General features: G+C 64.2%; 50 protein-coding genes and 2 pseudogenes (2 of these 52 cut by a window edge). 30 read left to right on the forward strand and 22 right to left on the reverse strand.

Features of this window, described 5'->3' with window-relative positions; genetic code table 11:
• A protein-coding gene (locus CCUG20998_RS07510; protein ID WP_153068542.1) for a PE family protein crosses the window boundary here: on the reverse strand, positions 1–217 show its beginning. Its footprint begins 13,904 nt before the window's first position; the window shows 217 of its 14,121 coding nt (coding positions 1–217); it begins with the start codon at positions 215–217; its stop codon lies beyond the left edge, outside the window.
• Between the two features lie 2,277 nt (positions 218–2,494).
• Between CCUG20998_RS07510 and CCUG20998_RS07520 the strand changes: the two genes are divergently transcribed.
• The 3 genes from CCUG20998_RS07520 to CCUG20998_RS07530 all read left to right on the forward strand — a co-directional run bounded on the left by CCUG20998_RS07520 (position 2,495) and on the right by CCUG20998_RS07530 (position 4,898).
• Complete coding sequence (locus CCUG20998_RS07520) at positions 2,495–3,451, forward strand: SAM-dependent methyltransferase (RefSeq protein ID WP_020728079.1); 957 nt, start codon at positions 2,495–2,497, stop codon at positions 3,449–3,451.
• A complete protein-coding gene (locus tag CCUG20998_RS07525; RefSeq protein ID WP_036455291.1) occupies positions 3,444–4,172 on the forward strand; it encodes a class I SAM-dependent methyltransferase in 729 nt (242 codons plus the stop codon). The genes CCUG20998_RS07520 and CCUG20998_RS07525 overlap by 8 nt, the downstream gene beginning before the upstream one ends.
• Before the next feature lie 102 nt (positions 4,173–4,274).
• Positions 4,275–4,898 (forward strand): TetR/AcrR family transcriptional regulator, encoded by a 624-nt coding sequence (locus CCUG20998_RS07530; RefSeq protein ID WP_036449670.1) that lies wholly within the window; start codon positions 4,275–4,277, stop codon positions 4,896–4,898.
• 103 nt (positions 4,899–5,001) lie between these two features.
• On the opposite strand, the gene CCUG20998_RS28900 is transcribed toward CCUG20998_RS07530, so the two are convergent.
• Positions 5,002–5,124 (reverse strand): hypothetical protein, encoded by a 123-nt coding sequence (locus CCUG20998_RS28900; RefSeq protein WP_020728082.1) that lies wholly within the window; start codon positions 5,122–5,124, stop codon positions 5,002–5,004.
• A gap of 188 nt (positions 5,125–5,312) precedes the next feature.
• Here CCUG20998_RS28900 and CCUG20998_RS07535 point away from each other — a divergent pair.
• Both CCUG20998_RS07535 and CCUG20998_RS07540 read left to right on the forward strand, forming a co-directional pair.
• Positions 5,313–6,430 (forward strand): IS3 family transposase gene (locus tag CCUG20998_RS07535; RefSeq protein ID WP_164498314.1). Its coding sequence is split into 2 segments (ribosomal slippage): positions 5,313–5,580 and positions 5,580–6,430, totalling 1,119 coding nucleotides; the frame shifts between segments, so codons are not numbered across the junction.
• A 131-nt stretch (positions 6,431–6,561) separates the two neighbouring features.
• Positions 6,562–6,951, forward strand: a complete 390-nt coding sequence (locus CCUG20998_RS07540) for a DUF732 domain-containing protein (protein WP_012393434.1) — start codon at positions 6,562–6,564, stop codon at positions 6,949–6,951.
• Positions 6,952–7,057: 106 nt separating this feature from the next.
• On the opposite strand, the gene CCUG20998_RS29060 is transcribed toward CCUG20998_RS07540, so the two are convergent.
• The gene (locus CCUG20998_RS29060) at positions 7,058–7,648 is read right to left on the reverse strand and encodes a PE family protein (protein WP_012393435.1); all 591 of its coding nucleotides are present in this window, start codon (positions 7,646–7,648) and stop codon (positions 7,058–7,060) included.
• Positions 7,649–8,016: 368 nt separating this feature from the next.
• Here CCUG20998_RS29060 and CCUG20998_RS07550 point away from each other — a divergent pair, with 368 nt between their 5' ends.
• On the forward strand, positions 8,017–9,990 hold the full coding sequence (locus CCUG20998_RS07550) for a GMC family oxidoreductase (RefSeq protein ID WP_103654086.1): 1,974 nt from the start codon (positions 8,017–8,019) through the stop codon (positions 9,988–9,990).
• 35 nt (positions 9,991–10,025) lie between these two features.
• Here the strand turns inward: CCUG20998_RS07550 and CCUG20998_RS07555 are convergent, their stop codons facing one another.
• A complete protein-coding gene (locus tag CCUG20998_RS07555; protein ID WP_020728088.1) occupies positions 10,026–11,291 on the reverse strand; it encodes a PucR family transcriptional regulator in 1,266 nt (421 codons plus the stop codon).
• A gap of 279 nt (positions 11,292–11,570) precedes the next feature.
• On the opposite strand from CCUG20998_RS07555, the gene CCUG20998_RS07560 reads away from it, so the two are divergent.
• The 4 genes from CCUG20998_RS07560 to CCUG20998_RS07575 all read left to right on the forward strand — a co-directional run bounded on the left by CCUG20998_RS07560 (position 11,571) and on the right by CCUG20998_RS07575 (position 17,124).
• A complete protein-coding gene (locus tag CCUG20998_RS07560) occupies positions 11,571–12,461 on the forward strand; it encodes a lysophospholipid acyltransferase family protein (protein WP_036455296.1) in 891 nt (296 codons plus the stop codon).
• Positions 12,462–12,467: 6 nt separating this feature from the next.
• Positions 12,468–14,000 (forward strand): WS/DGAT/MGAT family O-acyltransferase, encoded by a 1,533-nt coding sequence (locus CCUG20998_RS07565; protein ID WP_020728090.1) that lies wholly within the window; start codon positions 12,468–12,470, stop codon positions 13,998–14,000.
• Entirely contained in the window at positions 13,997–15,484 is a 1,488-nt protein-coding gene (locus tag CCUG20998_RS07570) for a long-chain-fatty-acid--CoA ligase (protein ID WP_036455297.1), read from the forward strand. Before CCUG20998_RS07565 ends, CCUG20998_RS07570 begins: the two co-directional genes overlap by 4 nt.
• A gap of 92 nt (positions 15,485–15,576) precedes the next feature.
• Positions 15,577–17,124, forward strand: coding sequence for an aldehyde dehydrogenase family protein (locus CCUG20998_RS07575; protein WP_020728092.1), 1,548 nt, complete (start codon positions 15,577–15,579; stop codon positions 17,122–17,124).
• Between the two features lie 16 nt (positions 17,125–17,140).
• On the opposite strand, the gene CCUG20998_RS07580 is transcribed toward CCUG20998_RS07575, so the two are convergent.
• The 5 genes from CCUG20998_RS07580 to CCUG20998_RS07600 all read right to left on the reverse strand — a co-directional run bounded on the left by CCUG20998_RS07580 (position 17,141) and on the right by CCUG20998_RS07600 (position 20,977).
• Positions 17,141–19,021 carry an alkyl/aryl-sulfatase gene (locus CCUG20998_RS07580; protein ID WP_020728093.1) on the reverse strand — a complete coding sequence of 627 codons (1,881 nt, stop codon included), beginning with the start codon at positions 19,019–19,021 and terminating at the stop codon, positions 17,141–17,143.
• A 35-nt stretch (positions 19,022–19,056) separates the two neighbouring features.
• Positions 19,057–19,608: a hypothetical protein gene (locus CCUG20998_RS07585; protein ID WP_020728094.1), complete on the reverse strand. Its 552-nt coding sequence runs from the start codon at positions 19,606–19,608 to the stop codon at positions 19,057–19,059.
• Between the two features lie 96 nt (positions 19,609–19,704).
• Positions 19,705–19,953: a hypothetical protein gene (locus tag CCUG20998_RS07590; RefSeq protein WP_012393444.1), complete on the reverse strand. Its 249-nt coding sequence runs from the start codon at positions 19,951–19,953 to the stop codon at positions 19,705–19,707.
• Between the two features lie 125 nt (positions 19,954–20,078).
• Positions 20,079–20,657, reverse strand: coding sequence for a TetR/AcrR family transcriptional regulator (locus tag CCUG20998_RS07595; protein ID WP_036455298.1), 579 nt, complete (start codon positions 20,655–20,657; stop codon positions 20,079–20,081).
• Positions 20,654–20,977, reverse strand: a complete 324-nt coding sequence (locus CCUG20998_RS07600; protein WP_020724571.1) for a DMT family transporter — start codon at positions 20,975–20,977, stop codon at positions 20,654–20,656. The genes CCUG20998_RS07595 and CCUG20998_RS07600 overlap by 4 nt, the downstream gene beginning before the upstream one ends.
• 756 nt (positions 20,978–21,733) lie before the next feature.
• Here CCUG20998_RS07600 and CCUG20998_RS07605 point away from each other — a divergent pair.
• Both CCUG20998_RS07605 and CCUG20998_RS07610 read left to right on the forward strand, forming a co-directional pair.
• The gene (locus CCUG20998_RS07605; RefSeq protein WP_036449677.1) at positions 21,734–22,027 is read left to right on the forward strand and encodes a hypothetical protein; all 294 of its coding nucleotides are present in this window, start codon (positions 21,734–21,736) and stop codon (positions 22,025–22,027) included.
• A complete protein-coding gene (locus tag CCUG20998_RS07610) occupies positions 22,018–23,256 on the forward strand; it encodes an MFS transporter (RefSeq protein ID WP_020728096.1) in 1,239 nt (412 codons plus the stop codon). Before CCUG20998_RS07605 ends, CCUG20998_RS07610 begins: the two co-directional genes overlap by 10 nt.
• A gap of 277 nt (positions 23,257–23,533) precedes the next feature.
• Here CCUG20998_RS07610 and CCUG20998_RS07615 read toward each other — a convergent pair whose 3' ends face one another.
• From CCUG20998_RS07615 to CCUG20998_RS07630, 4 genes are all read right to left on the reverse strand, one after another.
• Positions 23,534–24,601, reverse strand: coding sequence for an NAD(P)/FAD-dependent oxidoreductase (locus tag CCUG20998_RS07615; protein WP_020724573.1), 1,068 nt, complete (start codon positions 24,599–24,601; stop codon positions 23,534–23,536).
• Positions 24,598–25,533: a Gfo/Idh/MocA family protein gene (locus tag CCUG20998_RS07620; protein WP_081650981.1), complete on the reverse strand. Its 936-nt coding sequence runs from the start codon at positions 25,531–25,533 to the stop codon at positions 24,598–24,600. The genes CCUG20998_RS07615 and CCUG20998_RS07620 overlap by 4 nt, the downstream gene beginning before the upstream one ends.
• A gap of 2 nt (positions 25,534–25,535) precedes the next feature.
• Entirely contained in the window at positions 25,536–26,837 is a 1,302-nt protein-coding gene (locus CCUG20998_RS07625) for a UDP-glucose dehydrogenase family protein (protein ID WP_020728098.1), read from the reverse strand.
• 124 nt (positions 26,838–26,961) lie between these two features.
• Positions 26,962–27,912: an NAD-dependent epimerase/dehydratase family protein gene (locus CCUG20998_RS07630; protein ID WP_020728099.1), complete on the reverse strand. Its 951-nt coding sequence runs from the start codon at positions 27,910–27,912 to the stop codon at positions 26,962–26,964.
• A 52-nt stretch (positions 27,913–27,964) separates the two neighbouring features.
• Between CCUG20998_RS07630 and CCUG20998_RS27485 the strand changes: the two genes are divergently transcribed.
• Together CCUG20998_RS27485 and CCUG20998_RS28355 are read left to right on the forward strand one after the other, a co-directional pair.
• On the forward strand, positions 27,965–28,177 hold the full coding sequence (locus CCUG20998_RS27485; RefSeq protein ID WP_142399710.1) for a hypothetical protein: 213 nt from the start codon (positions 27,965–27,967) through the stop codon (positions 28,175–28,177).
• Between the two features lie 381 nt (positions 28,178–28,558).
• Positions 28,559–28,878: pseudogene (locus CCUG20998_RS28355) on the forward strand (transposase); the annotation flags it as partial.
• Positions 28,879–28,889: 11 nt separating this feature from the next.
• Here the strand turns inward: CCUG20998_RS28355 and CCUG20998_RS07635 are convergent.
• Positions 28,890–29,201: pseudogene (locus tag CCUG20998_RS07635) on the reverse strand (Hsp70 family protein); the annotation flags it as partial.
• 82 nt (positions 29,202–29,283) lie between these two features.
• A complete protein-coding gene (locus tag CCUG20998_RS07640) occupies positions 29,284–31,560 on the reverse strand; it encodes a carbon starvation CstA family protein (protein ID WP_020728101.1) in 2,277 nt (758 codons plus the stop codon).
• A gap of 523 nt (positions 31,561–32,083) precedes the next feature.
• Here CCUG20998_RS07640 and CCUG20998_RS07645 point away from each other — a divergent pair.
• From CCUG20998_RS07645 to CCUG20998_RS07660, 4 genes are all read left to right on the forward strand, one after another.
• Complete coding sequence (locus CCUG20998_RS07645; protein WP_231389640.1) at positions 32,084–33,577, forward strand: multicopper oxidase family protein; 1,494 nt, start codon at positions 32,084–32,086, stop codon at positions 33,575–33,577.
• Positions 33,574–34,293 (forward strand): hypothetical protein, encoded by a 720-nt coding sequence (locus tag CCUG20998_RS07650; RefSeq protein WP_036455301.1) that lies wholly within the window; start codon positions 33,574–33,576, stop codon positions 34,291–34,293. The genes CCUG20998_RS07645 and CCUG20998_RS07650 overlap by 4 nt, the downstream gene beginning before the upstream one ends.
• A 245-nt stretch (positions 34,294–34,538) precedes the next feature.
• Positions 34,539–35,123, forward strand: a complete 585-nt coding sequence (locus CCUG20998_RS07655; protein ID WP_036450758.1) for a hypothetical protein — start codon at positions 34,539–34,541, stop codon at positions 35,121–35,123.
• 124 nt (positions 35,124–35,247) lie between these two features.
• A complete protein-coding gene (locus tag CCUG20998_RS07660; protein ID WP_012394229.1) occupies positions 35,248–36,219 on the forward strand; it encodes an IS481-like element ISMyma6 family transposase in 972 nt (323 codons plus the stop codon).
• Here CCUG20998_RS07660 and CCUG20998_RS07665 read toward each other — a convergent pair.
• On the reverse strand, positions 36,216–36,950 hold the full coding sequence (locus CCUG20998_RS07665) for a Crp/Fnr family transcriptional regulator (protein ID WP_036455772.1): 735 nt from the start codon (positions 36,948–36,950) through the stop codon (positions 36,216–36,218). The two genes, CCUG20998_RS07660 and CCUG20998_RS07665, sit on opposite strands and share 4 nt — an antisense overlap.
• A gap of 205 nt (positions 36,951–37,155) precedes the next feature.
• Between CCUG20998_RS07665 and CCUG20998_RS07670 the strand changes: the two genes are divergently transcribed.
• Positions 37,156–37,638: a hypothetical protein gene (locus tag CCUG20998_RS07670; RefSeq protein ID WP_231389641.1), complete on the forward strand. Its 483-nt coding sequence runs from the start codon at positions 37,156–37,158 to the stop codon at positions 37,636–37,638.
• 4 nt (positions 37,639–37,642) lie between these two features.
• Here CCUG20998_RS07670 and CCUG20998_RS07675 read toward each other — a convergent pair whose 3' ends face one another.
• Entirely contained in the window at positions 37,643–39,184 is a 1,542-nt protein-coding gene (locus CCUG20998_RS07675) for an ATP-dependent DNA ligase (RefSeq protein ID WP_036455305.1), read from the reverse strand.
• A gap of 108 nt (positions 39,185–39,292) precedes the next feature.
• Between CCUG20998_RS07675 and CCUG20998_RS07680 the strand changes: the two genes are divergently transcribed.
• Together CCUG20998_RS07680 and CCUG20998_RS07685 are read left to right on the forward strand one after the other, a co-directional pair.
• Entirely contained in the window at positions 39,293–40,051 is a 759-nt protein-coding gene (locus CCUG20998_RS07680; protein WP_020728108.1) for an SDR family NAD(P)-dependent oxidoreductase, read from the forward strand.
• 110 nt (positions 40,052–40,161) lie between these two features.
• On the forward strand, positions 40,162–42,327 hold the full coding sequence (locus CCUG20998_RS07685; RefSeq protein ID WP_020728109.1) for an acyl-CoA dehydrogenase family protein: 2,166 nt from the start codon (positions 40,162–40,164) through the stop codon (positions 42,325–42,327).
• Between the two features lie 33 nt (positions 42,328–42,360).
• Here the strand turns inward: CCUG20998_RS07685 and CCUG20998_RS07690 are convergent, their stop codons facing one another.
• Positions 42,361–43,035, reverse strand: a complete 675-nt coding sequence (locus CCUG20998_RS07690) for a winged helix-turn-helix transcriptional regulator (protein ID WP_020728110.1) — start codon at positions 43,033–43,035, stop codon at positions 42,361–42,363.
• A gap of 165 nt (positions 43,036–43,200) precedes the next feature.
• On the opposite strand from CCUG20998_RS07690, the gene CCUG20998_RS07695 reads away from it, so the two are divergent.
• Positions 43,201–44,031, forward strand: coding sequence for a class I SAM-dependent methyltransferase (locus CCUG20998_RS07695; RefSeq protein WP_020728111.1), 831 nt, complete (start codon positions 43,201–43,203; stop codon positions 44,029–44,031).
• Here CCUG20998_RS07695 and CCUG20998_RS07700 read toward each other — a convergent pair whose 3' ends face one another.
• Complete coding sequence (locus CCUG20998_RS07700) at positions 44,032–44,382, reverse strand: Zn-ribbon domain-containing OB-fold protein (protein WP_020728112.1); 351 nt, start codon at positions 44,380–44,382, stop codon at positions 44,032–44,034.
• Between the two features lie 56 nt (positions 44,383–44,438).
• On the opposite strand from CCUG20998_RS07700, the gene CCUG20998_RS07705 reads away from it, so the two are divergent.
• The 3 genes from CCUG20998_RS07705 to CCUG20998_RS07715 all read left to right on the forward strand — a co-directional run bounded on the left by CCUG20998_RS07705 (position 44,439) and on the right by CCUG20998_RS07715 (position 48,207).
• Complete coding sequence (locus CCUG20998_RS07705; RefSeq protein WP_020728113.1) at positions 44,439–45,632, forward strand: thiolase family protein; 1,194 nt, start codon at positions 44,439–44,441, stop codon at positions 45,630–45,632.
• A 22-nt stretch (positions 45,633–45,654) separates the two neighbouring features.
• Positions 45,655–47,121: a FadR/GntR family transcriptional regulator gene (locus tag CCUG20998_RS07710; protein WP_036455774.1), complete on the forward strand. Its 1,467-nt coding sequence runs from the start codon at positions 45,655–45,657 to the stop codon at positions 47,119–47,121.
• Between the two features lie 123 nt (positions 47,122–47,244).
• Complete coding sequence (locus CCUG20998_RS07715) at positions 47,245–48,207, forward strand: sensor histidine kinase (protein WP_020728115.1); 963 nt, start codon at positions 47,245–47,247, stop codon at positions 48,205–48,207.
• Positions 48,208–48,248: 41 nt separating this feature from the next.
• On the opposite strand, the gene CCUG20998_RS27805 is transcribed toward CCUG20998_RS07715, so the two are convergent.
• The gene (locus CCUG20998_RS27805) at positions 48,249–48,401 is read right to left on the reverse strand and encodes a hypothetical protein (protein WP_020728116.1); all 153 of its coding nucleotides are present in this window, start codon (positions 48,399–48,401) and stop codon (positions 48,249–48,251) included.
• A gap of 311 nt (positions 48,402–48,712) precedes the next feature.
• Here CCUG20998_RS27805 and CCUG20998_RS07720 point away from each other — a divergent pair, with 311 nt between their 5' ends.
• Positions 48,713–49,243: a 2-isopropylmalate synthase gene (locus tag CCUG20998_RS07720; protein ID WP_020728117.1), complete on the forward strand. Its 531-nt coding sequence runs from the start codon at positions 48,713–48,715 to the stop codon at positions 49,241–49,243.
• A 27-nt stretch (positions 49,244–49,270) separates the two neighbouring features.
• On the opposite strand, the gene CCUG20998_RS07725 is transcribed toward CCUG20998_RS07720, so the two are convergent.
• The gene (locus CCUG20998_RS07725; RefSeq protein WP_020728118.1) at positions 49,271–50,749 is read right to left on the reverse strand and encodes a cytochrome P450; all 1,479 of its coding nucleotides are present in this window, start codon (positions 50,747–50,749) and stop codon (positions 49,271–49,273) included.
• A 113-nt stretch (positions 50,750–50,862) separates the two neighbouring features.
• Here CCUG20998_RS07725 and CCUG20998_RS07730 point away from each other — a divergent pair, with 113 nt between their 5' ends.
• On the forward strand, positions 50,863–51,513 hold the full coding sequence (locus CCUG20998_RS07730; protein WP_085979879.1) for a TetR/AcrR family transcriptional regulator: 651 nt from the start codon (positions 50,863–50,865) through the stop codon (positions 51,511–51,513).
• A 72-nt stretch (positions 51,514–51,585) separates the two neighbouring features.
• Positions 51,586–52,461, forward strand: coding sequence for an SDR family oxidoreductase (locus CCUG20998_RS07735; RefSeq protein ID WP_020728119.1), 876 nt, complete (start codon positions 51,586–51,588; stop codon positions 52,459–52,461).
• A gap of 40 nt (positions 52,462–52,501) precedes the next feature.
• On the opposite strand, the gene CCUG20998_RS07740 is transcribed toward CCUG20998_RS07735, so the two are convergent.
• Entirely contained in the window at positions 52,502–53,104 is a 603-nt protein-coding gene (locus tag CCUG20998_RS07740; RefSeq protein ID WP_020728120.1) for a TetR/AcrR family transcriptional regulator, read from the reverse strand.
• 90 nt (positions 53,105–53,194) lie between these two features.
• Here CCUG20998_RS07740 and CCUG20998_RS07745 point away from each other — a divergent pair, with 90 nt between their 5' ends.
• Both CCUG20998_RS07745 and CCUG20998_RS07750 read left to right on the forward strand, forming a co-directional pair.
• On the forward strand, positions 53,195–53,752 hold the full coding sequence (locus tag CCUG20998_RS07745) for an NAD(P)H-dependent oxidoreductase (RefSeq protein ID WP_012393466.1): 558 nt from the start codon (positions 53,195–53,197) through the stop codon (positions 53,750–53,752).
• 482 nt (positions 53,753–54,234) lie between these two features.
• Positions 54,235–57,671 carry the 5' portion of a PPE family protein gene (locus CCUG20998_RS07750; protein ID WP_116269098.1) on the forward strand. It continues 4,828 nt past the right edge of the window, so 3,437 of the gene's 8,265 nt are visible here — the first part of the coding sequence; it begins with the start codon at positions 54,235–54,237; its stop codon lies off the right edge, out of view.

Here is a 57,671-nt window from a genome sequence, read left to right on the forward strand (position 1 = left end):
ACCGGTCGTGAAACGACGCTATCTGCGCGCTGATGGCCTGATACTCGACGCCGTTGGCGCCAAAGAGCGCTGCGATGCGCGTCGATACCTCGTCAGAGCCCGCAGCCAACAACTCTGTCGTGGCGGCGGCAGCCGCCGCGTTGGCCGCGCTGACCGTCGATCCGATGTTCGCCAATTCACCTGCGGCCGATGACACGATTTCCGGTGAGATAGACATGTACGACACAGGGCAGCTCCAAAACACGCTCGGTGACGGCAGTGCACCCGCAGCCAGAATTGATGCGGTTGGTATTGGGAAAGAAAATAGGTAGTCGGACTACTGGCGGAGGTTCGCTTTGGGGAGATTGCCAAGGTGAGCCTGTCGTTGTGGTCCAGCGTTTGTGCGACTCGGTCACGCGACGTTCGGATGGGACGACTCTGCGGGGACACGACATCGACCAAGTGCCAACCGCACACGTTGGACTGAAGCATTCCTAGCCTCGTCACGGTCAACAAAAGTGTTGGGGCAGAGGATAACTCGACGTCGTGGGCGGGAACCCGGAGATCGGGCCGGATGCGCGACGCGACTCGAGATGCTCGAGGTGCCGAACACCAATGATGTCGTGGTGGTTGGCCGCGATCACGAAATCGGCAGTGTCATTTGGTGTTCATGCGGACTTCATGATCGGGGGTCGGCCGGAGGCGAGGCATGGTTGCGCACCAATCCTGGGACTGTTGGTGCGGATCGGCCAATTCTGCACCGGCAGGGCGCCCAGGCAGCCAACAGTTGGCCTCTGCGTGCAGCGGGTCGCGACGTACGTCGGCTCGTACATCTGGGCGAGCGCCTGGTAATCGGTTCGGCCGGTTTAGCGTTTCGCGTCGGTGCCGGAGATCGCAAAGTGCTTGAGGGATCGGCCAGCGAAGTCCTACCACCACCCACACGACCTCGTGTTGTTCGAACGACAATCGTGTTGCTACGACTGGTATCGGCGCCGGTCTGATGCTTCGCGCCAGCCTCGCGTGGGTCCCAGCGATAGCGACGTCATCCAAACCATCGATCCGAACAACGCGGGCGACACCCGCGTTTCCGTTGACTGATGGAGCCGCTTCTCACAACGACCGCTTATTCGATTTGACTTTCATTGTCGTTTACGAAGCCAGCCGCACTTTGGACCTGGTCAAGGCGACGACCGGAAGTTAGCAATTGGGCCGGTAACTGTCGACAACGTTATTTTCCACCGCGAGCTGCTGCTACGCACCTGCCTCGGGAGGAGTTAGTCGATAGCCGAATGGGGGAGAGGAAAGGGTTATGCCAGGAATGCCTGGCTGGCCCCAATTGCTTGAGCCGGGGTGTATGAGAGATTTTCCGAGAATGGTCACTGAGACTGGCCGGATGTGGCGCTTTTGCCTGGCAGGGCTGGCGACAAGGGTGCTTGGACATCTGAGGCGACGTCGCCTCGTTATCTCGTGGCTCGCACGCCTGTGTGCCAACACCACGAGTGCACTGCCATGCCGATATCACCAGCGCTACGGGACCTTACGGCACTACCTGCGCCCGGATGCGCGGCGTTGCGTTCGGCCCGAACCTGCCTCGGCCCGCGTGCCATCACCCGCCGTCCGTGCAATATCGGTAGGGCATTTGACAATTATTTTCGACAAGACTCTCATACACCCCGGCCCAATTAATTGGGGCCAGCCGGTCATTTCTAGTTCGGCCGCCGGACGCTGTTGTAGTTTGCGGCAGTGAAAATAAGGCACAAGACCTGCAATGATGCCTTGTTCAAGCCCGGGCATCGCGAGGTCTCAGCAAATTGTTAGCTATCAATTAGTTGGATCACAGAAATGGCTGCCTAGCATCTGCATGCCCATTTAATAGAAACGTTATAAATCGCCCCGGGGAGGTGCACTGGTTTGAACGCAATCGTTACCGTCTGAGGACTGCTTGTGGAACCGGTTGAAAGTTCGGCTAGTGACGAACAAACGTCGTTGCTCAATGTGCAGGCTTCCCGGAGTTGGAATCGGCGACGGAAGTCGTGCCGAGGGAACAATCATCCGGCAAGCTGATTCTTTCTGGCGGAGCTCGACCGCCGACACAGGAAGTGGTCGTGCGCAATGACACGAATCGCGACGAATTCGAGCGTCGAGCCCACCTGCACCGGCTGCGATCGGCAGCCGGGCGGGCGGCCCCGAACGCGCATTGCCTGGACAGCGCACCCGCTGGTCCGGCGCTGTTCCGCCTCAACACATTTCATCAGAGCAGTACTGCCGCACGTCGCGGCAGGGCAATTCCCGGGTCGGGGCGGCCGCAAGGCTGTGCGAGGCGGCCCGCCGCGCCGGCGTTGATATCGGCTGCGATCAGGGCGTCCGGCCACGCCTGGGTGCGGGCATCACCGGCGCCGCCGTAGCCACCGGTCGTGCGCGGCCAAGCTCGCTTCTCGGCGGGCCTCGACGACAAAGACTGCGGCCGCAGACGAAGGGTCCGCGGCGTCAAAACCCAACTCTGGAAAGGTTCATCATGTCCATCACCAAGAACGCCCCCCGGGAAGGGGCTGAGGAAGTGGCGGCCACTGCGCTCGGTGTGGCCGCCGCGCGTGCGGCAGAGGCCCGGCGGCAGCGGCCGCTGATCGTCGATCCGTTCGCGCAACTATTCGTCGATGCGGCCGGTCAGGACTTGTGGAGCATGGTGGCCAGTGGCGCGGCGCACGATGAACTTGCCAGTGCCGATCCGGCTTTGGCGGCGGTAATGCAAACCTCGCTGGGGCACATCGCATCGCGCACCAAGTTTTTCGACGAATTCGTTCTTGCAGCGGCTGACGCGGGCATCCGTCAGGTGGTGAGTCTGGGGGCGGGTCTTGACACCCGAGCGTGGCGTCTGAGCTGGCCTGACGCGGTCACCGTGTATGAACTCGACCAGCCCAACGTACTGGAATTCAAGTTGTCTACGTTGCGGGACAACGGCGCAACGCCGGCGGCGAACTACGTCGACGTCCCGGTGGATCTACATCGATGCTGGCCGCGATCGCTGTGTCTGGCCGGATTCGACCCTGCCGCACCGACCGCCTGGCTGGTCGAAGGTCTCCTGCCGTTCCTTTCTGTCGCGGCTCAGGATCTGCTTTTTGGGGACGTCCACAAGCTCAGCGTGCCCGGAAGCTGGCTTGCCGCTGAGGCATTGAGTAGCGAGTTCCTCAAGCCAACGACGGTGGCGCGCCAGCGTGCTCGCATACGGCGGATGCGAGTCACCGCGACCACGCTGGCCGGGCTTTCCAACGTTACCGAGCTGTGGGATCTCGCCGAAGGACGCTCAGACGTCGCCGACTGGCTACGCGGGCGTGGTTGGCACGCTTCTGTGTTGACCGCCGAGCGCCTCCTGGCCCGCTATCACCGCAGCGCACCCGTCGAGCTGGGTGATGCAACACCGCCGAGCCGGTACGTAACCGCTCGGCTTAGCGCGGAAAGCAGCCTCGATGCCTAACTACGTCACCACCATGCCTCACGGCAACCCACCGGGAGCCGTCAGCGCAGTGACTGGCGACGGCAGCGTGGTCGAAATCTACCGCCGAATGCCATCGCTGGGCGAAGTTGAACGCATCCATTGGCTACTCCCGCCGCGCAGTTCGGTGCTGGACCTCGGCGCCGGAACCGGCCGTATCGCCAACGCGCTAACGGCGTTGGGGCATCGGGTCACCGCGGTCGACGACTCGGCCGAGATGCTTGAGCATGTCCGTTGTGCGCGCACGGTTCAGGCGCGAATCGAGGACCTGCGATTGGCCGAGAGATTTGACGCAGTTCTGCTGATATCCAACCTGATCAACTATCCGGACACTCAACTACTCAGGTCGATGTTGGCCTCGGTCACCCACCATCTTGCGCCGGCGGGAAAGGCCATCATCGAGTGGTCGCCACCGTCCTACTTTGCCGAGCGGCCGACGGGCTGGACCGGAACCCATGTCAAGGCGGGAGTGACGATGAGCTTGGCCATCCACTCCAACCGAGGCGGTGTCATCGACGCTGAGTTCGTTGTTGCTGTCGACGACCAGCAATGGTGCCAGCGGCAGACCATGCGGCGAATCACCCTCGCAACGTTGCGCCGTGAACTGGCACGGGCCGGACTGGTCTTGACGACGGCCACTCCCGAATCGACTCGATGGTTGCAGGTCAAAAAGAGGAGTGCTCACCATACAACCCCTCGTTGACATGTTGATCTACCGTCTGGTATAGCTAATACTGCGACTTGATCTACCGATTGGTAGATCAAGTGTGACGCCAGCAGGAAGTTGGAAGTGAGGGCAATAGCGATGGTGTCCAACGATCACAGCGGTGAGCGTGTGGATGGCCGGCGGCTGCGCTACCGGGACCGGCGCGGCGAAATCCTCGACGCGGTCATGGCCCATCTGTTGGAGCACGGGATTAGCGGGATGTCGTTTCGCACTCTTGCGGCAGCGGCAGGCGTGTCGCACATAACGTTGCGCCACCACTTCGGCACAAAGGACGAACTGCTAGTCGAAATCTTTGGTGTGATCGGCGCACGGGTACAGATCCCGGATCACTTTGGTGCTGATGATGTCGAGTCGCTAGTCAGGAAGATGTGGCAGCGATGGACCGAGCCACAGTCTGACCGCAGGTCTCGACTTGTGTTTGAGGCCTACGCGCACGCGGTGCGCAGCCCAGACGAGTACCGCGCGTTCCTGGACCGCGTGGTGACCGGATGGATCGAAATCATCCGCTACCACGCACTGCTAGCCGGGTGCCCCAGCGACGAGGCCGACACCTTTGCCACGCTGTTGCTGGCGCAACTGCGCGGTCTGCAGTTCGACTTTCTCGCCACCGGTGACCGCGTGCGTATCGGTACAGCGCTTGAAAGTGTCATTGATGGCATCCACCATCAGCGCGCCCAATGGGCCAGGGTCGCCAGCCGCTGACATCGGACAGACACGCCATGCACAGCGACCTTGCACTGAACCTGGCTTCGCCCGACAACGCCGGGCGGGCCCTGTCGGCTACGGTCCCGCCGAAACGCCCGGCTCACCGACGCGGGTCAATATCGCTGGCATCGCCAAACATTGACCCGACATCCACCGCTTCGTGGCCATCGGCCGCGCCGGGGTAGATGTCGAAGACATCGAGGCTGCCCTTACAGGTTGGCACCTGTGGGTCCGCCTCGCTGAGAAAACACCCAACCCTGCAGCCACCCGTCGGCGCATTCGCGACGCCGGTCTTGGCTGACAGTTCTCGATTGGATGGTGCCCATCGTGGACCAAAAAACCCTCATACACCCTGGCTCACTCGATTGGGGCCAGTCCAGCAGCAGCACGCCAGCGCGGAGGCTCGATAGGATCGTGGCGACGAGGAAGAGGCACAGCCCCGAACAGGTTGTGCGCAAGTTGGTGACGGCCGATCGGCTGCTGGCTGAGGGGAAGGACACAGCGGCGGTGTGCCGCGAGCTGGGTATCTCGCAGGCGACATATCACCGGTGGCGCAACCAGTTTGGTGGTTTGAAGGCTGACGACGCTAAGCGCCTCAAGAAGCTCGAGCGGGAAAACGCCAAGCTCAAGCGGCTATTGGCAGATGCCGAGCTGGAGAAGATCGCCCTTAAGGAGATCGGGAAGGGAAACTTCTAGGCCCGGAACGTCGGCGGGCGGCCGTTCGTCATCTCCAGCAGGAGCTGGGGGTCAGCGAGCGATTCGCCTGCCGGGTTACCGGGCAGCCCCGTGCGACTCAGAGACACCAGCCCGCAGCCACGACAACCGACCCCGATGCGGCGTTGCGGGCCTGGCTGCGTAGCTACGCGAAGGAGCACCCAGGTCGCGGGTTCCGGCCGGCCTATCGTGACGCCGTCGTTGAAGGCTGGGTGGTCAATCACAAGAAGGTGCAGCGACTCTGGCGCGAGGAAGGCCTGCGGGTGGCGCTGAGTCGGCGCGGCGAGCGCCAGGCCAGCTCGACTTCGCCAAGCGGGATGACAGCCGACAGGCCAAACCGGATATGGGCGGCGGTCTTCCTGTCCGGTGCCACTATCGACGGACGGCCGATCAAGATCATGTCGATTGTCGATGAGCACACCCGCGAATGCTTGGGTGGGCTGATTGTCCGCAGCATCACCGGCGAAGGCCTGATCGCTGTACTCGAGAGACTCGCGGCCAGCCGCGGAACCTACCCGGATGTGGTGCGCTGTCACAATGGACCCGAATTAGCCTGTGCCGCAATGTCCGAATGGGCCACCGAACACGCAGGTCTGCGCTTCATCCCGCCCAGTGAACCTCGGCGCAACAATTACGTGGAGTGGTTCAACTCGCGCATCCGCGACGAATGTCTCAACATCAACAGCTTCTGGTCGCTGAACCAGGCCCGGATGGCCATCAATGACTGGAAACACGACTACAACCATCGCCGTCGCCACGCCGTGCTCGGGCACCTGCCGCCTGCCCGCTACGCCGCCGCGTGCAAGCACCGATGAACGGCTCGGCGCTGGATGCGGCCAATCGCAACGCCAGCGGTGCATCGGGGTATTCGCTAATATCCCTAGCAATCGCGTCGTGCCAGCCCGGGGCGCCCAACACGCGACATCCGAGCAAGGAGGGGCACGCCATGGTGGCGAAAGCCGTAGCGCTGATGGTCCTTGCGGTCGGATTGGCCGCGCCGGCCGCTGCAGACTCCACCGACGATGCATTCCTGACTAACCTCAACACCTCCGGCATGGATTTCGGATCCCCAGACAAGGCAATCCAAGTCGCGAAAACCATCGTGTGCGGCTCGCTGCACGACAATCCCAATGCCAGCAACGCGGACCTGATCGCCAAGGTGACCAAGGCCACCGACTGGCCGGCGCTCGACGCTGCCTACTTCACCGGAGCCGCAATTCAGGCCTATTGCCCACAGTACGGCTCGCTGACTCCGCCAAGTCTGCCCAGCAAAGTCCCCACCGCCCCCAGTGCACCTCCCGCACCCCCATCCACCTCAGTGGTGCAGACCGCGTAACCGCGATAGTTGGTGACCGACTCAACGGTCCCGGCGGCACGCTGTCCTCTTCCAATGATCGTCCACGAGTTCGGGTTGATGACTGATTCCCCGACTGGACTAGCGACTATGGGACAGGGATCGGCGGGATGAAACCAAACGCCCAGTTGATGAGGGAGTTCACCCAATTGATCCCGTAATTGATCCACGAGTTGATCCAACCAAGTGACGGGATGAAACTGAGCGCCCAATTGATTACCGAGTTCACCAATTGGATCCCCCAGTTGATCCACGAGACCGCCCAGTCAATTGCCCAGTTCACCACGTCGAACGCCCAATTGATGAGCTCGTTGATGATGGGCGGAAGCGGCGGGAGTGGGGGTACGGGGATCGCCGCGGCCGAGGCCGCTGCCGCCGAGGCCGACATCAGTGCAGCGTTGGTGGCTTCACTGGCCGCAAAGGCGGACCCAGCCCCACCCAAGGCCTGCACAAACCGGGAGTGAAATGCCGCCGCTTCACCGCAGAGGTGCTGGAAACCTTGTCCGTGCTCCGCGAACAGCGACGCCACCGCCGCCGACACTTCGTCACCGGCTGCGGCCGCTATCCCAGTGGTGGGCGGCGCCGCCGCCGCATTGGCCGCACCCAACGCAGTGCCGATGTTTTCCAATTGTCCGGCCGCCTGGTTCAAACATTCCGGCACCACCATCACCAACGACATATTCGATCCCCATTTCATCGCCACCGATTCCCAGGTGCCGCCGACCGTATCAGCGTCGCCGCAATTCGGGGGCCGAATTCCGCAGATGGTGACGTGCCCGGTCAGTCGTCCACGGCGCCGGCGAAGAAGCGGAGTTGGCCGCGGACGCGGTGGGATCCGGATGCCAGCGACGGGGCAATAGCGGCCGACGGTTGTCCGGCCGACTTGTCTCCCGACGACAAGGCCGCATCAAGAGTTTCGTCACCTGACAACGTCGACGCACACTCGTCGTCTCGGCAATTCTTATTGCGACCGCGCGGAGGGCATGCGTCGCGATTTCGCTACCTCCGCAACGGAGTCAAGATCCCACCAGCCTGTAGGAGGCACCAATGAATTCCCGCGTCACCGATACGCACCGCGCGGTCTTGGCAGCGCTGGCGGACACCGTCGTGCCATCGTTGGATCGCTCCGATGACCCAACCCGGTTCTGGTCGCTGGGCGGCAGTGACCTGCACGCGGATGTCGCGGTCGGATTCACCCTCGCGGAACTTCCCGAGCAACAGCGCGCGGGCATGCTCGCATTGCTCGACGGGCTGCATGCGCAGGGATTCGTCGCCGCCTCGCAATCGGCGCGCGAGCGGCTCATCGGTGACTTTGCGCAGCTGGGTCCGCAGCCGGCGGCGGCGATGAACGCGCTGGTATCGCTGACCCTTGCGGTCGCCTACGCGGGGCCCGATCCGCAGACCGCTAGCAACCCCATGTGGGAAGGTTTCGGTTACCCGGGCGCGCCGCGTATCGAGCCGGGCGGCGACGAGGCCCCCGTGCCGTTTGTTCCCGACGGTCCCGAGCTCAGCGCCGATGTCTGTGTGGTCGGGTCGGGGGCCGGGGGCGGTCTGATCGCGGGCGTGCTGGCGCAGGCCGGGCTCGATGTCGTGGTGCTCGAGGCGGGTGGGAACTTCAATGAGCCCGACTTCAGCGGGCTCGAGTTACCCGCCTTCCAGCAGATGTTCTGGCGCGGCGGCCCCACCCCGACGGCCGATTTCAACGTCACCCTGCTGGCCGGGGCGACGCTCGGCGGCGGCCCGACGATCAACTGGTCGAACTGCTTGCGCACCCCGGCGCAAGTGCGCGAACAATGGGCGCAGGAGTTTGGCCTCAAAGATGTGGACGGACCCGAGTTCGACCGCCACCTGGACGCGGTATGGGAGCGCCTCGGGGTCAACCCGGATTGCTCGGACCTCAACGGCCCCCACGAACGCATGCGTGACGGCGCCCAAGAGCTGGGCTGGTCCTTCAAAACCCTGTTCCGCAACGCGGATCCGGCCGCGTATTCACCGGACACCGCGGGCTACATCGGCTTGGGTGACCGCTCCGGAGCCAAGCTCGATGTGCGTCGCACCTACCTGCGCGACGCGGTGCACAGCGGCGCCCGGGTAATCGCACGCTGTCGCGCCGAGCGGGTGCTGACGCGGGACGGACGTGCCACCGGGGTGCAGGCCAGTTTCGTGGACCCGCGCACTGGGGCGAGTGTGCCGTTGCAGGTCAATGCGGCGCGCGTGGTCGCCGCATGCGGCTCGCTCGAGTCTCCGGCGCTGCTGCTGCGCTCGGGTATCGGCGGTCCGGCGGTCGGCCGGTATCTGCACCTGCATCCGGTGGTCGCCATGCTCGCGCTACACGACCAGCCGCAGCAGCCGTGGTGGGGCGGCCCGATGACCGCACTGGTCGACGAGTTCGCCGATATCGAAGACGGCTACGGCTTCCTGATCGAAGGTGCCCAATGGGCGACATCGATCATTGCCGGCGGCATGGCGCGTGCGACCTTCGAGGAGCACAAGGAAACGATGGCGCGGCTGGGGAACGCGGCCTGGTTGATCGGGCTGGCCCGCGACCGCGGGCACGGGACCGTCACGATCGACGACGCCGGGGAGGCGGTGGTTCACTACGATCTGACCGACGAACTCGACGTGCGCATCGCGCACCAGTCGATCGAAGCTCAGATCCGCATCCATGCCGCGGGTGGGGCCCGGGAGATCGTGCCGTTTGCCGCAACCGGCGCCCGCTGGCGCGCCGGCGACGACCTCGAGGCGTTCATCGCCGAGATGCAGCGAATCCCGCTTGGCGCGGGCGGGCATCGGCTGTTCTCCGCCCACCAGATGAGCAGCTGCCGGATGGGTTCGGATCCGGCCACCTCGGTTGCGAACGAGTGGGGCGAGCTGCACGACACGCCCGGGGTCTTCATCGGTGACGCGAGCGCACTGCCGAGTGCCAGCGGTGCCAATCCGATGATCTCAACAATGGCTCTGGCACATCGCACCGCGGAAGCCATCGCGGCGATCGCCGTGCCCGGCGGGGGCAACGCCTGACGTGGACAACCACGGCAGTTCTGGGCTGACCGACATCAGCCCAGAACTGCGGCCCCGTACCAATGGCAAAGCAGGAGTGCGACTTCAACGTCGAGGCGGTCATCGGTGAGCGGCCGGCCCCGACGCTTGATCGCGCGCTGCACTCGATACTTGACGGAGTTGTGATGCAGGTGAAGCTCCTCGGCGGCCGCTTTGAAGCTCGATCCGTTGCGCAGGAACGCGCGCAGTGTCTCCCGTAGCCGCTCGTCGCTATCGGTTTGAGAGGCCAGCGGGCCGAGTATCTGGCCGACCCAGGCCGCCGCGTCCTCGATGTTGCGGCCGAGTAGACCCGCCATGGAGAGTCCGGGATCGCCGGCGGCGGTGACCCGATGCGCATTGGAGCCCAGCACGATTGCCACCGAACGAGCGTCCCGCGCCTGCCGGTGCGAGCGGCGGAAGCCGGCTACATGTGGCAGGGGATCGCCAACCGCGATCCACGGGATGTCGGTTCGCTCCCGGGCGAATTCGCGGATCTCTGTCACCGCGTTTCGCGCGGTGTCGGTCGTCAACGGGACCCATGCCCATCCGGTCAGTCGGTCCACCGGGATGAACAACGGGCTCGCACTCGCACCAACCGACTGTCCGAATTGGCGGATAACCCGTTGCATGATCGCGAGTTCGTTGCCGAGGTCGGGCCCGTCGAACCACATCACGGTGGCCAGGTGGATGAGGTTGAGTGGATAGCGAATCTCGGTCGTCATGGCATCGACGTCGAGCTGGGCTCCGTCGAGTACTTCACGTACTCGCAACGCGCGCAGACTGTTTCGGTTCTCGGTCCAACGGTCGTGCTCGCTCTGATAGGTATTCACCACTTCTTGGGTGATGTGGTCGACGTAGCCGAAGGTGACCTGCTCGATGCGGCCGAATACGTCCAGGCTCAGACCCGGGTCCAGCTTCAAGGCGCGGACTTCTCCGCGCGCGACGTCGAGTACCGCCTTGTGCGCCAGCCGATAGGAGCGCACCAGCGAGTTCACCGACACCTCGCGTTGTGCCAGGCGCCGCGCGTGCTCGAGTGCGGCTGTTGGCGGCTCGACGTTTTCGATTCGGATCCCGTGGCGGATGGCGGAGAAAACCGTCTCGATATTCGCCCTGATGCTGTCATGCAACAGTCGCGTCAGCAACGTGTCCTCACGCAGTTCGCCGACTTCGCTGACCACCTCGGCTTCGACCGAGTCGACAAGCGAAGTCATCAGGTCACCCAGCCGCGTGACGATTTCGACCGCCCAGGTGTCGACGGAGTCTTGCTGGCGGTCTGCTGCCATGCCCAGACTCTATGACGCGGAGGCGGGCCGGCGAAGTGATTCGCGGGTTCGCCCGGCGCGAAGAGGTTTGTTCTCGCGAGACAAAGACTGCCTGCGGAGTTGGTTGCCTGGCGACCTCGTTTCCGAGTTCCGGGAGCCGTAATTTTGGTGACGTCGGATTCCGTTCCACCCCAGCGCGCAGCCATGGTCCGGGCGATCCGTTCAGTCAATGACAGTCAGGGCAGCTGATGCCATCCGTCGAGCGCTCGCTCGGCGTGAAACGCGTAAGGAGGAACATTCATGACGACCGCGACCGTCACCCTCATCAATACCAGGCAAGCGCCCCAGGGGCGGCTGGAGAAATTCATGGCACGTCGCATTGCCGGGGCGATGTCCGCCGCGGCCCCCAACCAGCAGTTCATGCGATACGTACAGAATCCGATCTGGAATTTCCTGTGTGACAACTACTTTCGGGTGGAGATCGATGGCTGGCATCGCATCCCTGACGAACCGTCGTTGCTGATCGGCATCCATTCGGGCGGCTCGCTGACAATGGACGCGTGGACGCTGGTGCATTCCTGGTATCGGCGGTTCGAGGGACGGCGGATCTTGAACGGCACCGCCCACGACGTGTTGATGGCCGCGCCGCTGCTGGGCGACTATTTCAAGGCCCTCGGGGTGATTCCGGCGTCCCGTAAGGGGGTCACCGATGCCCTGGCGGCGGGCCACGACGTGGTCGTCTGGCCGGGAGGCGAGCAGGATGCGATGCGCAACTGGCGCCAGCGGGACAAGGCGATCTTGGCCGGCCGCAAGGGATTTGTGCGCCAGGCGATCCGTTCCGGTGTGCCGATTGTGCCGGTGGCCACGGTCGGTGGCCACGACACCGTGTTTGTGCTGTCCGAGGGCCGGTTCATTGCTCGCTGGACGGGTCTGGGTAAGCGGCTGCGCGGCGCGACGATACCGATCATCGCGGGCTTCCCGTTCCCGCTGGCCGTCGAGATCCTGCCCGCACATCTGCCGTTGCCGGCCAAGATCCGCACCGAGTTCCTCGATCCGGTTTACGTCGACACCGACCCGGCGCGCGCCGACGACACCGAGTACGTGGACAAGATCTACCGGGAAGTACAAAGCGCGATCCAGGACGGGATGGACCGGCTGGCCAAGCGCCGCAGCTTCCCGGTGTTCGGGTGAGCTGCGATGCACCAGCTCACCAGTCTTGACGCGCAGTTTCTCGCCGCTGAAGACGGTCGCACGCACGGCCACGTCAGCGCGTTGGGCATCTACGATCCTTCGACCGCGCCCGGGGCGAGGCTTACCCTCGAGGCTGTGCGCGACCTCGTCGCGACGCGGATCGACTCACTGGCGCCGTTTCGGTGGCGATTGGCGCCTGTGCCGCTGAACCTCGACCACCCCTATTGGTTCGACGATCCGGTCTTCGATCTCGAGTTTCACATCCGTGAGCTGGCATTGCCCGGGCCGGGTGACGACCGCCAGCTCGCCGAGCAGGTGGCGCGTCTGCACTCGCGCCCGCTGGACCGCGGGCGTCCACTGTGGGAGCTCTATCTCATCCAGGGCTTGTCCGGGGGGCGAGTCGCGATCATGACCAAGATCCACCACGCCGCCGTCGACGGGGTATCGGGCGGCGAGTTGCTCAGCGTGTTGTTGGATCCCGACCCGAACCCCCGCACACTCGAGCGCCTCGAACCGGCGCAGCGCCCTCCTCGGCGCGGCGACCCGGTTCCGGGTCAAGTGGGGCTACTGCTGCGCGGTCTGCTCGGTTTGGCCCGGCAGCCACTGCGCGCGCTCGCCGCGACACCGCGCACGCTGCCACATCTGGACCAAGTGCCCACCGTGCGGATGCTGCCCGGGGTGCGGGCGCTGGCGGCAGGCAGCGCTCTGCTGACCGGCGCGCGGCGCCGCGACGGCGGTGTGCTGGAGCGGACTAACCTGCGGGCACCTCGAACACGATTCAACCGGCGCATCGGTCCGCACCGCCGGTTCGCGTTCGCCTCGGTGCCGGTGGCCGATGTCAAGGCGGTCAAGAACGCGATGGGCGTCACCGTCAACGATGTCGTGCTCGCATTGAGCGCCGGGGTATTGCGGCGGCGGCTGGCCGCCGCCGGCGATCTGCCGACCGAGCCGTTGCTGGCCATGGTCCCGGTGTCGGTGCGTACCCCCGAGCAAGCCGGGACCTTCGGTAACCGCGTCTCGACGATGATCGTGCCGCTGCCCACCGACGAACCCGACCCTCGGCGGCGAGTCGCGCGGGTCAATGACGTCATGCGCTCGGCCAAGCAGCGTCACCGGGCCATCCCGGCCACGCTGATGCAAGACGCCAACCAATTCATTCCACCGGCATTGCTGGCGCGGGCATCCCGGGTTGTCGGCCAGCTGTCGGTCAGCGACCCACTGGCGCCGCCGGTCAACGTCGTGGTTTCCAACGTTCCGGGCTCACCGACGCCGTTGTATCTGGCCGGCGCCCGGCTGCAAGCCCAATTCCCGGTGTCGATCGTCATCGACGGCGTCGGGGTCAACCTCACGGTGTTGAGCTACCGCGACTCACTCGACATCGGCGTGATCGCCGATCGTGACCTCGTCGAGGACGCGTGGCCATTCATCGAAGACATCAAGGCGGAGTTGGCGCAGCTGTGTGCTCTGGTGATTCCGCGCCCAAAGCGCAAGACTCGAACTCGCACCGCGAGAACGCAACCCAAGGAGGATCCGAAGTGACCAGTCTGGCCGGCAACCTGATCGAGGGCGCTCGCCGCCACCCGAACCGAATCGCGTTGCGTCTCGACGAGATCGAAATACCTTACGGCGCACTTGATGCCGCCAGTGCGCGGCTCGCCGGCCTGCTGATCCAGCGCGGATTGCGCCCCGGCGACCGGGTGGGTGTCATGCTGCCCAACGTCCCCTACTTCGCGGTTGCCTACTATGGCGTGCTGCGTGCGGGCGGGGTGGTGGTGCCGATGAACGTGTTGCTCAAGGAGCGGGAAACCAGCTTTTATCTCACTGACTCCGAAGCCAAGGCGATCATCGCCTGGCACGAGTTTGCTCCCGCAGCGCAAGCGGGTGCCGATGAGGCTGGCGCCGAGTGCATCTTGGTCAAGCCGGGCGAATTCGAGGAACTCATCCAAGCGGCCGAGCCGCTCGAAGAGGCGGCCGTGCGCGAGGACGACGACACCGCGGTGATCCTCTACACCTCGGGCACCACCGGAAAGCCCAAGGGCGCCGAGCTCACCCACGCCAACCTGCGCCGCAACGTCGAGGTCATCGTGCAGATGCTGCAGGTGGGGTCCGATGATGTGATCCTGGGCGCCCTGCCCCTGTTCCACGCGTTCGGGCAGACCGCCGGGCTCAACGCCGCAGTCGCCGCCGGCGCATGCCTGACCCTGATCCCGCGCTTCTCGCCGGAGAAGGCGTTGCAGATTATCGAGCGAGACCGGGTCACTGTTTTTGAGGGCGTGCCCACCATGTTCGCCGCGATGCTGCACAGCACCGAGCGCCCGGACACCGGATCGTTGCGGCTGTGCGTGTCCGGTGGGGCCGCGATGCCGGTCGAAGTGATGCGCGGCTTCGAGGAGGCCTTCGGCACCATGGTGCTCGAGGGGTACGGCCTGAGCGAAACCTCGCCGACGGCGTCGTTCAACCATCCCGATCGGGAGCGCAAGCCGGGGTCGATCGGCACGCCGATCGCCGGGGTCCAGATGAAACTTCTCGAAGTCGACACGCACGGCATCGGCGAGATCGCCATCCGCGGGCACAACGTGATGAAGGGCTACTGGAACCGGCCCGATGCCACCGCGGCCGCGATCGACGCCGAGGGCTGGTTTCGCACCGGGGATCTGGCGCGCATCGATGAGGACGGCTACTACTTCATCGTGGACCGGTCCAAGGACATGATCATCCGGGGCGGCTACAACGTCTACCCGCGCGAGATCGAGGAGGTGCTCTACGAGCATCCCGAGGTCCGCGAGGCGGCGGTGGTCGCCGTTCCCGACGACATGCTCGGGGAGGAGGTGGGCGCCGCGATTGCGCTGATACCGGGCGCCACCTCAGACGCCGCAGCGCTTTCGGACTTCGTCAAGGAACGCGTCGCCGCTTACAAATATCCCCGTCGGATCTGGTTCGTCGATGAACTGCCCAAGGGGCCTACCGGCAAGATCCTCAAACGCGACATCACCGTTCCCCAGGCTAGCCCGGCGCAGCAGTGATGACCGGGCGCGCAATGACCCATATCCCGTCCGGGCGCGGCGGCGGCCAAGCCGCTATCGACGCGCCGCGCTGAGATCCTGAGGAGATTGAAATGTCAAGCATCGCAACCGAACCAACAACGCAGAAGGATGATGGCCAGCCCCAGATCCCGGTTGAGAACCCCGCGACCGGTGAGGTCATCGGGCATGTTCCCGACATGAGCGCGGCGCAGATCGCCGAGCTGGCCCGGCGGGGCCGGGCCGCCCAACCGGGCTGGGAGGCGCTGGGCTACGAGGGCAGAGCCGTCGTGCTGAAGCGGATGCAGCGCTGGCTCGTCGACAACGCAGATCAGGTGATCGCGACGATCTGCTCCGAAACCGGCAAGACCTACGAGGACGCGCAGATCGCCGAACTCATATACGGCGCAGCGGCATTCGGGTTCTGGGCAGACAAAGCCCCGCGCTACCTCGCCGACGAGCGGATCCACTCATCGTCGGTATTCGTCAAGGGCAAGCGGCTGGTGCTGCGCTACCGGCCAATGGGGCTCATCGGCGTCATCGGCCCGTGGAACTACCCGCTGACCAACTCCTTCGGTGACTGCATTCCCGCACTCGCGGCCGGAAACAGCGTGATTCTCAAACCTTCGGAGGTCACGCCGCTGACTTCGCTGCTGCTGGCGCAGGGACTGGCCGAATCCGGTTTGCCTGGCGGCGTGTTCGCGGTGGCAACCGGCCGGGGCGGAACCGGTGCGGCCGTCATCGACGAGGTCGACATGATCATGTTCACCGGTTCCACCGCCACCGGGCGCAAGGTCGCGGTTCGCGCCGCCGAGCGCCTGATACCGGCATCGCTCGAGCTCGGTGGCAAGGACCCGATGATCGTGCTCGCCGATGCCGACATCGAGCGGGCAGCCAACCACGCCGCCTACTATTCGATGTTCAACTGCGGTCAAACGTGCATCTCGATCGAGCGCTGCTATGTGGAGGCGCCGGTCTACGACGAGTTCGTCGCGAAGGTCACCGAAAAGGTGCGTGCGATCCGCCAGGGCGTACCCGGCGGCCCCGGCAGCGTCGACGTCGGGTCACTGACCTTCCCACCGCAAGTCGAAACGGTGCAGCGCCACGTCGAGGAAGCGGTTGAACGTGGCGCGAAGGTGCTCACCGGCGGTCATCGCGGCCGGACGAAGGGGTACTGGTATGAACCGACGGTGCTGGTCGACGTCAACCACGACATGGCCTGCATGCGCGAGGAGACCTTCGGGCCGACGTTGCCGATCATGAAGGTCGCCGACGCCGAAGAGGCGATTCGGCTGGCCAACGACTCGGAGTATGGACTGTGCGCCGCGGTGTTCTCCCGCGATCTGGCGCACGCCGAGGCCGTGGCGCGACGCGTCAATTCGGGTGCGGTCACGGTCAACGACGCGCTGTTGAACTACACCGCGCTGGAGCTACCGATGGGCGGAGCCAAGCCGGGCTCCGGGGTTGGCTATCGCCACGGCCCGGGTGGCATCCGCAAGTACTGTCGCCAGCAGGCGCTGCTCATTTCGCGCTTCCACGCGCGTCGCGACGTCCACATGTACCCGTACTCGGCGCGGCGAACCCGGATCCTCGGCCGCCTGGTCGGGCGTCTGTATCGGGGAGTCCGGGGAACCGACAGCTAGGGTGCGTGGATAGGTACTACGGCGTCACGATGTTGAAGTCGGGGTTGGGCCTGTCGAGCACACCGACAAGGGATTGCAGGGCTTGCGGGTCGCCACTGATCTCGACGCCGGGGGAGGTCTGATCCCCGGCTGCCAGGGTGACCAACCTCAGCTTGCCCGCGAGTTTGATCGTGGCATTCGCGGTTGACGCATCGGTGCTGGCCTTGCGGTACACCAATACCCCGTTGCGCAGCGTGAGCCGGTAATTGACTGCCAGGTCGTCGAACGAAACATCAAGTGCCAACGAGAGATCCCACGCCTTCGGGCCGTTCACGCTGATCGCCAGGACGTCGAACATCTGCTCGGGCGTGAGTTGGCCGAGCAACGAGGCCGACGAGGCGGCCTGGGTGGGCGTTCCCATGTTGCCCGCCGCCAACTCGGTGGCTCCGGACAGGAAGAAGTTTCGCCAGGTGGCGCACTCCGCCCCGTAGGCCAACTGCGTCAGGGTGTCCGCGTACAGCTTGCGCGCGCCGGCGTGCTGCTCGTCGGTGAACACAATGTGATCGAGAAGTGTTGCAGCCCAACGGTAGTCGCCGGTGTCGTAGGCCTTCTGAGCCAGTTCGAGGGTGCGGTCGATGCCGCCGATGGCCTCGACGTATCGCGGCCCGATCGCTTCGGGCGGGTGCTGCCAGAGCCGGGCGGGATTGCCGTCGAACCAGCCCATGTAACGCTGGTAGACGGCCTTGACGTTGTGGTTGACCGATCCGTAGTAGCCATGGGTGTGCCAGGCCTTCTCCAGCGCCGGGGGCATCCGGAAGTTTTCCGCGATCTCGATACCGGTGTATCCCTGGTTGAGCAGGCGCAGCGTCTGATCGTGCAGGTAGGCGTATAGATCCCGTTGCAGCGAGAGGAATTCCACGATGCCCTCGCGGCCCCAGGTCGGCCAGTGGTGTGAGGCGAATACGACGTCGGTGCGATCGGCGAAGGTGTCGATGGCCTCGGTTAGGTAGCCCGACCACGCGTGCGGATCGCGCACCAGCGCGCCGCGCAGGGTCAAAAGGTTGTGCAGGTTGTGGGTGGCGTTCTCGGCCATGCACAGCGCCCGGAACTTGGGGAAGTAGAAGTGCATCTCTGCCGGCGCCTCGGTGCCGGGAGCCATCTGGAATTCGATGTCGACACCGTCGATGGTGTGGATCTCGCCGGTGCTGGTGATGTCGATCGTCGGCACGATCAACCCGACTTCACCGAGGGAAGGGGTCTGCCCCAGGCCGCATCCCACCTGACCTTGCGGACCACGCGGCAGGACCGCTCCGTACATGTACGCCGCCCGGCGGGCCATCGCGGTGCCGGCATAGACGTTCTCTTGCACCGCGTGTTCGACGAATCCTTCGGGCGCCAGCACCGCGACCTTGCCGGCATCGACGTCGGCCTGGGTGGTCACCCCGAACACGCCCCCGAAGTGGTCCACGTGGCTGTGGGTATAAATGACGGCGCTCACCGCTCGGTCACCGCGGTGCTCGCGGTACAGGGCCAGCGCGGCCGCCGCCGTCTCGGTGCAGACCAGCGGGTCGATGACGATGACACCGGCGTCGCCTTCGATGAAGCTGATGTTGGACAGGTCCAGTCCGCGCACCTGGTAGATGCCCTCGACCACCTGGTAAAGGCCCTGCTTGGCGCAGAGCTGCGACTGACGCCACAGGCTGGGATGCACCGACGGCGGGGCATCCTCGTCGAGGAAGGAGTAGGAATCGTTATCCCAGACCACCCGGCCGTCGGCGGCGGTCACCACGCACGGTGACAACTTGGCGATGAAACCGCGATCGGCGGCGGTGAAATCCTGCGTGTCGCCAAAAGGGAGCGCGCTGAGGTGATCGCGGTGATTCGAGACGATGAAGGGGCTGGGACTGGTCTGCTCCATGACCCTAATTTGTAGCCGAAGACGCTGCGGTGAACCTATCCGGACTGGGGACGATTGGTGTTCAGTACCGCGGTACGCCAGGCCTGCATCATCGAGCAGAACGACTCCCTGGACAGCCCGTAGGTGTTCGGGAAGGACACCATGTCGCGGCGTTGGCCGCCGGTGCGGTCGGTCTCGACTTCGTCGAAACAGACCCGCGGTATCACATGGCCATGGACGCGAACCGACTTGATCCGGAAGTTCTCGACGGCGCTCCAGCGGAAGTTCTGGGCATCGTGGGCCTTGATGATCCCGAATCCCCGCTTGTCCAGGACCAGTTCGGGCGGGTTGCGCAGGTCGCTGATGGAGAGTGCGAGGGCCAACACGCCCGAGGTTCCGAACACCAACGTCCCGAAGAATGCCTGTGCCGCGCGGGGAAAGTGGGGGTCGGAGTCACCGACTCCGACGAAGACGAACCAAAGGAAGGTAAAGGTAAGCGCCACGCCCACCGCGAGTCCGAGTCGGGTCACCCACCTGGGTTGCTGCATGGTGACCGGGCCGGGAAAAGAATCCAGCGCGGCCTGCGCCCGTGCTGTGGAGTTCGACACGGCAGTCACCTTCCAATGGGTCCTCGTAGTGAGGTCAGACTGCGCCGTCAGGCTTGGTGGATTCTTGGGAAACTGCGGCTCTCGGTAGTTGCTGCCCTATATTTCGCAACGGGTGTGCGGCGACGGGTCGAAGCAGGTCACCGTTCCGTGCGGGCAACGTGGCAAGGCGCGGGTGGCGGTTTTGCGCCAGCCACGCCGGAGCAGCCGGCGGGCCAGATATCGCGCCGCGACCACTCCCTGCTCCTTGTTGTACTGCGGGCCGTCGTGCTCGATTCCGTAGTAGATGTCGTAAACGTCGTAGGCGAGGGCGTCGATTAGTTCCTCCACTTCCGTTGGTGTGCTCATCCCTCCAGGGTTCCCCATGCGGCCAAAGCCGCAACCCCCTGCGCGAAACTCACAACGAACCCGGCATGACGGTGATGCGTACCACCAGCTCGAGCTGGATTTGCGGCCCGGCGCCAGGCGGGCGCCTATTGACGCCCGCCTGTCCCGGTGTCGTTGCCGACCAGTCTGGCGATCGCGTCGGTGAGCGCCGGAGCGTCCAGGGGGGTGTCGCTGATCATGGCGTGCAGGGTGGCCCCGTCGAGAAATATGCTGACGACGCGAGCGGCGCGGGGCCCGATACGCGGCTCCAGCAGCGCGACTAGGCCGTCTGACCACGACTGGGCCAGCGATCGCAATTCGGGCTGATGACTTGCCGCAACGTAGAGCTCGTTGAGGGTGCGGTGCCGCTCAGGGTCGGTCAGGTAGTCGGCGGTGAGCCGGGCCAGGGTCGCCGGAACATCGGTGCTCTCATCGAGGTCGCGCTCCCAATGCTCGAGCCAGTCGGTTGCGCTGGTCGCCACGTGAGCGAGGGCAGCTTCCCTTAGTTCGCCGAGATCGCTGAAGTAGTAGGTGGTCGACCCGACCGGTACGTCGGCTTCGGTGGCAACCCGGCGATGGGTGAGGTCGCCCAGGCCGTGGCGGGCGATCAGCCTCCCGGCCGCCTCGATGATGGTCTGCCTGCGACCCGCGGGGTCTCGAGGGCGACGCTCGACTTCCCGGGTCAATGGGCGCCGGTCAGGTTCAGCGTGAGCACACCGCCGATGATCAGCCCCACTCCGACGACCTTGGTCAGCGACAAGTGTGAGCCGAGGAAGAGCACGGCGATGAGCACGATGGCGCCGGTGCCGATGGCCGACCACAGCGCGTATGCGACGTCGGTTTGCATGCCGCGCGCGATCGACATCGCCAGCATTGCGAAGGAGAAGCCATAGACCGTCAAGCAGATCACCGTGGGCCACAGTCGGGTGAAGCCCTCGGTGCTCCTCAGGAAGCTGGTCGCCATCACCTCCATGGCGATCGCGCCCAGCAACAGTAGGTAAGCCATGAACCCTCCTCGTGTACAAATGTACATGTACAAATGTACACTACAGATCTCGGGGTGTCCCCCGCGGGGGCAGACGGTTTGAGGCCCTGGTCGCGCCGTGTCTTACGGGGGGCAAGTGACGGTCATACGATTACCGTCTTCATCGGCCCATGGTGACCGTCACGAGGTTTGCTCCGACCCGCTTTGGGTGTCGTCGGCGGAAGAAGTGTGTCCGCCTTCGGCACGTTTCCCGTGCCGTTTGTGCAATGCGATCGGGATCATGCATCTAGTGGTTGAATGGCGGGCCTCTTTTGTAGAGGCAGTATTTCGACCAGAATTGTGGTGTCAATCACGGTTCTCCGGCTCGAAAACTTCCCGCCGGGGGAGTGCTGTAGTTCTGTTTGGGTAATTGCCGGCGGGCTCGTTCGGCCAATATTTGTGTTGACTCGGGTTCACCGGTGCGGCGCCGTGTCAACTATCTTGACAAAGTGGAAGCTATGTGGCGGAGCATCGTCGATGGCAATTGGGGGCCGAAAAGCATGTTGCAGCCCTTCGTTTGCGGCAGTGGCCGCATTTGCGTGATGTCGAAGGTTGTTGCGATAATGCAGTAATATCGTTTCCTGGCCACAAAATTAATCAGAAGCGATTGAGTGAGAATCCCCTCGGCAATGAGTCAAGTTGCGGTGGAGGTCCCTTGCCCCGCTTGAGATGGCGGTCCTAGCTCGGAGCAGTGCTGGATTGCTTGGGCTATTTGACTGCCTCTGGCAGAGCGTGACGATGAGGAAGATTGTGGTCTTATATCTGCTGAAGCGACTGTGGCTATCACTTGTCGCGTTGGGTCATGTCATTCGGTCAGCTTGCCGCGCCTGTATCTGGAAGTTCAACGTCTGCGGGGTCGATCCGGCGGCCGCAGTTCGCGACAATGATGACGACACCGAGCGTGGCGCGCTAGGGACTGAACGCCCAAGTAAAGCAGAGGGCTTCGTCGTTTCCCATGATGCGATGCACGATTCGCGGACGGTCGGTGCCGTTCTGATCAGCTCGGGCAAAGTGGGTTGTCCATGCGGCTGATCGCTGAGTTTGGAAGCTTCAATTATCCGAGTCGGCTGTTGATGATCAACCAGCTCGGGATAAATTTGGGCTTCTTCATGTTGATGCCTTATCTGGCAAACTACCTGGGCGGGACCCTCGGCCTGGCTGCGTGGGCGGTAGGCCTGGTAATAGGTGTACGCAACTTCGCCCAGCAGGGCATGTTCTTTGTGGGGGGCTCGCTTGCCGATAGGTTTGGGTACAAGCTGCCGATCGTGGCAGGTTGTTTGACCCAGACCGCCGCCTTTGCGTTGTTGTTGGTCGGGAGGTCGCTGCCGGCCTTACTTGTTGCGGCGGCCGCAACGGGTCTCGCCGTCGCGCTGTTCACTCCCGCTGTGCGCGCCTATCTCGCTACTGATTCCGGCGACCGCAAGGTAGAGGCTTTCGCATTATTCAACGTCTTTTATCAGGCGGGTATCTTGCTCGGGCCTCTGGTGGGCTCAGTATTGCTGGCACTGGATTTCAGGATGGCGGTCCTGGGCGCCGTAGGTGTTTTCGGATCACTGGCGGTTGCGCAATTGGTTTCGCTACCCCCGAGTTCGGCCAATTCTAGTACCGCTAGCGTTAACAAGACCTCGATCGTAGAGGACTGGGCTGCGGTGTTTGGGAACCGGCCGTTTCTGCGATTTGCCGTGGCGATGACTGGTCGCTACATCCTATCGTCCCAGATCTACCTAGCACTTCCGATCCAGGCGGCGCATTTGATGCCTCAACACCAATCGTTGTTGGTGGCAGCAATGTTCGCAATTTCGGGCTTGACCGCGATTAGCGTCCAGCTACGCATGACCGGTTGGTTGAAGTCGCAGCTGGTACCTGGGCGATGCCTGGTTGTTGGCACGACGGTTATCGCAGTGTCGCTGGTACCGCTCGCAGTCGTTCCAAGCGGCGTGATCTTCGGCACCGCGACCGCCGCGACCGCGCTGTTGGTTTCGGCGGTGTTGCTTGCCTCCGCGTCGGCCGTGATATTTCCCTTCGAGATGCGTACCGTCAGCCTGTTGTCAGGTGAGCGACTGGCCGGGACCTACCAAGGCGTATACAGCACCGTAATTGGCGGTGGAGTTCTTGTCGGTAACTTGGGAATCGGATGGCTGATGGACACCACACACCGACTGAATGCCGACAGGATAGCCTGGTGCACAATAATTTTGGTGGGGCTGGTGTCTGCGGCCGCGTTGTTCCGCAGCCAGCAGGTTGAGCGCGCCACGAGCTAGAAACTGCGTGGGGCTTCTCCATGCCTCCAAACGGCGCCCGGGCGCGGGCGGCGGCAACCATAGCTGAGTCGCATCGCGGAGGCCGCATTGATGCCCTGCGAGCGCCAGTGGCGGACTACCCTGCTGGCTGGTGGTTCCGGGGTTCATGACGTTACCGGTCATTACGCGTGGCAAGTCGACAATCCCCGAGGCCGTCAGGGTGTGCGCAACGCTATCGGCGCTTTGGGTCGAGTCCCGTTTCCGAATGAAACCTTCTCGTGCCCTTCAACAAACCCGGTTAGTTGCGGGAGCGTAGCGACTCGGCGACTGCCTGGCCGGCCGCCACCGCGGTAACGATCTTCCCGGAGAAGATGGACAACGTCGTGTCCGTGTGCCATTTGATCAGGGTTGGCCGCTCATCGGTGCCGTCTACGTCGGGCAGGACAGTACGCACGCTTAGCAGCGAACCCACGTGGCGTGCGTGCCGCAGCCCCCTGACAAATCGCGATGCGCTATCCAACATCGCGGTGACTGCACTGTCCGGCATTGGCACCGGTGCACCGGTGGCCAACGGCGCAGAAGTGTCCGACGGGGGCTCGAAGACGGTAGCGACAGTGCGGTGCCGGACGCTGTGCTCCACGTCATAGAGGAGGAACTGCCCGGTATTGCGGCCGTAGGGCGAGAGCGAGACGAACGGACCGTCGATGACCACAATGTCGATGTCGCCGCTCTCGACACCTTCCAGCACCGCCACCTCGCAAACCTCGAACTGCCGGCGCTGGACCGGAATGCCGAACTCGGCCAGCAGACTGTTGTTGCCATGGTTAGCGGCCAGGACCACAAAGTCGTAACGGTCCTGTATTTTTGGATCCGCCGGTGTGTGCGTGCGCACATTGACTCCGGCGGAGAGAAGCTTCGAGCGAGCGGTTAGAGCCAAACGATTCGGATCGATCCGTGACTCCTTCGCCGAGACCAACAATTGCACCGCCGATTGTTTGACCGCGGGATGGCTCGTCGGTTCTACCGGCAGGTTCGCGGCGGCGCAATGAGCCATGAATTCCGCGCCGGTAACCAAGCTGCCTTTCGCCGCGACCGCATACATGTGATGGGTGCCGTCGATTATCGCCTGGTTGTACTCGGCCCGAAAAGATCGCTCGCTGTCCCGGGATTCGACTGCCGTCGCCAGACTGCGGGGATAGTGATACCCGCGATGAAGCCGGAAGATGTTGCAGCCGGATGCGCCAGTCAGAATGTCGGAGCTACGTTCCACCAGATCAACTCGCCAACCGTCGCGGGCCAGCGACAGCGCCGTCGAAACGCCGAAAATTCCCGCACCGACAACGCAGACATGTTGTTTCGCGGTCAATGGAGTCTGCTTCGAACGGGCGCTGCGGCGGCGAGGGCCTCGGAAATTAGCGTGGTAATCGCGACTGACCGGTCGATTTCGTGCCGCATTGCATCTGACTCGCGGCGGTGAGCGAAGAACCAGTCCACCTCTCGGCGCAGCGGTTCTGCGGCTCCGAACGTTGCGCGCTGCAAAGCCCTCTCGGATGACATCTGGTCGTGGTGGACCAGTTCATGGTCGGTCCACTTCCAGACCTGACCGGTAGTGGTTCGCACAACGAGTTCCTTGCGCTTGACGATTCCTGTGCGGCCGTCGAGCCTGATGTCGATGGGTACTCCGGAAGTGGAGGTCCACCGGCACCGGCACAGCCCATCTCCGACGTGGATCGACACCTCTGGCGGCAGTTCGCCAAGCAGAACCGAGGCTATAGCGAGCTCGTGCGGCAGCAATTCCCATTCGGGTCGCCCGCCTAGCGCGGGTCTGTTCCAGTGGAAATCCAGGTGAGCGATGTTCTCGATCGCTAGCGCGCTCCGCAATGCGGCGAAAGCGGGGTGGTGTAGATAAACGAACCCGGTGAACAACGCTGCATTGGTAGCACGTGCCGCGTCCGCCAGTGCGCGCGCATCGACGGAATCTGTGCATAGAGGCTTTTCGACAAAGACGTCTCGACCCTGATGAAGACCCATCAGCGCTAGCCGACTGTGAGTGGGAGTCGGCGTTGCGACAACGAGCACATCTGCGGGGGTCTCGCCGATCAGCTGCTCGGCGTTGGAGCCGATCGGAACATTCGGATATTCGGCTGCTAGAAACTGCATCGTCGAATTTGTACGAACCACGAAGCCCGCAGGGACAGCGCCATGGTCCAGGAAGGCTCGGATCAGTTTCTTGCCCCAGCGCCCAGCACCGCAAAACAAAACCCGCTGTGGCGCTAGAGGTGGCGCAGACCGCGACATCGTCACGTGGACGACCGCCCAACGCCGACGCAGCGTAGACCGGCCTCACCTAGGACGTCGGGATCTAGCAAGTTGCGGCTGTCGATGACGGTGTGTCGTGTCACACCGGAGGCCACCCGCATCCAGTCCAATTTCTGGAACTCCGGCCACTCGGTGAGTACCACTAGGACCGCCACCCCAACGCAGGCGCCGTAGGGCGATGTGGACAGGGCCATGATGTTTCGCCAGCCGGGCTCCGCCATTTCCACGGCTGGATCGTAGGCGCGCACCACGGCCCCCTCAGCGACCAAACCCTCCACTACCGCCAAGGCGGGCGAACACCGCATGTCATCAGTACCCGCCTTGAAGGTCAGCCCAAGAACTCCAATCGAAGACCCGTGCAGGCTGCCGCCGGCCGCCGCGCGTACCTTATCCACCACCAGCCTGGGCTGCCGGTCGTTGGTTTCAGTGGCCGCATCCAGCAGGGGAAACGGCATAGCAACTGAGCGTGCCATGTGATGCAGGGCCGCGGTGTCCTTGGGCAGGCACGAACCGCCCCAGCCAGGGCCGGGACTCAGGTACCCGCTGCCGATCCGCGGGTCGCGCCCGACTGCATCGAGAACCGCTATGCCGTCGGCGCCCAGGCTCTCAGCAAGTTGGGCCATCGCATTCGCGTACGACAACTTTACGGCCAGAAATCCATTTGCCGCGTACTTGGCTAGCTCTGCGGTAGGTGGATCGGTGCATACAACGTCACTGTCGATGCCATCGTAGAGGGCGAGAACCCGCTCCGCTGCTCGCACATCGTCAGCACCAATCACGATCCTGGACGGGGAGAAGAAGTCCGCAATCGCTGTACCTTCGCGCAGAAATTCCGGATTGCTTACCACCGAGATGTCCGGTCGACCGATCAATGCCGCGATGCGCCGCGTGGTGCCGACCGGCACCGTTGACTTAGTCACCACGATGCAACCGCCGGGCAGTAACGAGCCCAGTTCATTCACCACAGCCCATACTGCGGTGAGGTCCGCGGCGCCGTCCCGTCCGGTCGGCGTAGGCAGGCACAGGATGACGTAGCGGCTGCCAGCAACAGCCGCTGCCAAGTCGCTACGAAATCGAAGGGCACCCGATGAGACGCCTTGGTTGACCAGTCGCGGTAGGCCCTGCTCGACAATCCGTACCAACCCGCTCGCCAGTTCGGCGACCTTCAGATCGTCGATGTCGACACATTCGACCGTATGGCCCACCGATGCCAGACAGGCAGCCGTGGTGAGTCCCACATAACCTGCACCGACAACTACCACCTTGTTACTGATGCTCGCCATGAGAGTCACCTAGCCCGAATCGGTGAAGCGGCCGGCCCGTGGAGACCACGTTGTCTCGTCCCGGCGCGCTCGGTGCCTGGTCCCCGCCGAGGCGAGTCCGAAAAGGTTTCCGAACATTGCCGAACTACTTTGCAATCTGCAATGACGATTGGAACCAGTCAACGGTATGTTTCAGGCCATCCCGAAGACCAATTTCCGGATTCCAGTTCAGCAGGTCGCGGGCCCGGGAGAGATCCGGGCAGCGTTGTATCGGATCGTCTACCGGCAACGGCCGGTAGACAACGGAGTGGCCAATTCCGGTGATATCGCAGACCACAGCAGCGAGTTCGGCGATGCTGATCTCTTCCTGATTTCCGAGATTGACCGGACCCACTTGTTCATAAAGTTGTGCGAAATTGATTATCCCTCTGACCATGTCATCTATATAACAGAACGACCGGGTCTGCGTGCCGTCACCGAAAATGGTCAATGAGGCCTCCGTCAGCGCCTGCCGTACAAAGTTCGACACCACCCGTCCGTCGCCAGGGCTTAGCCTGGGGCCGTAGGTGTTGAAGATTCGCACGATGCCGGCGTCCAACCCGTGGGCTCGGACGTGAGCTGCGATCAACGCCTCCGCGTACCGCTTCGACTCGTCGTAGGTGCTGCGGGGGCCGATCGGATTCACGTTGCCCCAATAGCTCTCGGGCTGCGGATGTATGAGCGGGTCGCCGTACACCTCGCTCGTGGAGGCATGCACTAACCTGGCGCCCTTCTCGAGTGCCAATTCAATTACGTTCTGGGTCCCGACGGATCCAGTGTGCAGCGTCTTGATAGGCCACTTCGTATACTGTTTTGGCGACGCCGCGCACGCGAAGTTCAGGATGAGATCCACTCGGCCGTCCACTGTCCACTCGGAGCAGACATCGGTCACCATCATCTCGAAATACGGACGACCGATATGTTTCGTAAGATTTTGTGACGAACCCGTCGATAGATCGTCAACCACTACGACATTCCAGGAATCCAATACCAGGGCGTCAACTAGGTGGGAACCCAGAAATCCTGCCCCGCCGGTAACTACGGCACGTCGAGTCATCGTTCGCCTTCATCATAGATTGCGTATCGCCGCGATGTGATATCGGAAGGCGATGATTGATTCTGTTGCGATTAAGAGCGCCGCATCGCGCGCCTTATCTGGCGAATACCTCGTTGCCGCCACTCTGGGCGACAACGAGATTGCAACGAAAGAGCCGCCCATCTGGGTGCCAATATGTCGGCAGCGCATCACAATCGGGCCGATGGGTACCACGCCCTGGCGGCCGGATCGCGCCCATGGCAGTGAAGAAACAGTGTTCGCGTGAAGACTGTTGGTGTATTCAGCTTCCATTGGTGCAGTGAGAGGCGTCTTTGTTACTGGGCCAAATTAAACCCCCTGGGGGTACCTGTGTCAACTGGGATCGGCGAACGTCCCAAAATCCGGTGCCGCCGACTGGTCGTACTTCGGCGCGCAACCAATACCACGCTGGGGCGCCCCAGGTGTCTGAAGTCTTGTTTGCTGGGTTCGGGGAGTTTCGCCACGCTGGTGCCAGAAAACGACTGGTTAAGCAAGTCGTGGGTGGACTGTGAGCTAGCTGCTTCTAGCCGAAAAGTCACCGGCTCGATCCGGGTTAGGTCCGTTTTGACCTGGATTGATAGCCTCAGTTTCCTCGGTGCGGAAAGGGTTGAGGCCATCGTGTTTCGTACTGGGTAATGAGTGCTTGTTGTGGGAGTTGAGCCTTCCTGAAGAATTGCGCAAGTTGCCAGAGGAGTTAGCTCGTGTCGTTGCGCTGCTAGATGATGAGGTGTTGTTTGGGCCGGCCGTCCAGGCCAATGGAAACGTACCTGCGGTTACTGTTTTGAGATCTCGCTTTCCGCTGGACTATGAGTCGCTGCGCCGGGAGGTGACCGACTCGACCATCTGGCGGCGGTTTGCCGTATTCCGCTGGACGGGTCGGTGGCGCATTCAACGATGCTGATGAAGTTCACCACGCACTGCGGGTCGGTTGCGATCGACTGGCTCAACTAGGCGCTGTGTTGCAGATCGTCTTTGAGCTGTTCGAGAAAGCGGGCTAGCAGCTCGGTCAGCCGGTAGCTGCGGCCGGCCAGGCTGACTTCGGTGTGCGGTCCGGCGTCGTTGAGTAGACGTTTGAACGAACGCAGCACCGACCAGCCGGGATCGCGGCGCACGGCGGTTGCGTCCAAACCGAAGCGCAGCTCACCGGCCGCGTTGGCGGCGATGGCCGAAGGCCATGCGTCCAATCCGTCGAAGGACACGACGGGATAGTTGCCGCTGTCGACGACCGCAGCCACGGTGTGGGTGGTGCCGAAGTCGATACCGACTCTCATTGCGCACAATTCTAGGGCGCTACAACGCAGTTGGGCACTACCTGATTTCCGGCGCGCCGATCCCGGATTGATCAGCGGGCGGTCATGATGGTCGTCCACCTTGCGTGTCGGCCAGCGCCGACCACTGTTGCGCTACCTCACGTTCGACGGCGGTGGGAACCAGGCCGGCGGGGGCGAACAGCTTCGACGGCATTGGCTCGTCTTCGGTCAGCGGGCGAGCGCTTCCGCGAAGTGCCTTGTAACACATTGCTATTCCAGCGATCACAATGATGATGACAATGCCGGCGAAGACGATGGACAGGATCCCCTGCACCAACGTGTTGCGGATGACGTCGTCGAGCTGGTCGACATTGGCGGCCGAACCGAACGCCGTCTTGCCGGCGTCCTTGGCCTCCTGGTACCGAAAGTGCTGGGTCCAGTAGCCGACGGCGGGGTCACCGGAGAAGATCTTTTGCCATGACGCCGTCAAAGTGACGATGAGGTCCCACAGCAGTGGGACGCCCGGTATCCAGGCCCACTTCAGGTGACCCTTCTTGATCACGATGACGGTGATGACCGTGAGTGAGATCGCGGCCAGTAGCTGGTTGGCGATACCGAACAGCGGGAACAGCGTGTTGATCCCGCCCAATGGGTCGGTGACGCCCAATAGCAAGGTGCCGCCCCATCCCGCAACCACCAGTATGGTGGCCAACCATGCGCCCGGGCGCCAGCTCGGATTCTGCATCTTGCGCAGCGGCCCGCCGAGGTTGCTCAGCGCATCGGACACCATGAAGCGTGCGGCCCGGGTGCCGGCGTCGACGGTAGTCAGGATGAACAGCGCCTCGAACATGATCGCGAAGTGGTACCAAAATGCTTTGAGGCCGATGCCGGCAAGGGCGCGGTTCATGATCTCCGACATGCCGAATGCCAGCGTTGGTGCACCGCCGGTGCGCGACACGATCGAGTGTTCGCCCACGCCCGCGGCGGCCTGGGTGATCTGGTCTGCGCTGGCCGGATTTCCCGATAACCCGAGTCCGTTGACGTAGTCCGCGGCGCTGGCCGCCGTGCCGCCGGTCTTGGCGGCGGGGGCATTGAGCACGAAATACAAGTGCTGGTCCAGGATCGATGCGGTGAGCAGTGCGATGATCGCCACGAAGGACTCGGTCAGCATCCCGCCATAGCCGATCAGGCGCATCTGGCCTTCCTTCTCCAGCATTTTCGGCGTGGTGCCCGAGGAGATCAGCGCGTGGAATCCGGACAGCGCGCCGCAGGCGATGGTGATGAACAGAAACGGAAACAACGCGCCGGCGAACACCGGCCCGTCACCGGTCATGGCGAATCGGGAAACGGCCGGGGCCATGATGTCGGGCCGAACAACCAGCACGCTGACGGCCAGCAGCGCGATGGTGCCGACTTTCATGAACGTAGAAAGATAGTCACGCGGTGCCAGCAGCAACCACACCGGCAGTACCGACGCCGTGAAGCCGTAGATGATCAGCAGCCATGACAGGGTGACCGGTGAGAGGCTGAACCAGGATGCACCCCATGATGTTTCGGCAACCCAGCCGCCGGAGACCACGGCCAGCAGCAGCAACCCGATCCCGATCACCGACACCTCGGCGACCCGCCCGGGCCGCAGGAACCGCAGATAGCAGCCCATGAACAGGGCGATCGGAATGGTCATCGCGATCGAGAAGACACCCCACGGGCTTTGTGACAGCGCCCGCACCACCACCAGCGCCAGCACCGCGATGATGATCGTGATGATCACCGGCACCCCGATGAGCGCGGCCACCCCGGCTGTCGCGCCGAGTTCGTCGCGCACCATCTGCCCGAGCGAGCGCCCGCGCCGCCGAGTGGAGATCCACAACACCAGGTAGTCGTGCACGCAGCCGGCGAATACCGCTCCGGCCACAATCCATATGGTGCCGGGCAAATAACCCATCTGGGTGGCCAAAACCGGACCGACCAGCGGACCGGCTCCGGCGATGGCGGCGAAATGGTGGCCGAACACCACCCGACGGTCGGTGGGCACGTAGTCCATGCCGTCGTCGAGATATTCGGCCGGGGTGGCGTGATCGTCGCGGGGGCGGACGATCTTCATTTCGACCAACCGCGCATAAAAACGAAAGGCGATGATGTAAGTGCACCCAGCCGCGGCGACAAGCCAAACGGCGTTGACCGTCTCACCCCGGGCGAAGGCGATCATCGCCCAGGCGACGGCACCAACGGCGGCGATCACCCCAAAGACGATCTTGTGCCGGAAGGTGATCGGGGAGCGGTCCACGATCGCGACCGGCGGTAGATCGGCGTCGGTGCGGATATAGCTGACGTCCGCGGAGCGGTCTTCGATTCGATCCGGCGGGGTCGACTGGGCCACCGGCGCCTCCTTGCTGACAGGTGGTCGTTGTTCCCGGTGATCCTTGCACCATGAGGGGGATGTGCGGAACCCGAGAGCGGCATCCGCCACTGTGGCGCCCCGTCGTCTGTCGGCCACTGCCCTGGGTCCTCGGCCGGCGCATCGTCTCCAAATATGCAGATCTCGAAAATTCCTTCGGGCCAATACAAGAGGCGGCCTTTAACGGCATTAGGTAGCGCGAAATATGAATGCGCCCGGATGTCATCCAGATTGTCATTTGGATGACACAATTGCCCGCGCTGGTCGTGCTGAATTTGGCCGCGCGAAATGGCGCATTCTTGGCTAAGCTCCCGTTGACGAATCGGAAAGCACAGTAGGGACTTGGCGGTTGGCGACTGTGAATCGCAGGGCGTTCCTGGCTCTTATGGCGGCAACTGGCGCGGCCGGCGCGATAAGAGGCGCATCGGCGCCAGCACACGCGGGCGGTGACGAGCTTCGTGACCTTCCCGAATTCTCAAGCGCAAACGGTGTTTTGGATACGGAGTTGAGCGCCGTCACCAATGTTGTCGAACTCGATGGCCGTCAACTGACCTTGGAGACGTTCAACGGCCAGTTACCCGGGCCCATCCTGCGAATCCGGCCGGGTGACAATCTGCGGGTCTTGCTCAAGAACCGGATTGTCCCGGTCGGGATCCCCACCAACAACGTATTCATGCTGCCCTATTGCGCCTCCAAGTCCAACGACGCGCGTTATGACACCCGGCGGGCCTGTGTCCACGACCTGTGGAACAAGTGGGAGAGACGGCAAACGCTCGCGCAAGAGGATGTCGACATCAACTTGCACACCCATGGCCTCCAAGTGAGCCCAGAAGACCCCGCGGACAACGTCTTTCTGCAGATCGGCCCGCTAAACGATCACCAATACAGCTACGACATCCCAAAGGATCAGCCGGCTGGCTTGTATTGGTACCACCCGCATTTCCACACGGCGACCGCACATCAGGGCTGGAACGGGCTCTCCGGCGCAATCATCGTCGAGGGCGACATTGACGCGGTGCCCGAGATCGCCGCCATGCGTGAGCGCACCATCGTGATCAACGAGCTGTGGATCGCCGATGACAGCGGCGAGGTTCCGTTCACCGTGGTGGCGCCCATCGCGGGCGATGTGCCGTTCGCTTCCTTTCCCTCAGTGCCGTCGAGCATGTACTACACCGTCAACGGCCAACTCATCCCAGACATCACCATGCAACCGGGTGAAGCCCAGCGCTTTCGGGTGCTCAACGCGTGCCCGCATCGGTCGATATGGCTGCACGTGGAAGGGCATTCACTCGAGCAGATCGGAACCGATGGGACGCCCTACGCCGCCCCGCGCACGCGCCAGCACATTTTCTTGGCCTCGGCCAACCGGGCCGAGTTCATCATCAAAGCGGGCGAGCCCGGGCGCTACCGGATCTACGCCGAAGCCTACGACCAGGGACACCCCGGTGGCCCCCGCCCTTATCTGCCGCTGGCCACCCTGGTGGTGCGCGGCAAACCGACCGACACACCGATGCCGAAGACCCTGGTGGAGCCGCCACGGATGCCGAACCTGCCGGTGTCGCGGCGCCGGGTTCTGGTGTTCTCCGGCGATATCAGCGGGCGGACCGGTATGGGAATCCAGTTCCTCATCGACGGTAAGGAGATGAATATGGACCGGATTGATCAGGAGGTCGAGGGTGGCACGGTCGAGGAGTGGACGATAGTCAATGAGGACGTCTTCCAGCACCCCTTGCATATCCACATAAACCCGTTCCAGGTTGTCGACGTCCAAGGGATCCCAGCAGGTGACACCAGTTGGGCGGCGGCCTACGAGCCCGACATCTGGTGGGACACATTCCGCCTACCGCCGTACGGCAGGTATACGTTGCGGACCTACTTCCGTCCGGACGTGACCGGAAAGACCGTCTATCACTGTCACATCCTGCCCCACGAAGACCGGGGAATGATGGGCATCTTGCTCGTCGATCCCCCAGGGCAGTATCCGAAGGGGGCGCCGTGAGGCTGCGCCGCCCGCTGCTGGCCGCATTCATCGCCGCTCTGGTGTTTGCCGTCGGTCCCGCGGTGGCCGAGCCCGAAGATGCCCAGTTGCCGCTGCACAACGAGGGTCGCTATGTCTTCACCCAGCAGCATCGGGACAATCTGAGTTGGTGGAACCGCACCTGGACTCCGCAACTGGTGCCCAAGGGCGCGATGCTGGAAGTACAGCTTCCCAGCACCCCGGTGCACTGGATTCCCTACGGAGAACCGGAGTGTCAGCCGAGCCCAGGCTGGGACTGGGCCGAGATCAGCGGTTCCTGGTACCCCGACGGTCCGCCGCGCCATCAGCGTGTGCCGGTGCAACTGGTCGGTCAGCGTATTGTTCCCAACCCAAACCGCATGAGGGAGTCGGCCAACCCCTATGAACTTCCGGGGGTCTACATCCCGTTCGACAAGCGAGTGTTGGGCAGCTCGACCCTCAGTGTGTTCGAGTACCGACTCGAGACCGGTGCCCCCGACGACTATTGGGCGGGCAGGGGCCTGGCGACGATATGCCTTCGCCCCGAACCGATTCCCGAAGATGTAAGGGTGCTGGGCTTCCCGCCCGATACTCCGCCCACCTTCGTGCTTACCTTGGTGGTCGGCGTGCGACAGGCATCCTATGGGGGTGGTCTGCCGCCGACCCCACTGCCGGCACCGCCGGAGGTGCGCCCCATGCCCGACGAGCCTGCGTCATAGGCACTCCGGTACAGAGATTGCAGATGGGAGGTCACTACGATCCGGCTAGGAGCCGACGAATGGCGCGACGCCTTTCAAAAGCATTTGATCAGAATGTAATTCGGACTTCGCGCTGGCATCTAGGATCAGGGCAAACCCCAGAGTTTCGGCTGCCGTTGATACGGATTAGCACCAGCCACGCCAACAGATCTGCCCGACGATTTCGAGATGGCAGCCATGGGATGCCCGGCGTACGATACGAAGCCATGCGAGTTGCGGTGTACGCATGGGTGTCGATCGCGGCGGTGCTGGCCGCCGCCGTCGGCCCTGGACTCGCACCGGATGTTGCGCGAGCGGATCCACCAGGAGCGCACACAATCACCTACATCGCGAAGGTGGATGCCCCGATCTCCAGCGGACGGGCCATCTACATGGTCAACGACACCTACACGGCAACCGCCCCGTTGAGCGCGACCGGCCGCGAATTCACCACCACTACGATGCTGGCCGATCCGGCGAAAGCGGGGATGCAAGTAAGTATCCCGTGGCCGTACTCGGGCAATGTGCACTGCGAAATCGATGTGGACAACCACATTGTCGCGCAGGTGGATCAGTTCGTGGCGTCCACGCCCGGCAACGGCGACCCCAACTCCTACGGAGTGGTGTCGTGCGGCGCGGGGTCGTTGCCCGTGCCGCTGTGGTGGGCGAAAATCTGCGACGCATGGTGGTGTACGGATACGTCGTTGCCGTCTAACGCCCGTGATCAAGCCCGCGCCGACGTGACGCGGGACTCGGATCTGGGGCGCAGTCCTTCGTGGCCTCCGCCTGACCCAAATGAGCCGGCCACCTAGTTCGGGCTGCCGGCCTAGCTGTAACTCCCAGCGAGGTTGTGAACGGCGTGGCTAGCGGGAAATAGGTGAGGACCTCCGGTATCGGTGTGGTTACCACACACACCCCGATCACCGAGAGGTCCTCATGTCCCACGCTAATGCCTCATTGACTCCGCGGGGGCGGTTGCGGCTGGCCCGCTGTGTCGTCGATGACCGTTGGACCTATGCCCGAGCCGCCGAGCGGTTCCAGTGCTCGACGGCCACGGCCAAGAAATGGGCTGACCGTTACCGCGTTGGCGGTCCAGAGGCCATGGTCGATCGCTCCAGTCGTCCGCATCGCAGTCCAGGTCGGCTTCCCCAGCGTCGGGAGCGGCGCATCATCAAAATCCGCTTCACGCGGCGCTGGGGGCCGCACCGCATCGCCGCGCATTTGCGGCTGGCCCGCTCGACGGTGGAAGCGGTGCTGCGCCGTTACCGGATGCCGTTGCTGCGCGATCTCGATCAAGCCAGTGGGCTGCCGGTGCGCCGGCCCCAACCGCGCCGTTACGAGCATCCCGCACCCGGGGATTTGGTTCACCTCGACGTCAAGAAGCTAGGTCGCATTCCCGACGGTGGTGGGCACCGCAAGTTGGGTCGTCACGCCGGTCGACGCAACCGTAGCGGCGTGGGGTATGCGTTTGTGCACCATGCCGTCGATGATCATTCGCGGCTGGCCTACTCCGAGATCCTCACCGACGAACGTAAAGACACCGCCGCAGGGTTCTGGTTGCGGGCTAACGGGTTTTTCGTCGATCACGGGATCACCGTCAAGCGTGTGTTGACTGACAACGGAAACTGTTACCGGTCAAAAGTTTTCGCCGATTCACTCGGCGAGGAGATCGCCCACAAGCGCACTCGCCCGTACCGTCCTCAGACCAACGGAAAAGTCGAGAGGTTCAACCGCACCCTGGCCAGCGAATGGGCCTACGCGCAGACCTACCTGTCGGAGGTCCAACGCGCGGCAACTTATCAGGACTGGCTGCACTACTACAATCACCATCGACCCCACACCGGCATCGGCGGAAAAACACCCATCGAACGCCTACGCGTTCACAACCTGCCAGTGAAGAACACCTAGCGCGCTCTGGCGCTGAGCCCGTTGACGTCAACGATCGATATCTCGGCGTAGCCGACGGCGATCAACCCGTCACGTTCAAAGCCCTTGAGGATCTTGTTCAGAGACGGCCGCTGCACACCGAGCATCGCCGATAGCGTGCGTTGCGCGAGTTGTACTGATCCTTCCGATGATTCGTCGAGCAGTAGCTGGGCAACCTGAGCCGGAAGCGGTCGGCCCAGCAGGGCAATGAGCCGGGCTTGCCCGGCTGAGACGCGCTGTGCGACCGATGACAGCCAGCGCCGCGCGATGTTGGGGTGGCCTGCCAGTAGGCTCTCGAAGTTCGCCCGGTCCAGATAGAGGCAAGTGCTGTCCTCGAGCGCGCGGGCGGTATAGGCCATCGGCATCTCCAGCAACAGCGGAATGTCTCCGTCGACATCGCCGCCGCGCAGCACATCGACGACTGCGCGCCGCCGCCCCGCACCCACCGCGAGCTCGATCTGTCCCTGTCGCACAATCCACACCCCGGTCGGATCTTGGCCGAGATTGAAAAGTACTGCCCCGGAGGTGAACTGATGTTGACTAAGGGTTCCGGCGAGAGCCGTGAGGTCGTTGGGATGCAGCGGCGCTGCCGCTCCCCGCCCGACGCAGCGGGCCACCCACGCGGCGTGGCGGACTTGCGACTCACTGGGTTGCGCGCCACCGGTGAAAAGGGTGACCGCCTCTCGAAATCCCGATCCGCGGCGTTCGCTCATCGTCGTGCCCTCCTAGATTCCTGTAATCCTGATGACATTTCCGCGGTGTGCGCAAGGTCTAGCGGATTGAGTGTCAGCGGCGCCGCTTCTCATGCGCCGACGTACGGAGGTATTCGAAATGGCAACTGCTGCTTCATCTGGCTCGGAGGCATCGACAATATCCCGCCAGGCCGTGCGAGGCCTGCTTGTGGGCGGGGGAGCGGGTGTGCTCGCCTCGCTGGTGATGGCGATGTTCGCGATGCTGGCCGGCGCCACGCTGCTGCACAGCGGGTTCTTCACCCCGCTCTATCGCATCGCCGCTACGTTCGTCGGCCCCGACGCGATGGTGCAGTCGATGCGGGCGGCCACGGCGGGACAACTGTTCACCTTCATCGCCGCGCCGGCGGTGCTGGGCGCGCTCGTGCACATGATGGTGGGCGCGGGGTATGGCGCGGTCTTCGGGCTGATTGTGGACCGGGCGCGACTGCGCGGCGTCGCCCTGGTCGGCGCGGCGCTGGTCTGGGGCCTGGCGGTTTTCGCGGTCAGCACCTGGATTGCCCTGCCCGTTTCGGCGGCGCTGTTCGGCGGCGGGGATCCGGTGCGCAACATGGCGGCTGCGGCCGGTTACGGCCCCTTTGCCGTCCAGCACCTGATCTACGGGGCGGCGCTTGGCCTGCTCCTGCTCCTGCTCAAACCGGCGAACCGCTAGCGCGTCAATACAGCGCCCGCACGGTGTCGATGGTGTCTGCGTCGGCCGGCCCCTTGTCGTCGCGGTAGCGCACCACCCGGGCGAAGCGTAACGCCAGCCCGCCGGGATAACGCGAGGACGCCTGCACGCCGTCGAAGGCCACCTCGACCACCTGCTCGGGGCGCAGCGCGACCACATAGCCGTCGGTGCCCCCCACGGCAAGTTCGGTGAATCGCGCGGTCTGCCAGTCCAGCATGGCATCGGTCATGCCTTTGAACGTCTTGCCCAGCATCACGAATTCGCCGGTGGCGGCATCGCGGGCGCCGAGGTGAATATTGGACAGCTTGCCGCGTCGTCGTCCTGACCCCCACTCCACCGCGAGCACCACCAGGTCCAGCGTGTGCACCGGTTTGACCTTCAGCCATCCGGCGCCGCGGCGGCCGGCCAGGTAGGGCGCGGTGGGGGATTTGGCCATCACGCCTTCGTGGCCGGCGGCCAGTGTTGCCTGCAGAAAATCGGTCGCCGCGGCCGCGTCTGCGGTGGTCAGCCGATCGACTCGGTGCCGGGCCGGCACCACGGCGTCCAGGGCTGCCAGCCGGTCGGTGGTCGGCGCATCGAGTAGGTCGCGTCCATCCCGATGCAAGATGTCGAAGAAGAACACCGACAGCGGCTGTTTGGCTTGGGCGGCAGCGACATTCACCGACCGGCCAAATCGTGATGCGGTGACCTGGAAGCGATGCGGCCGGCCGTCTGGTTGCAGGGCAATCGCCTCGCCGTCGGCAACAAGGTCGCTGACCGGCAGCGCCAGCGTTGCCTGAACCACCTCCGGCAGGCGGGCCGTGACGTCGTCGAGGCTTCGGGTATAGACGGTGACCTCATCACCGGTTCGGTGGATCTGAACCCGGGCGCCATCCAACTTTGCCTCGAAAATTGTTGCACCGCCATGGCGTTCGAGGGCATCGGTGATGCTGCCGGCGCTCTGCGCCAGCATTGGCCCGATCGGTCTGCCCGCCCGCAGCGTGAACGAGTCCAGCGCGCTGGCCGCGCCCGATGACCCGGCCGCCAGGCACGCCGCCGCCACCGTCGGTAAATCCCCGCCCAGCATGGCGGCTCGTTGCACCGCCGTAGCGGGGACTTCGGCGGCCCTGGCGACGGCGTCGACCATGATCCCGGCCAGCGCGCCCTGGCGCAGTTCGCCGCTGAGCAGCCGCACCAGAAAGGCCTGCTCGGTTTCGGTCGCAGCGGCGAACAACCGCGTGATGAGTTCGCGGCGGTGGGCCGCAGACCCCTTACCCGACACCGCGCCGATCTCGCTGAACGCCGCGTCGGTACCGGTGACGGTGAGCGCCGGGCTACCCGCGGCCGCGGGCAGCGACCGCAACGCGGCCCAGCCCACGCCGATCTGGCGCTGCCGCAGCTCGCCGGAGAGCCACGCCACGACGATCGCGACCAGGTCCGGGTCGGGGGCGGCGGCGCGCAACAGGTCGGCAATCCGTTCGACCTTGGCCAGCCGAGACGAGGTGCCGCCCACATTAAGCGAAGTGCTTGCTATGTCGATGAGGAGCACGTCTCGAGCTTGGCATGAGTCGCCGACATCAATGCACGGTAGACGCGCTAGCGTTCCGAGATAACGTTACAAATTGTCATGATTCTGGCAAGGCATCGGGAGGTCCGGATGGAGATCAGCGGCAAGAAGGCCGTCGTTATCGGCGGCGCGTCGGGGATGGGTCGTGCCACCGCCGAATTACTGGCAAAACGCGGTGCTGACGTGGCGATACTGGACCGCGAGGGGTCCGACGGCAAGAGTGTTGCCGAGGCGATCGGCGCGGCGTTCTACCCGGTCGATGTCACCGACTTCGCCGGCACCGAAGAGATCCTGCAGACCGCGGTTGATCGTCTCGGCGGTCTGCACGTCATCGTGACCACCGCCGGCGGTGGTATCGCCAAGCGGACCCTGACCAAGTCCGGTCCACACGACCTCGAATCCTTCCGCTCCGTGGTGGATCTCAACCTCATTGCCACCTTCAACATCAGCCGGCTCGCCGCCGCGCACATGGCCGACAACGAGCCAGAGGACGACGAGCGCGGCGTCATCATCAACACCGCATCCATCGCGGCCTTCGAGGGCCAGATTGGGCAGGTCGCCTACACGGCCGCCAAGGCCGGAATCGCCGGCATGTGTTTGACCATGGCCCGCGATCTGGGCTCGATGGGGATCCGGGTGCTGGCTATTGCGCCGAGCCTGTTCCTCACCGGGCTGACCGCGATGGTCCCCGACGAGATGGCCGCCCAGCTGGTCAAGGACGCCGCCTTCCCGAAGCGGATGGGCCGGCCCGAGGAATACGCCAAGCTGGTCGCGGCCATCGTGGACAACCCGATGCTCAACGGGCAGTGCCTGCGACTGGATGCGGGACAGCGGTTCGCGCCCAAGTGAGTGACCCCACAAACCCCGCCGATCGCACCGCACATATTTGAGTACACTCTTTAGGTGATCGGCCGGGCCCGTAACGAGGCGAGCTTGGCAGTGCCGCGAGGAGGGCCCTGATGGGTATCGCATTGACCGACGACCATCGCGAGCTTGCCGAGGTAGCCCGCGCGTTCTTGACCTCGCAGAAGGCGCGCTGGGCGGCGCGTTCGCTGCTCGATTCACCCGATGAGTCGCGACCACCCTTCTGGCAGGACATGGTCGAGCTCGGTTGGCTCGGCTTGCACATCGACGAGCGTCACGGCGGCTCCGGCTACGGATTGCCTGAACTTGTCGTGGTAGTCGAAGAACTCGGCCGTGCGGTGGCGCCCGGACCCTTTGTGCCCACCGTTATCGCTTCGGCGGTGCTCGCCAAGAAGGGCAGCGACGAGCAGCAGACGCGGCTGCTGCCGGGCCTGATCGACGGCACCGTCACCGCCGGCATCGGCCTCGACGGCAACGTACGGGTCGAGAACGGGGTCGCCAGCGGTGATGCCGGGATCGTGCTGGGCGCGGGACTGGCCGAGCTGCTGCTGGTCGCCGCGGGGGACGACGTGCTGGTGCTGGACCGCGGCCGCAGCGGTGTGTCGGTGGAGGTTCCGGACAACTTCGATCCCACGCGGCGCTCGGGGCGGGTGCGGTTGCACGAGGTGAAGGTCAGCGCGCAGGACCTCTTGCCCGGCGCCCGGGCCGCGGCGCTGGCCCGGGCCCGGACCGTGCTGGCCGCCGAGGCGGTCGGCGGCGCGGCCGACTGCGTCGACGCCGCTGTCGCCTACGCCAAGGTGCGCCAGCAATTCGGTCGCACCATCGCCACTTTCCAAGCGGTGAAACACCATTGCGCGAACATGCTGGTGGCCGCCGAGTCTGGGATCGCCGCGGTATGGGATGCCGCGCGGGCAGCCACCGAGGACGAAGAACAGTTCCAGCTCATCGCCGCAGTGGCCGCGCTGCTGGCGTTCCCGGCCTACGCGCGCAACGCCGAACTCAACATCCAGGTGCACGGCGGGATCGGATTCACCTGGGAGCATGACGCGCATCTGCATCTACGCCGGGCGCTGGTGGATGCGGCCCTGTTGGGCGCGGAAGCGCCGGCTCGTGATGTCTTCGAGCGCACCGCCGCCGGAGCGACGCGAGAGAACAGCCTGGACCTGCCCGCCGAGGCCGAAGAATTGCGTACCCGGATCCGGGCCGACGCCGTCGAGATCGCTGCCCTCGACAAGGCTGCCCAACTCGACAGGCTGATCGAGACCGGTTATGTGATGCCGCACTGGCCCAAGCCGTGGGGGCGCGCGGCGAATGCGGTGGAGCAGCTGGTGATCGAGGAGGAGTTCCGCAAGGCGGCCATCAAACGCCCGGACTATTCAATCACCGGCTGGGTGATCCTGACGCTCATTCAGCACGGGACCGCTTGGCAGATCGAGCGATTCGTGGAGAAGGCGCTGCGGCAGGAGGAGATCTGGTGCCAGCTGTTCTCCGAGCCGGAGGCCGGATCGGATGCGGCCTCGGTCAAGACCCGCGCCACCCGGGTCGATGGCGGCTGGAAGATCAACGGCCAGAAGGTGTGGACCAGCGGCGCGCAGTACTGCGCCCGCGGTCTGGCCACCGTACGCACCGATCCTGACGTGCCCAAACACGCGGGCATCACCACGGTGATCATCGATATGAAGTCGCCCGGGGTCGAGGTCCGCCCGCTGCGCCAGATCACCGGTGGTTCGGAATTCAACGAGGTGTTCTTCAACGACGTGTTCGTTCCCGACGAAGATGTCGTCGGCACGCCCAACTCTGGCTGGACGGTCGCGCGGGCGACATTGGGCAACGAGCGGGTCAGCATCGGCGGCAGCGGTGGCTACTACGAGGGCCTGGCCGCCAAGCTGGTCAAGCTGGCCCAGAACGGGGCGGATCGATTGGCCGGCGCCGAGACTCGGGTCGGGTACTTCCTGGCCGAAGACCACGCGCTGCGGCTGCTCAACCTGCGCCGGGCCGCGCGCAGCGTCGAAGGTGCCGGTCCGGGGCCGGAGGGCAACGTCACCAAGCTCAAGCTGGCCGAACACATGGTGGAGGGCGCGGCCATCTCGGCGGCCTTGCTGGGCCCCGAGATCGCCCTGCTGGATGGCCCCGGCGCGGTGATCGGCCGGATGGTGATGGGCGCTCGCGGCATGGCGATCGCGGGCGGCACCTCGGAGGTGACCCGCAACCAGATCGCCGAGCGGATCCTCGGCATGCCGCGTGATCCTTTGATCAACTAGCGCCCGCGGCTCGGGGTCATCCGCCTCGCGGGCTCAGGCCGGGCGGGGGACCGCCGCCAGGCGCGATTGGCCGAGCCAGGTCGGCACCGACCGGCGCACCTGCGCCGGCCCGTCGATGCGCACCCCGCCGTTGAGCATCGCCCGCGACCAGGACTGGTCCCCGCGCCAGAGCTGAGTCAGCGTGAGCAGGCTGGTCTCGACGGTCGCGGCAACCTGATAGCCGGGGTCGAAATCGCACACGTCGGCCTCTCCCTCGGACACCAGCAGCCACCAGCGTGCGGCTTTGGGTGCCACACCGGCCAACCGGAACGCCAGGACCGTGCGGGCCCGCGGCCACGCGTCGATGGGTACGGTGCGCCGGATATCCCACATCAACAGGTGCGGATCGAGGTCTTCGTCGCCGAGCTCTGGTATCCAGCGAATGCCCCACTCGCCGAGTGCATCCACCACCGTGGCGAGCTCGCGACCGCAGGTTGTCAGCGAGTACGAGGTGCGCCCCTCGATATCGCTGCGTTCAACGACACCGGCCTTGGTCAACGACTTGAGTCGCTTGGACAACAACGCCGGTGACATTTTGGGTACCCCGCGGCGCAGGTCGTTGAAATGCGTGCTGCCCAGCAGCAGCTCCCGAACCACCAGCAGCGTCCATCGTTCGTCGAGCAACTCCATCGCCTTGGCGACCGGGCAGAACTGGCTGTATGTGGACATCGCGCAAGACCCTCCAGTCGACTGTGTCCAGTAGACGCCGTGGCGATCGAATTGACTAGTACAGATTGTGTACCGCCGCAGGTTCACATCTGTCACTGGAAGTGATTCAGCGCCGGCCCGACGATGGTGATCAGTCATCAGAACAGCCCAGAAAGGTAACTCGTCATGACGACCCTGGCCCGGACCGAACCGACCGATCGCGGTTACGAAAGCAAGCATCGCGCCCTGTGGGCATTGGGCGACTATCCGGCCGTGGCCACCGATCTGGTGTCGCCACTTGGCCCAATCCTGTTGGAAGCCACTCGAATCAGCGCCGGTGACCGGGTGCTGGATGTCGCGGCCGGATCCGGCAACGTGGCGATACCGGCCGCGCTGGCCGGGGCTGACGTCATCGCCAGCGACCTGTGCCCGAACTTGCTCGAGTATGGCCGGGGGCTGGCGGCCGCCCGTGGTGCCAGCCTGCGCTGGGTGGAGGCCAACGCCCAAGCCTTGCCGTTCGACACCGATGAGTTCGACGCCGTGGTTTCCTGCGTCGGCGTCATGTTCGCGCCGTATCACCAGCCCTGCGCCGACGAGCTGGTTCGAGTGTGCCGGCCCGGCGGGGTGATCGGTTTGATCAGCTGGACCCCAGGCGGATTCATCGGTGAGATGTTCACGACCATGAAGCCCTACCTGGCCCCTCCGCTACCGGGCGCCCAGCCGGCGCCGCTGTGGGGAACCGAAGGCCATGTCCGTGAGTTGTTCGCGGATCGGGTCACCGACTTTGCCGTTCGCCGCGGTGCGTTGCTGGTGGACGAGTTCGCCGACGGTGCGTCCTTCCGTGACTACTTCAAAGCGAACTACGGGCCCACCATTGCGGCCTATCGCGCGATAGCGGCCGAACCCGATCGTGTCGCGGCGCTGGACGCGGAGCTGGCCGCACTCGGCGACCGGTATCTGGCCGGCAGCTCGGCGATGGAATGGGAGTACCTGCTGGTCACCGCGCGCAAGCGGTGATCAGCGCCCGGCCGGTGCGAAAAGCGGCGCCCCGCCGGTGCCCCGCTCCGGCCGGATAGCGACCGGCATGCCACAGGTCACCGAATCGGGTTCGCAATCAACGATATTGGCGGCCACTCGCAGCCCAGCTTGCTCGCTGAGTTCTACCAGGGCGATGACGTAGGGCGTCGGGATGTCCGGGTGGTACCGGTGGTGGTTGACCGTGTAGGTAAACACCGTGCCGCGCCCGGATACCGGACGTGGCACCAGCGCGGCGCCGCACTCATCGCACCGTCCGGTTGCCGGGTGTACCCAGCGAGCGCAAGCATCGCAGTGCTCGATGAGCAGCGAGAAGATCGGCTCGGCGGACACGCCCAATACAGTACACTTTATTAATTCGTGTACGCGGGGCCTTCGGACGGTTGCAGATGAAGCACTTCGAGAAAGACGCGATCCTATCCGGTATCGGGATTTCGCGGATCGGCCGTCGAACCGGCATCCCCGGGCTCGAACTGACCATGGAGGCGGTGCGGGCCGCCGTTGCCGACGCCGGCCTGACCCCAGCTGATGTCGACGGCATCGCGACGCTGGGTGACACCCCGGCCGCCGACGTCAACGCCGAACTGCAGATCGACGCCCCGGACTGCGGAACCGGCTTCGGTACCGGCGGGTTGTTGAGCCCGGTGATGTCGGCCTGCCGTGCCGTCGCCGAGCGGCGCGCCCGTCATGTGATCGTTTACCGGACCATTCAGATGCTGGGCGGCGCCGTTGCGCTCCAACCGGAGCAGGACGCTCCCGCCCCGCCGCTGGCCCGCATGTTCGATGTTGCCGAGGGTGCCCCGCGTCCGGCGGTGGGGCCGATGGACGACATCACCGATCTGATTGCGGCGCATGCCTACTCGGCGGCGAACTGGCTGGCGCTGAACTGCCGCCGCCACATGGAGCTGTATGGCACCACCAGGGAGCAGCTGGGCTGGGTCGCCCTCAACGGGAGGCGCAACGCGGCGTTGAATCCGCTTGCCGTTTATCGCGAACCCATGACCATGGCCGACTACCTGGGGGCGCGCCCGGTGTCCACACCATTGGGCTTGCTCGATTGCGATGTGCCCATCGACGGCTGCGTCGCGGTGCTGGTCTCGACCGCCGAATACGCGCGTGATTGTCCGCACCGCGCTGTCCGGGTCGAGGCAATTGGGGGCTCCGATGGGTCCGGCGGCTGGTTTCACCGCGCCGACTATCCCAAGATGGCGATGTCGGACGCCGCGGCGCAGATGTGGTCGCGCACCGCGTTGAAACCAGCCGATCTCGAGGTCGCGCAGTTGTATGACGGCTTTACGTTTCTGACCCTGGCCTGGCTGGAAGCCCTGGGCATTTGCGCCGACGGCGAAGCCGGCCCGTTTGTCGAGGGCGGAGCGCGAATAGCGCGTGACGGGAAGCTGCCGCTCAACACCTACGGTGGCCAGCTATCGGCGGGACGCATGCATGGCTACTGGGCACTGCATGAAGGCTGTCTACAGTTGCGCGGGGATGCGGGGCAGCGGCAGGTGCCGCGCCGCCCAGAGGTCGGGGTGGTTTCTGTGGGCGGAGGACCGATTGCCGGATGCATGTTGTTGACGTGTTGAATCAGCTGGTGGGGTGGGGCAGTTGAGCGTTGAGCCGGATGTGATCCGGGCGGACAAGCGAGCCGCAAGAGTCGCCCGCCACATTGAGGCCGAGATCGTGCGCCGCGGGTGGACAGTGGGGGCGTCGCTGGGTTCCGAGGGCGCTCTGCAACAGCGGTATGGCGTAAGTAGATCGGTGCTGCGTGAAGCGGTTCGGCTCGTCGAGCACCATCAGGTCGCCAGGATGCGTCGCGGACCCAACGGTGGGCTGCTCATCTGCGCGCCCGATGCCGGACCTGCGACCCGGGCCGTCGTTATCTACCTCGAATATCTCGGCATCACCCTGGGGGAATTGCTCGACGCGCGGCTGGTGTTCGAGCCGCTGGCGGCCTCGCTTGCCGCCGAGCACATCGACGAAGCCGGGATCGACCGGCTGCGAGCGGTGTTACGCGCGGAGGAACAGCGCAAGCCGGGGCTGCCGGCTGCGCGTGACGAGTTCCATGTGGCGCTGGCGCGGCAGTCGAAAAATCCAGTCCTGCAACTCTTTATCGAAATCCTGATGAGGTTGACCCGCCGCTACGCGCTCACTTCGCGCACAGATACGGTGGCCGAGGCATTTGAGGCTGTCGACCAGATGCACAACGACCACGCGGCCATCGCTGCAGCCGTCACGGCGGGGGATTCGGCGCGTGCCAAGACGCTCAGCGAGCAGCACGTGCAACAGGTGACCGGTTGGCTGCAACAGCATCAACCTGGCGGGGATGCCAAGCTGGCGCACGTGCCGCGCCGGTCGCTGCGGCTGGACTCCGAGACCCCGCCCGGCAAGCTCGCCGAAGTGTTGGCCGCCACGATCGCCGACGACATCGCCGTCAGCGGCTGGCAGCTCGGTTCGGTCTTCGGGACCGAAACAGCGTTGCTGCACCGCTATCGGGTGAGCCGTGCGGCGCTGCGGGAAGCCGTGCGGCTACTGGAGTATCACTCGGTGGCGCGTATGCGCCGCGGTCCCGGTGGTGGGCTGGTGGTCACCAAACCACAGTCGCAGGCCAGCATCGACACGATTGCGCTCTACCTGCAGTACCGCCAGCCCAGCCGCGAGGATCTGCGTTGTGTTCGCGACGCCATCGAGATCGCAAACGTAGCCAAAGTCGTGGAGCAGCGCGCCCGGCCCGAGGTGGCATCGGTCCTCGACGAGCTGGGTGTGACCAGCGACTTCGCCTTCGAGGACGCCGCAGACGCTGCCCGCAAGGTCGCCGTCGAGGAGTTCGGCTTTCATGTCGGGCTGGCTCAGCTGGCGGGCAACGCACTATTGGACTTGTTTCTGCGGATAATCGTCGAATTGTTTCAACGGCACTGGTCCAGCACCGAACACCAGCAGCCGACGTTCAACGATGTCGGCGCCGTCGAACATGCGCATCAGCGGATTCGCGAGGCGATCATCGCCGGCGATGACAGCCTGGCCCGCTACCGCATCCGCCGTCACCTCGATGCTGCGGCGTCCTGGTGGCTCTAGTCGCGGTGCCGGGGATCTGACAAACCCATAGAGCCCGTGCATAGCAACGCCTCTCGACGGGTATGCCGATAGCCAAGCGAGAGGCCGGTCCAGCGGGGTGCCGGCGCAGGCGGGAGCGTTGAGATGACCACTAGCACGGCGACCGGACAACGGAACTTTGTCCATTCCGCGCTGCTGTACCACTCCCAGCATGAGTATCTGGAATCGGTGCAGGGCTTCGTTCGCGAGGCGATGGAGCTCGATGAGCCGGTCTTGGTCGCGGTGCCCACCGACCGGCTGGCGCTGCTGGGTACCCGGCTGCGCGGTGGAGCCAGGGCCGAGCTGCAAATGATCGATATCACCGAGGCCGCCCGCAACCCGAGCCGGCTGCTGGCCCTGCAGAATGCGTTCGTGGCGCGACACCGCGGTCGGCGGGTCCACATTGTCAGCCAACTTGTCTGGCCGGGGCGCACCGTGGACGAGTGTCTGGCCTGCATGCAGCACGAGGCGGTGGTCAATGCGGCGCTGGAAAACGACAGCGTGACGGCGCTGTGCCTCTACGACGCCGAACGAATGGAGGAGGAGGTGCTCGCCGACGCCCGCGCCACCCATCCGTTGCTGTGGAAATGCGGGTCGCCGCAGCGCAGCGCCAACTACGCGCCGGCTGAGGTCCTGGCCCGGTGCAATCGGCCGCTACCACTTCATCCGGGCGCCGTTACCTACCTGGTGCGCGAGAGCACCGACCTGCGGCCCGCGCGCTCGTTCGCCGTCGACTACGCGGGTTGGGTCGGTTTGTCACAGGAAGGTCTCACCGATCTGCAGTTGATCGCCACGGAGTTGGCCACCAACAGCCTGCAATACGCCGACGGTGGCTGCCAGCTGGCATTTTGGCGTCACGATGAGCATCTGGTGTGTGAGGCGCGCGACGGCGGGGAGCTCGGTGACCAGATGGCCGGACGTCACATCCCCGGCGGCAGCGGAACTGCCAGCCGCGGACTGTTCCTGGTCAACGCCATGGCGGATTTGGTCCGCACGCATACCTCGGCAAGCGGCACCACCATCCAGGCCTACCTACGCCTTGATCCGATGCGAGGCCAGACCGGATAGCGGCCCGCATACCCGCGGGCCGTCAGCCAGGCGAACCAGCCCTACTGTTCTTCTGGATATGTTGGGACGACCTGCTCCACGGGTGACTCGCGTTGTGTTGAGCAACCCGCCGACGCCACGGCGAACGCCGCGGCGAGTACCACGACCACCATCCGGATTGCCTGCATGCCCTTGCTGGTTTTCCTCGCGCTCATTACCGCGCCTTCCGCTAGCCCCAATCCCCACAACCTGCGATTTGTATCGCAAGCCGATGCTAACGCCATCGTTTGGCGACGCGAGCGGTTTTCGGATCTTTGGGCGGCCCGGTTACGCCTGCGCGCGGCCGGTGCAAACAAAACCCGCTTGCGCCGGTCGCCGACCCCGTCTAATGTCACCGTTCGTGCGTCTTCTCGAGCGTGCCGTAGTAGCCAGCACCCGCAGCGGGGTCTGATCCAGACCGACCCCCCGCTGTGGGTCGGAAGCTACTGCCGTCGGTCGCTCCTGCGAATCAGAGAAGACCGCCACCATGACTCTGCTCACCACTTTCGATCTGGACCTCGACCCCGAACCGATCGACGGTTCGGCGCGCAAGCCAGGCGCGCGAGCGCATTTCGCGGGAATCTTCGGCGTCGACTTGCCGCGCGGACTGCGCGAGCAGGCCGCCACGATGTCATGGGATCGCTTTGTCGCGACCTATGGTCGCACCGCCGGTCCGGTCCGGTTGGGGCACTGGGAGTGCACCGACGCGGATCGGCCATCCGGGCGGCTGGGGCCGCAGGCCCGCAGCTTCCGCGCGATGATCGCCGTCGGGGATCAGATGAGCACCTCGACTGCCGCCGCGGGCGGCCCGATGGCAGCCCTGACCGCGATGCTGCACGACCGCGCGATCATGGTCGAGACGCTGAAATTCCATCAGGTGCAATCCGGCCCACACACCGCGACGTTCATCTACGGAACCGACGGGGTGCGCTTCCAGTGGGCTATGGGCTGGTCGCAGGACCCGACTCAATCCGCGCTGCGTGCGCTGATCGCCTGCGCTAACCGGCTGCTCGACTGATGTCCGGCTCGGCTGGTGGGCGGGTGATCAGAGCGGGCGCAACACGATCGGCATCCCGTCCTTGGGGACGGGCATACCGCCGTAGTCCCAGCACGCACGGTAGTCCGGCCGGGCGAGCTCCAGGCGGTAGCGGCGCAGCAATCGGTGCAGGATCGTCTTGATCTCCAATTGACCGAACACCATGCCGAGGCATTTGTGCGCGCCGCCGCCAAACGGTGTGAACGCGTAGCGGTGCCGCTTGTGCTCGTTGCGCGGCTCGGCGAACCGATCCGGGTCGAATGTCATTGGATCCGTCCAGAATTCGGGCAGGCGATGGTTCATCCCCGGGTATGCGATGACGTTGGTGCCTTTGGGTAGGTAGTAGCCCAGCAGCTCCGTATCCCGCACGGTCTGCCGCATCGCCCATTGGACCGGGGTCACCAAGCGGATCGACTCGTTCATCACCAGATCGAGGGACTCCAGCTTTTCCAGCGCCTCGATGTCGAGTGGTCCGTCACCGAGGCGGTCCGATTCGTCCCGGCAGCGCTGCTGCCACTCCGGATGGGCGGCCAGGTGGTAGGCCATCGTCGTGGCCGTCGACGTCGACGTGTCATGGGCCGCCATCATCAAGAAGATCATGTGGTTGACGATGTCCTGGTCGGAGAACCGGTTGCCGTCCTCGTCGGCGGTATGGCACAGCACCGTGAGTAGGTCGTTGCCCTCCTGGCCGCGCCGTTCGGTGACCCGGGCGGCGAAGTAGTTTTCCAGAAGCTGCCTTGCCCGTATCCCTCGCCACCAGGTGAACGGTGGCACGCTGGTGCGGATCACCGCGTTGCCCGCGCGGGTCGTCGTGGTGAACGCCCGGTTCACCTTGGTCACCAGCTCGTGGTCGGTGCCCGGTTCGTGGCCCATGAAGACCATGGACGCGATGTCAAGGGTCAGCTTCTTCATCGCGGGATAGAGCAGGAAGCGCGCGTCGTTGGTGGCCCACTCTTCGGCGATGGCTCGCGATGCCACCTCGTCCATGTGCTCGACGTAGCCAACCAGCCGGGACCGGACGAATGCCTCCTGCATGATCCGGCGGTGGAACATGTGTTCTTCGAAGTCCAGCAGCATCAGCCCGCGGCGAAAGAACGGCCCGATCACCGGGACCCAGCCTTGTTGCGAATAGTCCTTGTTGCGGTTGGAGTAGATGACCTGGGCGGCGTCGGGCCCCAGGGCGACGACGGCCGGCAGCACCGGCGAGTCGCCGAATACGACCGGGCCCTTGGTTCGGTACAGGAACATCAAGTAGTCGGGTCCGCCGCGCAACATCTCGATGAGGTGCCCCAGGATAGGCAATCCTGCATCACCGACAACCGGCTTGAGGTCACTGCCCGGTGGGGGATCGGCGAGCGTGGTTTCGGGAAATTGCGTCTTGAGTAGCCAGCGCTCGACCATGCCCATGCCGGGGAAATTGTTGAACGACGGGGTCAGCCGACGCTGGGCTTGGTCGAGGAGGTATGCCGGGGTACTGATAGTGGCCACTGGCGCTCCTTCGTTGTGGCAGCCGTCACTTCCACCTATCCTCAGGACGAACTTGACGGCTGTCAAGTTTCCTTTTCGTGCGGCTTGGTGCATGGTCGGAGGGTGATCGAATGGTGAACGGCCAGGCCGCCGATGAGAAGCAGCGTGGGCCGACGTTGCGACGACGAGGCGACAAGCAGCGACAGGCGATCTTGCAGGCGGTGCGCGAACTCCTCGAGGAGCGGCCGTTCGCGGAGTTGTCGGTCGCCACGATCAGTAACCGCGCCGGCGTGGCCCGCTCAGGCTTCTACTTCTATTTCGATTCCAAGTACTCGGTGCTCGCGCAGCTCATGGCGGAGGCGGTTGAGGAACTCGAAGAGCGCACGCAGTATTTTGCGCCCCGCCAGCCCGGTGAGTCGCCGCAGGAGTTCGCCAAGCGGATGGTTGGTAGTGCGGCGATCGTCTACACGCACAACGACCCGGTGATGATGGCCTGCAATGCCGCGAGACACACCGACATTGAGATTCGCGACATCCTCGATCAGCAATTCGACGTGGTGTTGCGCGAAATTGTCGGTGTCATCGATGCCGAGATGCGGGCCGGCACCGCGAACCCGATCAGTGAAGACCTGCCGACGCTGATTCGCACGCTGACGGCCACCACCGCGCTGATGTTGACCGGGGACGCGCTGTTGGTGGGTCGCGACAGTGACTTGGAGCGCAGGGTGCGGGTGCTCGAGCAGATGTGGCTCAACGCGCTCTGGGGTGGTCCGATCCGGACCTGACGGGGCGGTCGGAAGGATCCCGGTGGTCTGGGCCGAGCGGCGCGCGCCGTTACCGCCGGTATCGTCACCGCCATGGCGCAGCGGCGGTATTTCGCGGGAAAGCGGTGTCTTGTCACGGGGGCGGCCAGCGGTATCGGCCGCGCTACCGCTTTGCGGCTTGCTGAGCAGGGCGCCGAACTGTATTTGACCGATCGCGACGGTGACGGTTTGGCGCAGACCGTGTCGGCGGCCCGCGCGCTCGGTGCGCAGGTACCCGAGCATCGTGTTCTGGATATCTCCGACTACGACGAGGTGGCCGCCTTCGCGGCCGACATCCACACCAGCCACCCCAGCATGGACGTAGTGCTCAACATCGCCGGCATTTCGGCGTGGGGGACCGTGGACCGGCTGTCACACGAACAGTGGAGCAAGATGGTCGCCGTCAATCTGATGGGTCCGATCCATGTGATCGAGACCTTCGTCCCGCCGATGGTTGCGGCTGGTCGGGGCGGGCATTTGGTCAACGTGTCCTCGGCGGCGGGGCTGGTCGCGCTGCCCTGGCACGCCGCCTACAGCGCCAGCAAGTACGGTCTGCGCGGACTGTCTGAAGTGCTGCGCTTCGACCTGGCGCGCCATCGGATCGGTGTGTCGGTCGTGGTGCCGGGTGCGGTGGACACCCCACTGGTCAATACGGTCGAAATCGCCGGCGTCGACCGCGAAGACCCGCAGGTGAACCGCTGGGTGAACCGCTTCAGCGGCCATGCCGTTTCGCCGGAAAAGGCCGCCGAGAAGATCCTGGCCGGGGTCGCCAGAAACAGGTATCTGGTCTACACCTCGGCTGATATCCGCGCGCTTTACGCGTTCAAGCGGCTCGCATGGTGGCCGTACAGCGTGGCGATGCGCCAGGTCAACGTGATCTTCACGCGCGCGCTCAAACCCAAACCGGTGGCCCTGCCGCAGCGCGAGTGACCTGTCGTCGCGCGCCTGCGTCGCAATGCTGAGCCGCTGGTCATCGGCCGCACAGCTTGCGAGCCAGGTCCTCCCATGCGTCACCGAGCGTGCGCAGGGTGTGGCCGCGATCGTTGAGCTGATGTTCGACATAGTCGACGTCGAGTAGGGCCAGCAGGGCATCGGTTTGGACATCAAGATCACCCGTGGTGTCTGCCGACTCCAAGAGCACCCGCACGTGTCTACGGTGCACCGAGGCCGCCGCGCCGTAGCGGGTCAGCGGATTGCGATTGGCTTCCGAGAGCAGCTCGTGGTGAGCGTGAACGAAGCAGATCCGCTCGCGACCGAACGCAATGAGGCGGTCCAGTGGTGCGGCGTCGGGGCCCAGCGGTGGCGGACCGAACAGGAACGCCTGCTGACTGGCGCGCTCGTCTTCGTCGAGCAGCACCATCATCAGGCCGGCGCGACTGCCGAACCGGCGAAACAGGGTGCCCTTGCCGACGCCCGCCTCGGCGGCGATGTCATCGGTGGTGACGGCTTCCGCGCCGCGCTTGGCGACCAGGCGGCGTGCCGCTTGCAGCAACAGCTCACGATTGCGCGCCGCGTCACCGCGTTCCTGGCGAGCGGATACGGGCAGCTCTCCCAGCCCCTCGACGCCGCTCACCCCAGCACTGTAGCTTGGTTGGAATAAATCGGACCATAGTCCGTTTAGATATTGCAACAATGAAGACCAACCAGTGAGGGGAACGGGCCAGTGGCACAGACAACGTCCGACATCAAAGTCTTGGCGCTAGTGGGCAGCCTGCGTGTGGCGTCTATCAACCGCCAGATCGCTCAACTCGCGGCCGACGTTGCGCCCGACGGCGTCAGCGTCACGGTCTTCGAAGGCCTGGGGGACTTGCCCTTCTACAACGAAGACATCGATACGCCCGACCAGGTGCCCGCGCCGGTATCCGCGTTACGCGAGGTGGCCGCGCAGTCCGATGCCGCGCTGGTGGTCACGCCGGAATACAACGGCAGCATCCCCGCAGTCATCAAGAATGCGATCGACTGGCTGTCCCGGCCGTTCGGCGACGGCGCGTTGAAGGACAAGCCATTGGCGGTCATCGGAGGGGCCTTCGGCCGGTACGGCGGGGTATGGGCACATGACGACACCCGCAAATCATTTGGCATCGCCGGCGCTCGCGTCAGCGACGCGATCAAACTCTCGGTGCCGTTCCTGACGCTGGAGGGAAACCCGCCCGCAGACAACTCCGAGCTAACTGCGAACGTACGTGACATCATCGCCAAGCTCGCGGCCGAAGTCGGCTGACCTGGCGGTCGGTGGGATTAGCGGACTGGGCCCGCACGCCGACTCGCACCCCACCGACCGAGCCGCGCTCTAGAATCGGATTCTATTGTCCGCTAGCCACTTTGCGTGCCGCGGCCAATGTGAATGATTGTGTCAGGTGACCTCTTTTGGGTGTGGCAAGATTGCTCCCAGGGGTGGTTTCTGGAAGTCGTCCAGAGGCGGCTTCGCGGATATTCACCATCCGCGCACGGCCTGTCGTAGGGTCCTCCGCAAACCACCTCCGGCTCGGCGGCTGCCGGGTTGAGACGGGAGCGATTGCGAGGAGGCGGGGGCTTGAGATGCGCGGCCAGCAAAGCGGTCAGCAACAGGTGGCCACTTGCATCACGGCTTTGGCCGCCCGCCGAGGTGGCGCGGCGGGTGACGCGCAAGAGCGCCTCAGATCGACGCAACGCGATTAGTCTGGCCATTGGGATGGTGCCGGTCGACCACGGACCGGGTGACGAATGAATTTTGCGGTGCTGCCGCCGGAGATCAACTCGGCGCGATTATTTAGCGGCGCGGGCTCCGGGCCGGTGCTGGCTGCTGCGACCGCCTGGACCGGGTTGGCCGCCGAGTTGCGCTCGGCGGCGGCCGCGTTCTTGGCGGTGACATCGGGCCTGACGGGCGATTCGTGGCAGGGGCCGGCGGCGGCGGTGATGTCGGACGTGGCCGCTTCCTATGTCGGATGGCTGAGTGCGTCCGGGGCGCACGCCGAACAGGCGGCCGAACAGGCCAAAACCGCGGCGCACGTGTTCGAGGCCGCGCGGGCTGTGACGGTCCAGCCGGGGCTGGTGGCTGCCAACCGTGCTCAGCTCGTGTCGTTGGTCGGCTCCAACCTGTTCGGGCAAAACGCCCCGGCCATCGCAACCGCTGAAGCTCAGTATGAGCAGATGTGGGCCCAGGACGTGGTGGCGATGCTTGATTACCATGCCGGGGCCTCGTCGGTTGCCGCCGCGCTGACCCCGTTGAGCTGGCCAACCCAAACCCTGGCGGGCCTGGCGGCTCCCGCCGCGGCCCTTGGTTCGGTCGCCAGGTCGATCAGCTTCAATGTTGGCTTCGCAAACGCCGGCCAGGGAAATGTAGGCGCGGCAAATATCGGCGATTTCAATCTGGGCTTGGGCAATATCGGTTCCGGCAACGTCGGTAGCGGCAATATCGGCGGCATCAATGTGGGCTCGGGCAACCGCGGCAGCTACAACATCGGTCCGGGCAACCTGGGTGACTACAACATCGGCCTGGGGAACCTGGGTGATTCCAGTGTTGGTTTCGGCAATGCGGGTGACCACAACGTGGGTGTGGCCAATGCCGGCTTCAACAATTTCGGTTTCGCCAATACGGGCAGCAACAACATCGGGATTGGGCTCAGTGGGGATGGGCAGGTCGGGTTCGGGGCGCTGAACTCGGGCACCGGCAATATCGGGTTGTTCAACTCCGGCACCGACAACATCGGGTTGTTCAATTCGGGGACGGGCAACTTCGGGATCGGCAACTCCGGTGACTACAACACTGGCATCGGCAACGCGGGCGCCACCAACACCGGCCTGTTGAATGCGGGTCTGGTCAACACCGGTGTGGGCAACGCGGGCAACTACAACTCCGGTGGCTTCAACGCCGGGCACACCAACACCGGCAGCTTCAACTCCGGTGACTACAACACCGGCTACCTCAACCCGGGTAACTACAACACCGGTCTGGCCAACAGCGGCGACGTCAACACCGGTGCGTTCATCTCCGGCAATTACAGCAACGGCGCCTTCTGGCGCGGCGACCACCAGGGCACCGGAATTTCTTACTCGGTCACGATCCCAGCGATTCCGATCAATATCAACGAGACTTATAGTCTGGACATACCGTTTACCGAAGACATCGGACCCAGGTCCATTGCAAGCTTTGTCATTCCCCGGCAATCGGTCACCGTGATCGGAATCGACTTGCTGTATCTGGGCCCGATCACCATCCCGCAGATCAACATTACGGGCCCCGTACTTTCCTTCGAAATCGGTCCTGCCACATTGCGCCTGCATGCCACCGGTGAAATTGGGCCCGTCGAGGTTCCGATCATCGACATACCGGCCACACCAGGTTTTGGAAATACAACAACCAACCCGTCTTCGGGTTTTTTCAATTCCGGCGACGGTAGCGTCTCGGGGTTCGGCAATTTCGCCGCGCGCACTTCGGGCTTTCTCAATGTTGGGTCCGGAAGTTCGGGTGTGCAGAACCTGGGTGCGCTGCAGTCGGGCTTGGCCAACCTGGGGGACACGGTCTCGGGTGCGTTCAACACCGGTCTGGGCGTGCCGGCGCATGTCTCGGGTGTGGGCAATGTGGGCAGTGAGCTGGCGGGATTCTTCCGCGACGCTGCGGTCCAGGCACCGTTCAATCTGGGCTTGGGCAATATCGGTTTCGGCAATGTGGGTAGCGCCAATGTGGGCAGCTTCAATGTGGGCTCGGCCAACATGGGCGACTACAACATCGGTCCGGGCAACCTGGGTGACTACAACGTGGGCCTGGGGAATCTGGGTGATTCCAGTGTTGGCTTTGCCAATGCGGGTGACCTCAACGTGGGTGTGGCCAATGCCGGCAGCAATAACTTCGGATTGGCCAACACCGGCAGCAACAACATCGGGATTGGGCTCAGTGGGGATGGGCAGGTCGGGTTCGGGGCGCTGAACTCGGGCACCGGCAACATCGGGTTGTTCAACTCCGGCACCGACAACATCGGGCTGTTCAATTCGGGGACGGGCAACTTCGGGATCGGCAACTCCGGTGACTACAACACCGGCATCGGCAACGCGGGCGCCACCAACACTGGCCTGTTGAATGCGGGCCTGGTCAACACCGGTGTGAGTAACGCGGGCAACTACAACTCGGGCGGCTTCAACGCCGGGCACACCAACACCGGCAGCTTCAACTCCGGTGACTACAACACCGGCTACCTCAACCCGGGTAACTACAACACCGGTCTGGCCAACAGCGGCGACGTCAACACCGGCGCGTTCATCTCCGGCGACTACAGCAACGGCGCCTTCTGGCGCGGCGACCACCAAGGGCTAGCCGATATTTCCTACGGCATCACCATTCCCGAAATCCCCGCCCACATCGAGGGCACAATACCGCTGGCCGTACCAGTCACCATGACCAGCACCAACACCGTCATTCATGCGGTGACCATCCCGGTATTCGATGCCGGTTTCCTTGGAATACCGATCGATGCAGGCCCTGTCACGATCCCGGCGATCGTGATTACCGGTCCCACCTTGACCGGAATCATCGGCAGTCCAACGAGCGCGATAAACATCAACACCGGTCAGCACGTGGGACCGATCAGGCTGTCGTTCCTCGATATCCCGGCGGCGCCAGGTTTCGGGAACTCGACGACCAACCCGTCGTCGGGCTTTTTCAATTTGGGCCAGGGCACCGTATCGGGGTTTGGCAATCTTGGCGCGCGTACTTCGGGCTTTCTCAATGTTGGGTCCGGCATCTCGGGGGTGCAGAATGTGGGCGCGCTGCAGTCGGGCTTGGCCAACCTGGGGGACACGGTCTCGGGTGCGTTCAACACCGGTCTGGGCGTGCCGGCGCATGTCTCGGGTGTGGGCAATGCCGGCAGTGAGCTGGCGGGATTCTTCCGCGACGTCACCGGGCACGCGCGGTTCAATCTGGGCTTGGGCAATATCGGTTCCGGCAATGTCGGTAGCGGCAATATCGGCGGTGCCAATGTGGGCTCGGGCAACATCGGCGACTACAACATCGGTCCGGGCAACCTGGGTGACTACAACATCGGCCTGGGGAACCTGGGTGACTCGAGTATTGGCTTTGCCAATGCGGGTGACCACAACCTGGGTGTGGCCAATGCCGGCTTCAACAATTTCGGTTTCGCCAATACGGGCAGCAACAACATCGGGAT

It is taken from the genome of Mycobacterium marinum, assembly GCF_003391395.1.
Lineage (GTDB): Bacteria > Actinomycetota > Actinomycetes > Mycobacteriales > Mycobacteriaceae > Mycobacterium > Mycobacterium marinum.

Coding starts and splice junctions, on each gene's coding strand:
- CCUG20998_RS27805 (WP_020728116.1), bottom strand. CDS start 48,401: ATGAGCGCGAGGAAAACCAGCAAGGGCATGCAGGCAATCCGGATGGTG.
- CCUG20998_RS07560 (WP_036455296.1), top strand. CDS start 11,571: ATGACGACCGCGACCGTCACCCTCATCAATACCAGGCAAGCGCCCCAG.
- CCUG20998_RS07705 (WP_020728113.1), top strand. CDS start 44,439: ATGAAGCACTTCGAGAAAGACGCGATCCTATCCGGTATCGGGATTTCG.
- CCUG20998_RS07735 (WP_020728119.1), top strand. CDS start 51,586: ATGGCGCAGCGGCGGTATTTCGCGGGAAAGCGGTGTCTTGTCACGGGG.
- CCUG20998_RS07550 (WP_103654086.1), top strand. CDS start 8,017: ATGAATTCCCGCGTCACCGATACGCACCGCGCGGTCTTGGCAGCGCTG.
- CCUG20998_RS07530 (WP_036449670.1), top strand. CDS start 4,275: ATGGTGTCCAACGATCACAGCGGTGAGCGTGTGGATGGCCGGCGGCTG.
- CCUG20998_RS07680 (WP_020728108.1), top strand. CDS start 39,293: ATGGAGATCAGCGGCAAGAAGGCCGTCGTTATCGGCGGCGCGTCGGGG.
- CCUG20998_RS07605 (WP_036449677.1), top strand. CDS start 21,734: ATGAGGAAGATTGTGGTCTTATATCTGCTGAAGCGACTGTGGCTATCA.
- CCUG20998_RS07525 (WP_036455291.1), top strand. CDS start 3,444: ATGCCTAACTACGTCACCACCATGCCTCACGGCAACCCACCGGGAGCC.
- CCUG20998_RS07565 (WP_020728090.1), top strand. CDS start 12,468: ATGCACCAGCTCACCAGTCTTGACGCGCAGTTTCTCGCCGCTGAAGAC.
- CCUG20998_RS07590 (WP_012393444.1), bottom strand. CDS start 19,953: ATGAGCACACCAACGGAAGTGGAGGAACTAATCGACGCCCTCGCCTAC.
- CCUG20998_RS07655 (WP_036450758.1), top strand. CDS start 34,539: ATGCGAGTTGCGGTGTACGCATGGGTGTCGATCGCGGCGGTGCTGGCC.
- CCUG20998_RS07685 (WP_020728109.1), top strand. CDS start 40,162: ATGGGTATCGCATTGACCGACGACCATCGCGAGCTTGCCGAGGTAGCC.
- CCUG20998_RS07555 (WP_020728088.1), bottom strand. CDS start 11,291: ATGGCAGCAGACCGCCAGCAAGACTCCGTCGACACCTGGGCGGTCGAA.
- CCUG20998_RS07715 (WP_020728115.1), top strand. CDS start 47,245: ATGACCACTAGCACGGCGACCGGACAACGGAACTTTGTCCATTCCGCG.
- CCUG20998_RS07720 (WP_020728117.1), top strand. CDS start 48,713: ATGACTCTGCTCACCACTTTCGATCTGGACCTCGACCCCGAACCGATC.
- CCUG20998_RS07520 (WP_020728079.1), top strand. CDS start 2,495: ATGTCCATCACCAAGAACGCCCCCCGGGAAGGGGCTGAGGAAGTGGCG.
- CCUG20998_RS07600 (WP_020724571.1), bottom strand. CDS start 20,977: ATGGCTTACCTACTGTTGCTGGGCGCGATCGCCATGGAGGTGATGGCG.
- CCUG20998_RS07630 (WP_020728099.1), bottom strand. CDS start 27,912: ATGACTCGACGTGCCGTAGTTACCGGCGGGGCAGGATTTCTGGGTTCC.
- CCUG20998_RS07620 (WP_081650981.1), bottom strand. CDS start 25,533: ATGTCGCGGTCTGCGCCACCTCTAGCGCCACAGCGGGTTTTGTTTTGC.
- CCUG20998_RS07665 (WP_036455772.1), bottom strand. CDS start 36,950: ATGAGCGAACGCCGCGGATCGGGATTTCGAGAGGCGGTCACCCTTTTC.
- CCUG20998_RS07580 (WP_020728093.1), bottom strand. CDS start 19,021: ATGGAGCAGACCAGTCCCAGCCCCTTCATCGTCTCGAATCACCGCGAT.
- CCUG20998_RS07660 (WP_012394229.1), top strand. CDS start 35,248: ATGTCCCACGCTAATGCCTCATTGACTCCGCGGGGGCGGTTGCGGCTG.
- CCUG20998_RS07690 (WP_020728110.1), bottom strand. CDS start 43,035: ATGTCCACATACAGCCAGTTCTGCCCGGTCGCCAAGGCGATGGAGTTG.
- CCUG20998_RS07610 (WP_020728096.1), top strand. CDS start 22,018: ATGCGGCTGATCGCTGAGTTTGGAAGCTTCAATTATCCGAGTCGGCTG.
- CCUG20998_RS27485 (WP_142399710.1), top strand. CDS start 27,965: ATGATTGATTCTGTTGCGATTAAGAGCGCCGCATCGCGCGCCTTATCT.
- CCUG20998_RS29060 (WP_012393435.1), bottom strand. CDS start 7,648: ATGTCGTTGGTGATGGTGGTGCCGGAATGTTTGAACCAGGCGGCCGGA.
- CCUG20998_RS07695 (WP_020728111.1), top strand. CDS start 43,201: ATGACGACCCTGGCCCGGACCGAACCGACCGATCGCGGTTACGAAAGC.
- CCUG20998_RS07575 (WP_020728092.1), top strand. CDS start 15,577: ATGTCAAGCATCGCAACCGAACCAACAACGCAGAAGGATGATGGCCAG.
- CCUG20998_RS07540 (WP_012393434.1), top strand. CDS start 6,562: ATGGTGGCGAAAGCCGTAGCGCTGATGGTCCTTGCGGTCGGATTGGCC.
- CCUG20998_RS07625 (WP_020728098.1), bottom strand. CDS start 26,837: ATGGCGAGCATCAGTAACAAGGTGGTAGTTGTCGGTGCAGGTTATGTG.